Genomic DNA, 57,164 nt, shown 5'->3' with positions numbered 1-57,164 from the left:
TGGTCGGCGCCGGTGTCGACCCACATCGGCGACACCAGCAGGTCGCTCTCCTGCAGGCCGAGCAGGCTTGCCATCCCGGCATCGGGCAGGCCGGCCGGGGCGGTCTTCGGCATGCCGCTGTGCGGTGCGGTGAAAGTCCACACATCGCCCTGCGCCGTCACCGGGACCACGCCGGCGAGGAACTCGAGCGTCAGCGTGTCGCCGGTGCCGGCCAATTCGCGCACCACGTGCGCGGTGCCCAGCGTGGGGTGACCGGCGAAACGCATCTCATGGCCGGGCGTGAAGATGCGCACACGCGCGCTGGCATTGTCCGACGGCAGAATAAAGGTGGTTTCCGACAGGTTGAACTGCAGCGCGAGCGCCTGCATGGTGGCCTCGTCCAGGCCGCGCGCGTCTTCGAACACGCACAGGGGATTGCCGCCGAAGGTAGATTCGGCGAAGACGTTGAGCAGGCGGAAGGCGTAGGTGGGCATGGTGCGGGCTCCGGAAGCATCCGAGCAGTGTACGGAGGCGGAGTCGGTGCGCCATGCACAGTTGGCGGGGTTGTGGGCGGGCCAGTTGCGGGGTTTGCTCCCCTCTCCCGCGTGCGGGAGAGGGAGAACACCTTGCTTAGGCTAGCTCGGGCGGCTTGGGTGCACCCAAAACCGTTGGCTTCGTTGGTGGCTCAGAACCCCACCGCCTGCCCGTCGCGCCGGCTGTCGCTGGCGGCCACGTACCCTTGCTCCGGATCGTCCGACAGGCGCCAGATAAACTGGCCCGAGCCAAAGTCCATGTACGGGTCTTCCACCGACTTCAACTGGTGCCCGCGCGCCTTCAGCCCTGCGACCGTGGCCGGGTCCATGGTGCCTTCCACGTCCAGCGTGAAATCGCGGTTGACCTTCCAGCGGGGCGCGCAGCATGCGGCCTGCGGCTGCTGGTTGTAGTCCAGCATGCGCACCACCGTCTGCAGGTGGCCCTGCGGCTGCATGTCGCCGCCCATCACGCCGAAGCTCATCACCGGATGGCCGTTTTTCGTCAGGAAGGCCGGGATGATGGTGTGGAACGGGCGCTTGCCGCCGGCCACGGCGTTGGCGGACCTGGGATCCATCGAGAAGCCCACGCCGCGGTTCTGCAGGCTGATGCCGGTGCCCGGCACCACCACGCCAGAGCCGAAGCCCATGTAGTTCGACTGGATGAACGAGACCATCATGCCGCTCTCGTCGGCGGCGGTCAGGTAGATGGTGCCGCCCACCTTGGGCATGCCGAAGTTGAAATGCGTGGCGCGCTGCATGTCGATCAGCCTGGCGCGCGATTTCAGGTACGCGTCATCCAGCATCTGTTCCGGCGTGACTTCCATGCTGCGCGGGTCGGCCACGTAGCGGTACAGGTCGGCGAAGGCCAGCTTCATCGCTTCGATCTGCAGGTGCTGCGAATCGACGGAGTCGACCGGGATCGAGGCCATGTCGAACTGGCTGAGGATGCCCAGCGCCACCAGCGCGGCAATGCCCTGGCCGTTGGGCGGGATCTCGTGCAGTTCGTAGCCGCGGTAGGCCTTGCTGATCGGCTTGACCCAGTCGGGGCGATAGTTGCGCAGGTCGTCAAGCGTCATCGCGCCGCCGCACTGCTTGCTGAAGGCGGCGATCTTCTCGGCGATCTCGCCTTCGTAGTAGGCGCGGCCGCGGGTCTCGCCGATCTTGCGCAGCGTCTCGGCGGCAGCCTTCATGGTGAACTTCTCGCCGACCAGCGGCGCGCGGCCATTGGGCATGAAGGTCTCGGCGTAGCCCGGCTGGTCCTTCAGCTCGGGCACAGCGGCGGCCCACTTGTGCGCCACCACGGGCGGCACGGCGTAGCCACGCTCGGCGATCTCGATCGCCGGCTCCATCAGGTCGGCGAACGGCAGCTTGCCGAAGCGCTCGTGCATCGCCGCCCAGCCGGCGATCACGCCGGGCACGGTGACCGAGTCCCAGCCGCGGATCGGGCGGTTGGCCAGGCCGTTGGCGTCGGTGCCGTACTTGTTCCTGAAGTACTCCGGGTTCCAGGCGGCCGGGGCCACGCCGGAGGAGTTCAGGCCATGCAGCTCCTTGCCGTCCCACAGGATGGCGAAGGCATCGCTGCCCAGGCCGCACGATACCGGCTCGACGATGGTGATCGCGGCCGCCGCGGCGATGGCCGCATCGACGGCATTGCCGCCCTTGAGCAGCATGCGCAGGCCGGCCTGCGCAGCCAGCGGGTGCGAGGTGGACACCACGTTGCGCGCAAACAGCGGGATGCGCACGGAGGGGTAGGGGTTGGTCCAGTTGAAGTTCTGCATGGCTTTGTCTGTCGTTTCAGGAAGCGGCCGGGCCGTGGTGGGCGCCGGCAGCGTTGGCACTCGCGGTGCCGTTATTCTGCCGTGATCTTGCGATCCCTGATCAGCTTGCCCCAGCGGGCGCTGTCCTTCTTCACCATGGCGGCAAACTGCGCCGGCGTGCCGCCGACCGGCTCGGCGCCCAGCTTGCCCAGGCGTTCCCTGACCTCGGGCGACTGGATGGCCTTGTTGAACTCGGCATTCAGGCGATTGACGATGTCCGCCGGCATCCCCTTGGGCCCGTAGATGCCGAACCACGTATCCGACTCAAAGCCGGGCAGGCCCGACTCGCTGGCCGTGGGGATCTCCGGTGCCAGCGGCGAGCGCCTGGCGCTGGTCACCGCCAGCGCCTTGAGCTTGCCGTCCTTCACATGCGGCAGCCCCGAGACGATGCTGTCGAACAGCACCTGCACCTTGCCCGAGATCAGGTCGGGCACGGCCAGCGCGGTGCCGCGGTAGGGGATATGGGTGATGAACACGCCGGCCTGCGCCTTGAACGCCTCGGCGGTCAGGTGCACCACGGTGCCATTGCCGCTGGAGGCGTAGTTGAGTTCGCCGGGATGCTTCTTGGCGTAGTCGACCAGTTCGCGCACGTTCTTCACCGGCAGGCTGTTCGGCACCACCAGCACGTTGGTGGCGATCGCCACCTGGCCGATGGGGGTGAAGTCGGTCTCGGTGTTGTACGGCAGGCGGGTGTTGATGTACGGGCCGATCGAGTGCGTGCTGGTGGTCGCGATCAGCAGCGTGTAGCCGTCCGGCGCGGCCTTGGCCGCCATGTCGGAACCGATCGCGCCGCCGGCGCCCGGGCGGTTGTCCACCACGATCTGCTGGCCGATGTCGGTGCCCACCTTCTGGGCGATGGCGCGCGCCAGCAGGTCGGTCGCGCCGCTTGCCGGGAAGGGCACGATCAGGCGGATCGGCTTGCCGGGATAGTTGTCGGCCAGCGCGGGCGTGGTGGCCAGGCACATGCCACAGGCAGCGGCGATGCCGGCGAGGCGCAGCCAGGATTTCATGCTTGTCTCCGGAGTCAGGCTTGGGGCGGGCATACAGCGGGCAAGGCGGGCAAGGATTGATGAGCCCGCTTAATTATTCCGTGCCGCCGGTCACAAAGAAAGCTAATATTTCTTTCCAATGTCACAAGGAAAATTTAAGTATCGACGCAGCTTTGCAGCATTGCGCACGGGCACCGATGAGCACTATCCGATTCCTTCGTACCTTCGTTTCCGTAGCCGACCAGGGCTCCTTTGCCGCAGCCGCCGGCCAGGTGGCCCTGACCCAGGCCGCTGTCAGCCTGCAGATGCGCGCGCTCGAAAGCGAACTGCGGCGTGAACTGTTCGACCGCAACGGCCGCGTCGCGGTGCTCAATGCCGATGGCCGCGCGCTGTTGCCGCAGGCGCGGCGCCTGCTCGCCCTGTACGAAGAGATGCGGCTGCCGCTGGCATCGGACCAGGCCATGGCCGGTGCCGTGGCCGTGGGCGCGGTGGTGTCGGTGATGGGCGGCCTGTCGCACGCGGTGGCCCGCATGAAGCGCACCTACCCGGCGCTCGACGTGCGCCTGGTCGGCGCCAAGTCGATCGAGCTGGCGGCACAGGTCGAGGCCGGCGAGCTCGACGCGGCGATCCTGGTGGAAGGCGCCACGCGGATTCCCGGCACGCTGCGCTGGACGCCGCTGTACCAGGAGCCGCTGGTGGCGATCGCCGCACGCGGCAGCCCCGGCCGCGATGCGCGCGAGGCGCTTGCCGGGAATCCTTACCTGCGCTTCGACCGCAGCCAGCGCACCGGCGTGCTGGTCGAGCGCGCGCTGCGCCGCGCGCACCTGAAGGTCAACGAGTTCCTCGAGCTGAACGCCATCGAGGCGCTGGTCGAGCTGGTGCGCCAGGAGGTGGGCGTGACCGTAGTGCCGCTGCTGCGGCGCGCGCGCTGGCACGACGACGAGGCGCTGCGCATCCTGCCTCTGCTGGTCAACGGCGAGCCGGTCATGCGCCACATCGGCATGCTCGAGCGGCGCGACCACGGGCGCGGGCAGGTAACGGCGGCGGTGCGGGCGGCATGCAGCGAACTGTTTGGCGCCTGAGTGGCACCAGAAGCCGGTCGCCATGGCGCCATAAGCGCGGTCTATCGGCCAGATAGACAGAATCGCATTCTCCTCGGGCCGAGCTGTGCATATATTTTGGTTGCGGACAGCCGCTGCGGAAGTCAGACAGCGCGGCTTCGCCCTGCGCGCGCCCCGATCGTCACGCCGGTGCGCGCCCGCGCGCGTCCGCGCACCGGCGGCAACCAGCCGGCTTGCGTTGCAAGAACGTCCGGCGAGTCGTGCCGGAGCGGGAATCTTCGAAGTCAGACAGCTATTCGGGCAATAACAGCAATCGAGCGACCGCTGACGCCATCGCGGCAGGCGTATGCAGTACGTCCCCCTAAGGAGAGAACGTATGTCTAACGAAGCAAAGTGTCCCTTCACGCATACCGCCGGCGGCGGTACGACCAATCGCGAGTGGTGGCCAAAGCAATTGCGGCTGGACCTGCTCAGCCAGCATTCCGGCAAGTCCAACCCGCTGGGCCCGGACTTCAACTACCGTAAAGCGTTCAAGGACCTGGACCTGGCCGCGGTGAAAAAGGACCTGGCGGCGCTGATGACCGACTCGCAGGACTGGTGGCCGGCGGACTTCGGCCACTATGGCCCGCTGTTCATCCGCATGGCCTGGCACGCCGCCGGCACCTATCGCATCGGCGACGGCCGCGGCGGCGCAGGGCGCGGCCAGCAGCGTTTCGCGCCGCTCAACAGCTGGCCGGACAACGTCAGCCTGGACAAGGCGCGCCGGCTGCTATGGCCGATCAAGCAGAAGTACGGCCAGAACATCTCGTGGGCCGACCTGCTGGTGCTGACCGGCAACGTCGCGCTGGAGACCATGGGCTTCAAGACCTTCGGTTTCGGCGGTGGCCGCGAAGATACCTGGGAGCCTGACGGCGACGTGTACTGGGGCGACGAAAAGACCTGGCTCGGCGGCGACCTCCGCTACGGCAAGGGTGCCGCGGGTAAGTACGACGACGCCGGCGTGCTGGTTGCCGACGAGGACATGCATGGCGCCGAGGCCAGCCGCACCGACCACGGCCGCCACCTGGAAAACCCGCTGGCAGCCGTGCAGATGGGCCTGATCTACGTGAACCCGGAAGGGCCGGAAGGCAACCCGGACCCGCTTGCCGCGGCGCACGATATCCGCGAGACTTTCGCGCGCATGGCCATGAACGACGAGGAAACCGTTGCGCTGATCGCCGGCGGGCATGCCTTCGGCAAGACGCACGGTGCCGGACCGGCGGACAACGTCGGCGCTGAACCGGAAGGCGCGGATCTCGAGCTCCAGGGCCTGGGCTGGTCGAGCAGCTTCCGCACCGGCAGGGGCGCCGATACCATCACCAGCGGGCTGGAGGTGACCTGGAGCAAGACGCCGACGCAATGGGGCAACAGCTACCTGGAAAACCTGTTCGGCCATGACTGGGAACTGACCAAGAGCCCTGCCGGCGCCAACCAGTGGGTGGCCAAGAATGGCGGCGAGACCATCCCGCATGCGTACGATCCGTCCAAGAAGCTGCGGCCGACGATGCTGACCACCGACCTGTCGCTGCGCTTCGACCCCGAGTACGAGAAGATCTCGCGGCGCTTCCTGGAGCATCCCGACCAGCTTGCCGACGCCTTCGCCCGCGCGTGGTTCAAGCTGACCCATCGCGACATGGGTCCGCGCGCGCGTTACCTGGGCCCGGAAGTCCCGCAGGAAGATCTGCTCTGGCAGGACCCGGTGCCGAAGGTTGACCATCCGCTGGTCAACGACCAGGATGTCGCCGCGCTCAAGCAGAAGGTGCTGGCTTCGGGCCTGCCGCTGTCGCAACTGGTGCAGACCGCGTGGGCGTCGGCATCGAGCTTCCGCGGTTCGGACAAGCGGGGCGGCGCCAATGGTGCGCGCATCCGGCTGGCGCCGCAGAAGGACTGGGCCGTGAATGAGCCCGGACAACTGGGCAAGGTGCTCAAGGTCCTCGAAGGGATCCAGGCCGAATTCAATGGCGCGCAATCCGGCGGCAAGAAGATCTCGCTGGCCGACCTGATCGTGCTGGCCGGCGGCGCGGCCATCGAGCAGGCGGCGCAGAAGGCGGGGCACAAGGTCACCGTGCCGTTCTCGCCGGGCCGCACCGATGCGTCGCAGGAACAGACCGACGTGGACGTAATGGCCGCGCTCGAGCCGAAGGCGGACGGGTTCCGCAACTTCGTCAAGGCGAAATACAGCATCCCGCCGGAGCACCTGCTGGTCGACAAGGCGCAGCTGCTGACGCTGACCGTGCCCGAGATGACGGTGCTGATCGGCGGCCTGCGCGTGCTGAACGTGCATACCGGATCCGATGCGCATGGCGTCCTGACTGACCGCCCGGAAACGCTGACCAACGACTTCTTCCGCAACCTGCTCGACATGCGTCTGGAATGGAAGCCGCTGTCGGACGAGCGCGAGTTGTTCGAAGGGCGCGACCGCAAGACCGGCGACAAGAAGTGGACCGGCACGCGTGTCGACCTGGTGTTCGGCTCGAACTCGCAGTTGCGCGCGCTCAGCGAGGTCTATGCCAGCGAGGATGCGCAGGAAAAATTCGTCAGGGATTTCGTCGCGGCCTGGGCCAAGGTGATGAACCTCGACCGCTTCGACCTGCTGGATTGACGCCTGCCGTTTGAGCGGCAGCTCGGCCCCCGTCACGGTGTCATGCCGTGCCGGGGGCCGGGCATGCGCGTCGTCACCAACAGCGGCGCGCAAAAAAACGGCCGGCACGCGCCGGCCGCCAGATTGCTGACGTATGGCTTTGCCCTACATCATCCTGTGCGCGAAGTGCCCGCGCTTTGCATCGGCCATCAGTTCCATGAACTGGTCGGTGCTCATGTGCACCAGTTCCTGGTGGTCGCCCGCTTCGAAATAGACGTCGGCGTGCGTCAGCAGGCTGTCGTCCAGCCAGGTCTGCGTGCCATACGCCATGCCGACCGGCGGGATCGCGCCGTGGTCGCAGTCCCTGAAGACTTCGCGCACGCCATCCTCGTGCGCCAGCGACAGGTTGCGTCCGGTCTGCTCGCGGATCTCGGCAAGTTTCAAATGGTGCGTGGAAGGAATCACCGCGGCGACATAGCCGCTGTCGTCTTCCAGCAGGACTGTCTTGGCCAGGCGGTCTCCGGGAATGTGTGCAGCGTGTGCAGTGGCCATGCTGCTCAGGCTGTAGGGGTGCCGAACGGTGTCGAACTGGCTGTGCTTGGTGCTCAGGCATTTCGCCAGCGTATTAGCCATGGTCATGATCTCAAACCTCCGACGCGCTCATCGCGACAGTTGTCCGGGTGCTAATACTATAGGTCGCTGCGGGCCCGGCGGAGGCGTGTCACCGTGTCAATTCCCGGCAACAAAAAAAGGGCACCTCGCGGTGCCCCCAGTGTTGCATTGCGAGCCGGCCCGCAGGCCGGCGGCAAGTCCTGCTTATTCTTCCTGGAACGCTTCTTCGCGCTTGGCCTTGATCGAAGGCAGCGCCACGATCACCACCAGTACCGCGGCTGCGATCAGCAGGCCCATCGACAGCGGACGCGTCACGAACACGCTAAAGTCACCACGCGACAGCAGCAGCGAGCGGCGGAAGTTTTCTTCCATCATCGGCCCCAGCACGAAGCCGAGCAGCAGCGGAGCGGGTTCGCAGCGCAGCTTGATGAACAGATAGCCGATCACGCCGAAAGCCGCGGTCTGGAACACATCGAACGTGGTGTTCTGGACCGAGTACACGCCGATGCAGCAGAACGTCAGGATGGCCGGGTACAGGTAGCGGTAAGGCACCTTCAGCAGCTTCACCCAGATGCCGATCAGCGGCAGGTTCAGCACGATCAGCATCAGGTTGCCGATCCACATCGAGGCGATCAGGCCCCAGAACAGCGCCGGGTTGCTGGTCATCACCTGCGGGCCGGGCTGGATGTTGTGGATGGTCATCGCACCCACCATCAGTGCCATCACTGCGTTGGGCGGAATGCCCAGCGTCAGCAGCGGGATGAAGGAGGTCTGCGAAGCCGCGTTGTTGGCCGATTCCGGACCGGCCACGCCTTCGATCGCGCCCTTGCCGAATTCCTGCGGGTACTTGGAGGTCTTCTTCTCCAGCGAGTACGCCGCGAACGAAGCCAGCGAGGCACCGCCGCCCGGCAGGATGCCCAGCGCTGAGCCCAGCGCCGTGCCGCGCAGCACGGCCGGAATCATGCGCTTGAAGTCTTCCTTGGTCGGGAACAGGTTGGTGATGTGGTCGGTGAAGGTCTCGCGCTGCTCCTTCTGCTCCAGGTTGGCGATGATTTCAGCAAAGCCGAAGATACCCATTGCCACCGAGACGAAGTTCAGGCCGTCGGTCAGTTCCGGCACGTCGAACGAGAAGCGCGCTGCGCCCGAGTTCACGTCGGTACCCACCAGGCCCAGCAGCAGGCCCAGCACGATCATGGCGATCGCCTTGACCAGCGAGCCCGAGGCCAGCACCACGGCGCCGATCAGGCCCAGCACCATCAGCGAGAAGTACTCGGCGGGGCCGAACTTGAAGGCCAGTTCCGACAGCGGCGCGGCGAACGCGGCCAGGATCATGGTGGCCACGCAGCCGGCGAAGAACGAGCCCAGGCCGGCGGTGGCAAGCGCCACCCCCGCTCGCCCTCGTCTTGCCATCTGGTAGCCGTCGATGGTTGTCACCACCGAGGACGATTCACCCGGCAGGTTCACCAGGATGGCGGTGGTCGAGCCGCCGTACTGGGCGCCGTAGTAGATGCCGGCCAGCATGATCAGCGCGGCCACCGGCGGCAGCGTGTAGGTCACCGGCAGCAGCATGGCGATGGTGGCCAGCGGCCCCAGGCCCGGCAGCACGCCGATCAGGGTGCCCAGCACGCAGCCCAGGAAGGCGTACGCCAGGTTCTGGAAGGTCAGGGCGGTGGAGAAGCCCAGGCCCAGGTTAGTGAGTAGTTCCATGTTGGCGGCCTCCTTAGCTTGCCAGGAAAGCCGGCCACACCGGCATCTGCAGGTTGATGCCGTACACGAACGCGCCCAGGCTGATCAGCACCAGGATGATGGCGTTCAGGATGGCACCCTTCCAGCTGAATTCGTGGCTGGCCATCGACGACACCAGCACCAGCACCAGCACCGACAGCACCATGCCCAGCGGCTTGAGCAGCAGGCCGAACAGCACCACCGAGCCCAGAATCCACAGCAGCGTCTTGATATCCCAGCGGGCCAGCTGGTCTTCCTCAGCCTTGGAAGACAGCGAGCCCCACAGCACCAGCACGCCCAGCAGGGCAAGCACGATGCCGAGCCAGAACGGGAAGTATCCGGGTCCCATTTTTGCGGCGGTTCCCATGGAATAGCCGCGTGCGACCCAGGAAAAGCCGAATCCGACCAGGATGAACATCAGGCCGGAGGCGAAGTCCTTTTGGCTACGTATGCGCAAAGTGAATCTCCTCGAAAAGACGCTTGAAATCTGCGGTTGACCCTTTGTTGCCCTGCATCAATGCGGTCTGCAACGAAGGGCCCTCCTGCGGGCAGGGTGGAAGTTAAGGGGGCGACCTTTCAGCTACCTTTCAGATGTCTGCAAACAGGGTCATGGTTCGGGTATCCCCTAGTGAGATGGCGCTTAAAAGGCGCCTGGCCGGTCCGCAAAGCCAGTCTGGACGCGGGCTGGCGGGTGGGGCGGCGAGAGGCGCTGCGCTATCATCCCGGGCATCTGTACTGCAGTCTCCGGGGGCGCCGGCCTGAAAGCCCTGTAAGGTTTGAAAGGTTCCGGCAAGGACCCATACGTGACGCAAGGAGCAGCTTGGAGAGCATCGACCACGTCATCCTGATCGGTGGCATCGTGATGTCGCTGGGCATCGTGCTGGGGGCGTTCTCGGCACGCTTCGGCGTGCCGTTCCTGCTGGTGTTCCTGGCAGTCGGCATGCTGGCCGGCGTGGACGGACCCGGCGGCATCCGCTTCAACGACACCTGGCTCAGCTTCCTGGTCGGCAACCTGGCGCTGGCGGTGATCCTGCTCGACGGCGGCCTGCGCACGCGCTTCGCCACCTTCCGGGTTGCGCTCAAGCCGTCGCTGTCGCTGGCGACCGTGGGCGTGCTGGTGACAGCCGGGCTGGTGGGCGTGTTCGCGGCGTGGCTGCTCGGTATCGACTGGCGGCTCGGGCTGCTGCTCGGCGCCATCGTCGGCTCGACCGATGCGGCGGCGGTTTTCTCGATGCTTCACAGCAGCGGCATCCGCCTCAAGGACCGGGTCGCGAGCGTGCTGGAGATCGAGTCGGGCATCAACGACCCGATGGCGATTTTCCTGACCCTGACGCTGATCGAATGGGTCACCGCACCCGGCGGGCTGACGCCGCTGGGGTTGGTGATGAGCCTGCTGGTGCAGTTCGGCGTGGGCGGTGTGCTTGGGCTGGCGCTGGGATACTGCCTGGCCCGTGTGCTGGAGCGCATCCACGTGGCCGAAGGCCTGCAGGCGATCCTGCTGTGCGCAGGCGGGGCCATGGTGTTCGCGCTGGTGCAGACCGCCGGCGGCAGCGGCTTCCTGGCGGTGTACCTGACCGGCATGCTGATCGGCAACCGCGAGCGCGCGGTCACCGCCGACGTCATGCGCGCGATGGACGGCATGGCCTGGCTGGCGCAGTCGGCAATGTTCCTGCTGCTGGGCCTGCTGGTGGCGCCGCATCGGATCCTGGAAGTGGCCGGGCCCGCGGTGGCGGTCGCCGCGTTCCTGATGCTGGTGGCGCGCCCGGTGGCGGTGTGGGTGGCGCTGCTGCCGTTCCGCTTCAATGCGCGCGAGAAGGGCTTTATCGCGTGGATGGGCCTGCGCGGCGCGGTGCCGATCGTGCTGGCGCTGTTCCCGCTGCTGCGCCAGGCGCCCGAGGCCGGCTTGCTGTTCCGCATCGCCTTTGCCGTGGTGCTGGCCAGCCTGCTGTTCCAGGGCACCACCGTATCGGTCGCGGCGCGGCTGGCGCGCGTGCGCCGGCCCGGCTATCCGGAGCCGGTGGCGCGTTCGCGGCTGCGCGGCACGCGCGCGCCGATCCTGGAGGTGATGCAGTTCTGCGTGGGGCCCAACGCGCCGGTGGAAAACGTGCGCGCCGACCAGCTCGAACTGCCGCCGCGCAGCCGCCTGCTGACGGTGGCGCGCGACGACGCGCTGGCCGAACCGAATCAGACCGTACTGCGCGCTGGCGATGCGGTTAGCGTGCTGGCACCGGCGACAACGCTGCCGAGGCTCTCGCTGTTGTTCCAGAGCCCTGGGCGCGCGCCCACCTGGGAGGAGGTCTCGCACGATTTCCTGCTGTCCGGCGATGCGCCGTTGGGCGACGTGGCGGCCATTTACGGCACGCGCGCGCTGACGCCGGAGGAAGAAGCGTTATCGCTGGAAGCGGCGATGCTGCGGGTGTTCACCTCGCCGCCGGTGGAGGGCGACAGCGTCGAGATCGCGGGGGTGCCACTGACGGTGACGCGGATGGAGGGGGCGAAGATCCTGCAGGTGGGATTGCTGCTGCCGCGGCTGGAGGGGGATTCCGGCGGGAAGCTGTGGGTGAGGCGGCGCAGGGAGGAAGCGGGCCGCGAGCGCGCTTGATTTGCGTTGGTTTGCTCCCCCCTCCCGCCTGCGGGAGAGGGAGAACACCTTGCTTGGGCTAGCTCGCGCGGCTTGGGAGCACCCAAAGCCGTTGGTCCTGCGATGGTTTGGACTTCAGTCCACCTTCGCCCCCGACACCTTGACGATCTGCGCATACTTCTTCAGTTCCTTCTGCACCAACGCCCCAAACTGCTCGGGCGTGGTCGGCGCCGGCTGTGCGCCGATCCGGGCCAGGCGCGCCTTCATGTCGTCCGTCTTCAGGATCGCTACGATCTCGTGGTTCAGCTTGTCCACGATTTCTCGCGGCGTATTGGCCGGAGCGAACACGCCGAACCACGTCGAGATATCGAAGCCTTCCAGCCCCAGCCCCTTGCCGGCCTCGGCAATGGTCGGCAGTTCGGGGAACGCCGCCGCGCGGCTGGCGGTGGTCACGGCGAAGGCCTTGAGCTTGCCCGCCTTGATATTGGCCGATGCCGAAGCCAGGTTGTCGAAGATCAGGTCGGTCTGGCCCGACAGCACCGACAGCTGCGCGGGCGACGCGCCGTTGTAGGGGATATGGACCATGCTGATCTTCGCCATGCTCTTGAACAGCTCGCCCGACAGGTGCCCGGCGCTGCCGTTGCCACCCGAGGCGTAGTCCAGCTTGCCCGGGTTCTTGCGCGCGTAGGCGACCAGGTCGCGCACGTTGTTGATGTGCAGGTCGGCGGCCTTGCCGGGGTGCATCACCAGCACGTTGGGCACGTCGGCGACCAGCGTGATCGGCGCGAAGTCCTTGACCGGGTCGTACGGCATCTTGCTGAACAGCGTCGGGTTGATGGCATGCGTGGCCACCGCGCCCATGACGATGGTGTAGCCGTCGGCCGGCTGCTTGGCGACGTAGTCCGCGCCCAGGTTGCCGCCGGCGCCCGGCTTGTTCTCCACCACCACGGGCTGGCCCAGGCTGTCGCGCAGCTTGTCGCCGATGGCGCGCGCCACGGTGTCGAGCGGGCCGCCGGCGGGATAGGGCACCACGAAGCGGACGGGCTTGGCGGGGTAGGCGGTGGTGGCCGCGGCGGCGGCGGCGGGCATCAGCGCCGCGGTCAGCGCGGCGGCAAACAGTTTCTTCAGCATGTTGCGGATGACAGAGGGATTGGGATTCTTAGCGGGCCCCGATGCCGCGCGCCATCATCACGGCGCACAGCGGCAGCAGGATCACCAGGTGCGATTCGATCATGACCCAGCGCCGCGCCGCCTTGATCTCGGACGGCGGCGGCACGTAATCGGGCAGCCTGCGCGCCTGCTTGCGCCAGCGCGCGATGGCAAAGGTCGGCGGCAGCGAGCACAGCGCGATCAGCACGAACACGCCCATCTTGGCGTGGAACCACGGATTGTGCAGGTAGAAGTCGACGCCCTTGGCGCCGTAGAACAGGCGCAGCAGGCCGGTCCCCAGCGCCAGCATCGCCGACAGGAAATAGAACAGGTCATACAGCGACAGGCGCCGCACGGTGGCCGGGGTCAGGTCCGGGCGCAGTGCCACGGCCTCGGCGGCCATCAGCGTGATCAGGACAAAGATCGCAAGGAAATGCAGGAAGGCCAGGATGGCGTCGGTCAGCATGGGTTCTCCTTTGCTTTGCGCAGGCCCGCGCGGGGGGCGCGGGCCCGTGGAAAGTACTTCAGTGGGAACTGAACTTCCGGAAAGCACCTGCGGCAGGGCAGGCCTGGCCTGCCGCGGTCAGGAGGAGAATCTTACAGCACACCTTTTGCGCGAAGTGCGGCGATCTGCCCGGCGCTGTAGCCCAGGGTCTCGCCCAGCACCGTGTCGGTGTGCTCGCCCAGCAGCGGCGGGTGGCGCAGCGCCTGCGGTGGCGTCACGCTCATCTTGATCGGGCTGCCGACCAGCTTGACCTCGCCCGCGCTGGGGTGGGGCAGGTCCACGCGCAGGCCGCGCGCCTTGACCTGGTCGTCCTCGAACACGTCGTCGAGCGTGTTGATCGGGCCGCACGGCACGCCCGCGGCTTCCAGGTCGCGGATCCACTGCGCGCGGGTGCGCGGGCGCACCATCTCGGCCAGGATCGGCACCAGCACGTCGCGGTTGGCCACGCGCTGCGGGTTTTTGGCAAAGCGCGGGTCGTCGGCCAGCTCTGGCCGGCCGCCGTCGGTGACGAACTTGCGGAACTGCCCGTCGTTGCCCACCGCGACGATGATCCAGCCGTCGGCGGCCTGGAAGGTCTGGTAGGGGACGATGTTGGGGTGCGCATTGCCCCAGCGGCGCGGCGCCTCGCCGCTGGCCAGGTAGTTGGTGTTCATGTTGGCGAGCATGGCCACCTGCACGTCGAGCAGCGCCATGTCGATGTACTGGCCCTCGCCGGTGCGGTCGCGGTGGGCGAGTGCCGCCAGCACCGCGATGGTGGCGTACTGGCCCGTCATCAGGTCGGAAATCGCCACGCCGGCCTTCTGCGGGCCGCCGCCGGGCAGGTCGTCGCGCTCGCCGGTCAGGCTCATGAAGCCGCCCATGCCCTGGATGATGAAGTCATAGCCGGGGCGCGCGGCGTACGGGCCGGTCTGGCCGAAGCCGGTGACAGAGCAGTAGATCAGGTCGGGCTTGACCTGCTTCAGGGAGTCGTAGTCCAGGCCATATTTCTTCAACTGGCCGACCTTGTAGTTCTCCAGCACCACGTCGCTCTGCGCGGCGAGGTCGCGCACGATCTGCTGGCCCTCGGGCGTGCTGATGTCGCAGGTGACCGAGCGCTTGTTGCGGTTGGCGGCCAGGTAGTAGGCGGCCTCGGCGGTGTCGCGGCCGTCTTCGTCCTTGAGCCAGGGCGGGCCCCAGGTGCGGGTGTCGTCGCCGGCGCCGGGGCGCTCGATCTTGATCACATCGGCGCCGAAGTCGGCAAGGTTCTGGGCGCACCAGGGACCGGCGAGGACGCGGGTCAGGTCGAGGACGCGGAGATGGCTTAAGGCTCCCATGGCGGTAGAAGAAATTCTGAGGTGATGCGGGGAAGGATCGGAAAACCGGCTGCCGGCGCCGCGGCGCGCAATGGCCGGCGCGGGGTGCCTGCACTGTATCACCCGGGCCCGGCGAGGCAAGCCATAAAGTGATGCAATCGGCTCTCCGTGGTATTTGATTTGGGCGATAGCCGGCCGGTCCCGGGGCGCGGTGCCTGGTCTGCCTGCCATGCCCCCGCCATGCCCCCGCCATGCCCTTTTGGGGCTGGCTTGCCCGTATAATCAACGGTTTGCAAATCCAAAACTGACTCGTCGCGCCCGGCCCAGCCGCAGCAGCGTCCGCCATCCCATGAAAGTCTCAGACATTCGCAGCAAGTTCCTGCAGTTCTTCGAATCGAAGGGCCATACCGTGGTCCGCTCGTCCAGCCTGGTGCCGGCGAACGACCCGACGCTGCTGTTCACCAACTCCGGCATGGTGCAGTTCAAGGACGTGTTCCTGGGCACCGACAAGCGGCCGTACACCCGCGCGACCTCGTCGCAGCGTTCGGTGCGCGCCGGCGGCAAGCACAACGACCTGGAGAACGTGGGCTACACCGCCCGCCACCATACGTTCTTCGAGATGCTGGGCAACTTCTCGTTTGGCGACTACTTCAAGCGCGATGCCATCCTGTACGCGTGGGAACTGCTGACCAGGACCTACCAGCTGCCGGCCGAAAAGCTGTGGGTGACAGTCTACGCGGAAGACGACGAGGCATACGACATCTGGGCCAAGGAAGTGGGCGTGCCGACCGAGCGCATCGTGCGCATCGGCGACAACAAGGGCGCGCGCTACGCCTCGGACAACTTCTGGCAGATGGCCGACACCGGCCCGTGCGGCCCGTGCTCGGAAATCTTCTACGACCACGGCCCGGAGGTGTGGGGCGGCCCGCCGGGATCGCCGGAGGAAGACGGCGACCGCTACATCGAGATCTGGAACCTGGTGTTCATGCAGTTCAACCGCGACGAGCAGGGCAACATGACGCCGCTGCCCAAGCCGTGCGTGGATACCGGCATGGGCCTGGAGCGCATCGCCGCGGTGCTGCAGCACGTGCACAGCAACTATGAGATCGACCTGTTCCAGGCACTGATCAAGGCCGCCGCGCGCGAGACCCATATCGACAACCTGAACCAGAACTCGCTGAAGGTCATCGCCGACCATATCCGCGCGTGCTCGTTCCTGATCGTCGACGGCGTGATCCCGGGCAACGAAGGCCGCGGCTACGTGCTGCGCCGCATCGTGCGCCGCGCCATCCGCCACGGCTACAAGCTGGGCCAGAAGACCCCGTTCTTCCACAAGCTGGTGCCGGACCTGGTCGCGCAGATGGGCGAGGCCTATCCGGAACTGGCCGAAGCCCAGTCGCGCGTGACCGAAGTGCTGAAGGCCGAGGAAGAGCGCTTCTTCGAGACCATCGAGAACGGCATGTCGATCCTGGACGCCGCGCTGGCCGAGCTGAAGCTCAAGGGCGGCAAGACGCTGGACGGCGAACTGGCCTTCAAGCTGCACGACACCTTCGGCTTTCCGCTGGACCTGACGCAGGACGTGTGCCGCGAGCAGGAAATCGCCGTGGACGAGGCCGCGTTCGATGCCGCGATGAGCCGCCAGCGCGAGCAGGCGCGCGCCGCCGGCAAGTTCAAGATGGCTGCCGGCCTGGAGTACACGGGCGACAAGACCGTGTTCCATGGCTACGAAAAGCTGGAACTGCCGCGGGCGTTGGTCACCGCGCTGTATGTGGATGGCGCCTCGGTCGACACCATGCAGCCGGGCCAGACCGGCGTGGTGGTGCTCGATAACACCCCGTTCTACGCCGAGTCCGGCGGCCAGGCCGGCGACCAGGGCGTGCTGAAGGCTGGCAACGCTGTATTTGCTGTCGCCGACACCACCAAGGTCCAGGCCGACGTGTTCGGCCACCAGGGCACGCTGGCAGGCGGCGCGCTGAAGGTGGGCGACGCCGTCTCGGCGCAGGTCGACGCGCTGCGCCGCGCGCGCACCGTGCGCAACCACTCGGCCACCCACCTGATGCACAAGGCCCTGCGCGAAGTGCTGGGCACGCACGTGCAGCAGAAGGGCTCGCTGGTGGATGCGGACAAGACCCGCTTCGACTTCTCGCACAACGCCGCGCTGACCGAAGAGCAGATCCGCAAGGTGGAAGAGATCGTCAACGCCGAGATCCTGCGCAACGACGATACGCACGCCGAGATCATGCCGTTCGACGATGCCGTCAAGAGCGGCGCGATGGCGCTGTTCGGCGAGAAGTACGCCGACGACGTGCGCGTGCTGTCGATCGGCACCTCGAAGGAACTGTGCGGCGGCACCCACGTGCATCGCACCGGCGATATCGGCCTGTTCAAGATCGTGGTGGAAGGCGGCGTCGCTGCCGGCATCCGCCGCGTGGAAGCGATCACCGGCGACAACGCGCTGCACTACCTGCAGAACCTGGATGCCAGGCTCAACGAAGCCGCTGCCGTGCTGAAGGCGCAGCCGTCGGAACTCGTGCCGCGCATTGGCCAGGTGCAGGACCAGGTGCGCGCGCTGGAGAAGGAGCTGGAGCGCCTGAAGAGCAAGCTGGCGGCTTCGCAGGGCGACGAGCTGGCGGCGCAGGCCATCGACGTGAAGGGCCTGAAGGTGCTGGCTGCCCAGCTCGACGGCGCCGACGTGAAGACGCTGCGCGAGACCATGGACAAGCTCAAGGACAAGCTGCAGAGCGCGGCGATCGTGCTGGCGGCCGTGGCCGACGGCAAGGTCAGCCTGATCGCCGGCGTCACCGCCGATGCCACCGGCAAGGTCAAGGCCGGCGAGCTGGTCAACTTTGTCGCCCAGCAGGTGGGTGGCAAGGGCGGCGGCCGTCCGGACATGGCGCAGGCTGGTGGCACCGAGCCGGCCAAGCTGCCGCAGGCGCTGGCGGGTGTCAGCGAGTGGGTGGCGGCCAAGGTCTGATGGCCTGACCATTCCGCAAGCCGATTCGCAAGCAGATGAAGAAGGGGCGCCAGTGGCGCCCCTTCTGCTTTCCTACTTCTCGGTGTTGCCCATGGCACTCCGCAGCGTCGTCAATAAATCCATCGGCAACGGAAACACGATCGTCGAACTCTTGTCCCCGGCGATCTGCGTCAGCGTCTGCATATAGCGCAGCTGCATCGCCTGCGGCTGCCGCGCCAGCATCTGCGCCGCTTCCAGCAGCTTCTCGGATGCCTGCAGCTCGCCCTCGGCGTGGATCACCTTGGCGCGCCGCTCGCGCTCGGCCTCGGCCTGCCGCGCAATCGCGCGCACCATCGACTCGTTCAGGTCGACGTGCTTGATCTCGACGTTCGAGACCTTGATCCCCCACGCATCGGTCTGCGCGTCCAGCACCTTCTGGATATCGAGGTTGAGCTTTTCCCGTTCGGCCAGCATCTCGTCCAGTTCATGCTTGCCGAGCACCGCTCGCAGCGTGGTCTGCGCGAGCTGGCTGGTGGCCTCGAGGAAGTTCGCTACCTGGATAATCGCCAGCTCAGGATCGACCACGCGGAAATACACAACCGCGTTCACCTTGACCGACACGTTGTCGTGCGAGATCACGTCCTGCGGCGGCACGTCCATCACCACCGTGCGCAGGTCCACCCGCACCATCTGCTGCACGGCGGGAATGATCAGCACCAGGCCCGGACCCTTCACCTTCCAGAAGCGCCCAAGCATGAAGACCACGCCGCGCTCGTACTCGCGCAGCACGCGGAACGACGTGATGATGAGCAGCGCCACCAGGAAGATCAATCCGCCGAAGCTGAATCCGAATGCCATGTTCACGCTCCCTTTTTTGGAGTCGGTTGAGCAGCAGAGGGCGCGGCGACCACTTCGAGCACCAGCCCGTGCCGCGCGGTCACCACCACCGGCGTGCCGCGCGCCAGCGGACTCGCGCTGCGCACGCGCCAGCGTTCGCCGCGCACCGAGGCCCAGCCTTCCTGGCCGGGTGCGTCAGGCACGTCGTCGAGCAGTTCGCCGCGGCTGCCGACCAGCGTGTCGGCGCCGCTGACCACCGGCCGCCTGCGCGAGCGCAGCAGCAGCGCCGACATGCCGAATACAAAGAACGCCGACATCGCCGACAGCGCCGCCACCATCGGCAGCGGCACGCCGAAACCCGGCACGTCGGTGTCGATCAGCATCACCGCGCCGAAGGCAAAGGCAATGATGCCGCCCACGCCCAGCGCGCCGAAGGTCGGCAGGAACAGCTCGGCGACCATGCAGCCGATGCCGAGCACCACCAGCGCCAGCCCGGCATAGTTGACCGGCAGCATATGCAGCGCGAACAGCGCCAGCAGCAGGCAGATCGCGCCAACGATGCCGGGCACCACCATGCCTGGCGTGGAGAACTCGAAAATCAGCGCGTAGATGCCGATCATCATCAGCATCAGCGCCACGCTGGGCTCGGTGATGACGGCCAGGAAGCGGTTGCGCCAGTCAGGTTCCAGCGTCACCACCGGGGCATCGCGCGTGCGCAGTTCGCTGGTTTTGCCGCCCGCGGTGACCAGCTTGCGGCCTTCGACCTGGCGCAGCAGTGCGGGCAGGTCGGGCGCGACCACGTCGATCACCTTCTGCGCCAGGGCTTCGTCGGCCGACAGGCTGACGGCTTCGCGCACGGCGCGCTCGGCCCATTCGACATTGCGCCCGCGCAGCTGGGCCAGGCCGCGGATATAGGCCGAGGCATCGTGCATCTGCTTGCGCGCCATGGTGTCTGCCGCGGCAGGTTCGCTTGACGGCGCCGAGGCCGGCGTTGAGCCCGGCAGGGCGTCCGGCTTCTGCGGCCCGCCGATGCCGATCTGCACCGGGCTGGCCGCGCCCAGGTTGGTGCCCGGCGCCATGGCCGCGACATGGCTGGCGTAGAGGATGTAGGTGCCCGCGCTGGCCGCGCGTGCGCCGCCCGGATAGACATAGCTGGCCACCGGCACCGGTGACGCCAGGATTGCCTGGATGATCTCGCGCATCGAGGCATCGAGCCCGCCCGGCGTGTCCATTTCCAGCACCACCAGCTGCGCACCGCCTTCGCGGGCGCGCGCAATGCCGCGCAGGATAAAGCTGGCGCTCGCCGGGCTGACCGCGCCTTTGAGCGGGATCACGTAGACCGGCGGGGTGGCCGTGGCGGCAGGCGCGGAGGCGGGTGCGGCGCGCGCATGCAGGTTGGCGAAGCTGACGGCCAGTGCAGCGCTGCATGCCAGCACCAGGCCGGCCAGCAGCCGAATCGCCCGCATAAACGCGGTGGCAGGTTTCATCGCAAGGGCGGGGCACGCAGGGTGCCGGGGTGGCGCCACTTTCAGTGTAGGCCACCGGGCACATCTTGCATGGCGGCAATGTGCCGACAGCCGGTCGCCGCGAGGGCGCTCAGGCTGCGACGAGCTCGGCCTCGCCTTGCGGTCCGGGTGCGTGCTTGCGCAGCATATCGACCAGCGCATGCAGCGCGGCGCCCGCCATGGCCGGATGCCAGGCCAGCATGGTGCGCACGCGGCCCGCAGGCCCCAGGCCGTGCTGGCTGATGGCGGGCAGGTCCCGGTACAGGGCCAGCACCGATCGCGGCACGATCGCGGCGCCGATGCCGGCCGCCGCGCAGGCGACGATGGCATGGTAGGAGCCCAGCTCCAGTACGCGTGGCGGCGGGGCCGAGTCGCCGCCGGCATACCAGGCCTCGACGCGCGCGCGGTAGTTGCACCCGGACTCGAACGCCAGCAGCGTCGGCACTTCCAGGTCGGCGGAGGAGCGGATCGGGCGATGCCCGGCACGCGCGATTACCACCAGCTCCTCCTCGAAGGCGGGAACGGCCGCCAGCCCCGGCTCGGAAAGCGGCTCGGCGACAAAGGCGCAATCGACCTCGAAGCGCGCCAGCGCATCAAGCGCCTGCCGCGTCGCCAGCGTCACCAGTTCCAGCTGGACCTCGGGCCACGCCTGGTGGTACGCCGCCAGCACATTGGGCAAACGGCTGGCCGCGGTGCTTTCCATCGAGGCGATGCGCAGGCGGCCGCTGGGACGTGCCGGCAGCACCGCCTGGCGCGCTTCCTCGGTCAGCTGCAGGATGCGGCAGGCGTAGTCGAACAGGGTCTGTCCCGCCGGCGTCAGCACCATGCGCCGGCCATCGCGCACGAACAACTCGACCCCGAGCGACTGCTCCAGCTGGCGGATGCGAGTGGTCACGTTGGATTGCACCCGGTGCAGCCGCTCGGCCGCACGGGTGATGCCGCCGGCTTCGACGACGGCACGGAAGATTTCAAGCTCGGCAAGGTCCATGGCCATGGTCTCGGAACGGGAATCCGAAATCCATCTCGACTAATGATGCATTACATCTGGATAATTCATTTTTCGGGATGGCATTCACAGCGTAGCATACAGGGACTGCAATGCAACCGCTGCGCCCACAGCCAGAGCCATGTCCAAGCTCCACAGCCTCGATCCCGACCAGGTCGCCGCCGCCAGCCCCACCACTTCGATACCGGCCGCGCCGTTGCGTCACGCCGGTCCGGTGGCGGTGGCGATGGCCGGCCTGGTGTCGCTGGCGGTGGTGATGGGAATCGGCCGTTTCGCCTTTACGCCCTTGCTGCCGATGATGCTGCACGACCGCATCGTCGACCTGCATCAGGGCGGCTGGCTGGCGACGGTCAACTACATCGGTTATTTCCTCGGTGCCGCGCTGTGCATGTTTATCCGCCCCGACGCCCTGCGCATGGTGCGCTGGGGCCTGGTGGCGACGGTGCTGCTGACGCTGGGCATGGCGCTGCCGGGGGGCATGCCGGCGTGGTCGCTGTGGCGCTTCGCCGCCGGCGTGGCCAGCGCGGTGGTGCTGGTCTATACCGCCGGCTGGTGCCTGCAGCGGCTGGCCGAACTGGGCAAGCCGCAACTGGGCGGGCTGATCTTCTGTGGGCCGGGGCTTGGCATCGTCGCCACGGGCCTGGGCGCCTCCGGCATGGTCGGCGCGGGCTGGCATGCCGACCATGGCTGGCTGGCCTTCACCGTCTTGGCCGCGGTGCTTGTGGCTCTGGTGTGGCGCATTTTCGTGGCGCCGCCGATCGCCGCGGACGCCGGCCAGGCGCGCGCCACTGGCGCCGCGCAGCCGGCCGGCGCCGCCGCGCGGCTCGACGCCCAGACCTGGACCCTGACGCTGGCCTACGGCCTGGCCGGCTTCGGCTACATCATCACCGCCACCTTCCTGCCTGTGATCGCGCGCGAGGCGCTGCCGGGCACGGTCTGGGCCGACCTGTTCTGGCCGATCTTCGGCGCCGGCGTAGCGGTCGGCGCCGTGCTGGCGACGCGGGTGAGCATGGCGCACGACAGCCGCAAGCTGCTGACGATTTCCTACGGCATGCAGGCGCTGGGCGTCGCGATTGCGGTGCTGTGGCCGACGGTGGCGGGGTTTGCGCTGAGCAGCCTGCTGGCCGGCCTGCCGTTCACCGCGCTGGTCGCCTTCGCCATGCGCGAGGCCCGGCGCCTGTGGGGCCCGCACGCGCCGCGGCTGATGGGGTTGATGACCGCGTCGTACGGCCTCGGCCAGATCGCCGGACCGCCACTGGCAACCGCGCTGGTGGCGCGCACTGGCGGCTTCGCCAGCTCGCTGGCCTGCGCGGCGGCGTCGCTGCTGGTGGGTGCGCTGGTGTTCGCCTGGATGCGCCGCGCCTGGCCGCTGGCGCCCGCACGGAGCGGATCGTGAAGGTGCGCTACAGTATCGCCTTTGCCGCCTGACGCGCCACGCATCGCGGCTGCCGCGCCTGCGCCGCAGCACAAGGCCGGGGCCGACCCCGGCACGCGAGACCGGGCGGCGCAGGAGCGAGCCCCATGTCTTTTGCCTTGCAGCCCGCGCGTGCCGCGGGCGCCTCCCCGCAGCCTGTCTCCGCCGAAGAGCAGCGCGTGCGCCTCGACCTTGCCGCCGCCTACCGGCTGGCCGCGCGCGAGGGCTGGGATGACCTGATCTACACCCATATCTCGGCCACCGTGCCCGGCGAGCCGGACCATTTCCTGATCAACCCGTTCGGCTTTGCCTTCGACGAGATCCGCGCCAGCGACCTGGTCAAGATCAATGGCCGCGGCGAGGTCGTCGGCGAGACTGTCCACCCGGTCAACGTCACCGGCTTCGCGCTGCACGCCGCCGTGCACGCGGCCCGGCCCGACGCGATGTGCGTGATGCACCTGCATAACACCGCCGGCATCGCGGTGTCGGCGCAGGCAGCCGGCCTGCTGCCGCTGTCGCAGCACGCGATGCGCTTTTACGGCCGCATCGCTTATCACGACTACGAAGGGCTGGCCTTCAGCCCGGCCGAAGGCGGGCGGCTGACCGCTTCGTTGGGCGAGCACCCCGCCATGCTGCTGCGCAACCACGGCACGCTGACCGTGGGCCGCACCGTGGCCGAGGCCTATGTGCTGATGGCGACGCTGATCAAGGCCTGCGAGATCCAGATCGCTGCGCAGGCGGGCGGCGCGCTGGTGCAGCCGGATCACGGCGTCGCCCACAAGACCTCCGGGCAACTGTTCGACAACGGCGCCATCGAGGGCGTGATGGAGTGGCCCGCGCTGCTGCGCAAACTCGATAGAATCGATCCTTCCTACCGGGACTGATTGCCACGTCCCGTGGCGACTACCTAGAACACCAATCATCACAAGGAGCATTGCATGCCGACTTTCCACGTCGAAATGTTTGAAGGCCGTACCATCGATCAGAAGCGCAAGTTCGTCGAGGAAGTGACGCGCGTCACCTGCGAGACGCTGGGCTGCTCGGCCTCGGCCGTCGACATCATCATCACCGACGTCAAGCGCGAGAACTGGGCCACCGGCGGCGAGCTGTGGGCCGACAAGAAGTAAGGCACTGAACGGCCTGGACACCATGCAGCACTTCGCCTCCGACAACTACGCCGGCTTCTGCCCGGAATCGCTCAAGTATTTCCTGGAAGCCAATGCCAGCGGCCACGAGCAGGCCTATGGCGACGACACCTGGACGCAGAAGGTCTGCGACCGCATCCGCGACCTGTTCCAGACCGATTGCGAAGTGTTCTTCGTGTTCAACGGCACGGCGGCCAACTCGCTGGCGCTGTCGGCGCTGTGCCAGTCGTACCACTCGGTGATCTGCCACGAACTGGCGCATATCGAGACCGATGAGTGCGGCGGCCCGGAGTTTTTCTCCAACGGCTCCAAGCTGCTGACCGCGCCGGGCGAGGACGGCAAGCTCACGCCCGATGCGATCGAGGCGCTGGTCACGCGCCGCTCGGACATCCACTACCCCAAGCCCAAGGTGGTGTCGCTGACGCAGTCGACCGAGGTCGGCACGGTGTACAGCGTGGAAGAGGTGCGCGCGATCGCGGCCATCGCCAAGCGCCGGCAGCTGCGCGTGCATATGGACGGCGCGCGCTTTGCCAATGCGGTGGCGTCGCTGGGCGTGCATCCGTCCGAGATCACCTGGCGCGCCGGCGTCGACGTGCTGTGCTTCGGCGGCACCAAGAACGGCTTGCCGGTGGGCGAGGCGGTGGTATTCTTCGACCGCCGCCTGGCCGAGGATTTTGCCTATCGCGTCAAGCAGGCCGGGCAGCTGGCGTCGAAGATGCGGTTTATCTCGGCGCCATGGCTGGGGCTGCTCGAGAACGATGTGTGGCTGGCCAACGCGCGCCATGCCAACGCCATGGCGCAACTGCTGCAGCAGCGCATTGCCGACATCCCCGGCGTGCGCATCATGTTCCCGACGCAGTCCAACGCCGTCTTCGCCGAGCTGCCGCTGCCGGCGATCGAGGCGCTGCGCGCCAGGGGCTGGCGCTTCTATACCTTCATCGGCGCCGGCGGCTGCCGCTTCATGTGTTCGTGGGACCTGCAGCCGCAGACGGTGGAGGCGCTCGCCGCCGACATGCGCGCGGCATGTGGCGCCTCAAGGGGTGCCTGAGCAGGTGCTTGAACGAGGCGGCGCGATCATTCTGATAACGAGACACCTACAGGAGCCCCCCAATGCAATACCGATTCTGCCCGCAGTGCGGCGCGCCGCTCGAGGTGCTGCCGCTGTCCGGGCGCGAACGCCATGCCTGCGTGCAGCATGAATGCGGCTTCGTGCACTGGAACAACCCGCTGCCGGTGCTGGCGGCGGTGGTGGAGTACCAGGACAAGCTGCTGCTGGCGCGCAACGCCGCCTGGCCGGAGAAGATGTTTGCGCTGGTGACGGGGTTCCTGGAGCGCGACGAGCCGCCCGAGCTGGGCGTGGCGCGCGAGCTGAAGGAAGAGACCAACCTCGATACCGAGTCGGTCTCGCTGATCGGCGTCTACGAGTTCATGCGCAAGAACGAGCTGATCATCGCCTACCACGTCAAGGCGACCGGCACCGTCCAGCTGTCCGAGGAACTGGCCGAATACAAGCTGGTGGCGCCCGAGGACGTGCGCGTGTGGTCGGCAGGTACCGGCTTCGCCGTGGCCGACTGGCTGGCCGCGCGCGGTTACCCGGTGCGCTTCTTCGACCGGCAGACCGGCGCGGATATTCCGGACCCGCGCCGCCCGCATGACTTCAGCCAGGTCGGGGCTTCGCTACAATATCGCTGGTGAGAGTCCCCCGAATAGCCTCAGAACCCGAAGGAAGAGACGAATGGAGTTCCAGAAAGAAGTGGATGCGCGCGGCCTGAACTGCCCGCTGCCGATCCTGCGCACCAAGAAGGCGCTGGCCGACATGGCCAGCGGCGAAGTGCTGAAAGTGCTGGCGACCGATCCCGGCGCGACGCGCGATTTCCAGGCCTTCGCCAAGCAGACCGGCAACGAGCTGCTGTCGCATTCGGAAGTCGACAAGGTGTTCGTGTTCTACATGCGCCGCCGCTGATCGATCTCGAAGAGAGACAAAGAAAAAGCCGCTTCAAGCGGCTTTTTCATTTGGTGAACGAGGCGAACGTTCAGCTGTTCGGCCGCGTCAGGTGCTCGCGCGATTCCAGATAGGCGCTGAATTCGGCGCCGACTTCCGGGTGCTTCAGCGCAAACTCGACCGTCGCCTTCAGGTAGCCCAGCTTGCTGCCGCAGTCATAGCGGCGCCCCTGGTATCGGTAGGCCAGCACCTGCTCCTGGCCCAGCAGCGACTGGATCGCGTCGGTCAGCTGGAACTCGCCGCCGGCGCCAGGCTTCAGCTCGCGCAGGTGGTCGAAGATGCGCGGCGTCAGGATGTAGCGGCCGACCACGCCCAGGTTCGACGGGGCGTCTTCCGGGGCAGGCTTTTCCACGATGCCCGATACCTTGATCACGCCTTCATCCCACTCGCGGCCATCGATCACGCCGTAGGAGCGGCTCTGCTCCGGCGAGATTTCCTCGACGCCCAGCACCGAGCAGTTGTAGTGGTTGAAGGTATCCACCATCTGCTTCATCACCGGCGGGTTGCCGTCGATCAGGTCGTCGGCCAGCATGATCGCGAACGGGGTGTCGCCGACCAGCTTGGCGGCGCACAGCACCGCGTGGCCCAGGCCCAGCGCCTCGGGCTGGCGCACGTAGTAGCACTCCACGTTGGCGGGCTTGATCGAGCGCACCACGTCCAGCAGCGCCTGCTTGTTCTTGGCTTCCAGCTCGACTTCCAGCTCGAAGGCCTTGTCGAAATGGTCCTCGATGGCGCGCTTGGAGCGGCCGGTGACGAAAATCATCTCGGTAATGCCGGCGGCCATGGCTTCTTCCACGGCGTACTGGATCAGCGGCTTGTCCACTACCGGAAGCATTTCCTTCGGGCTGGCCTTGGTGGCTGGCAGGAAGCGGGTGCCCAGGCCTGCGACCGGGAAGACGGCCTTGGTGACGCGATTTTCCATATCAGGTGTACCTCTCAGATGCTGGTTCATAACCCTGCCAGCCATTACCGGCGCCGTCTGTCCGGTTCCGTCCGACGCCGCTGGACGGAAACCAGACTGGCAGGGGCGTCATCGGCTGCCGGTCAGGCCGGCAGCCGTTGCAGCTGACCCTGCAGCTTGGCCAGCGTTTGCTCGAAATCAGCGAGTCGTTGCGTCTCTTGCGCCACCACGGCGGGCGGCGCCTTGGCGACAAAGCTTTCATTGGAGAGCTTGCCGCGGCACTTGCCGATCTCTGCAGCGATGCGTTCGACCTCTTTCGACAGGCGCGCGCGCTCGGCGGCGACGTCGATTTCGATCTTCAGCAGCAGGTGGTTGCCGCCGGCAATGGCTACCGGCGCACCTGCGCCTTCGGCCTGCAGGGTGCTCTCGTCTTCGAAGACGCGCACCTCGGAAAGTTTCGCCAGCGCCTGAATATGTGCGCTGGCCGCCTTCAGGAATTCGCTGTCGCCTTCGGCATAGAGCGGGATGCGCTGCGCCGGCGAGATGCTCATTTCGCCACGCAGGTTGCGGCAGGCATCGACCACTTCCTTCAGGCGCGCCACCCATTGCTCGGCGTCCTCGTCGATCTTGGCGACAGCCGGCAGCGGGTAGGACTGCAGCGAGATGGTCTCGCTGCCGTCGCCCTTGGCGCGGCCGGCAAGCGGGGCCACCTTCTGCCACAGCTCTTCGGTGATGAAGGGAATGATGGGGTGCGCCAGGCGCAGCACGGTCTCGAGCACGCGCAGCAGCGTGCGGCGGGTGGCGCGCTGCTGGGCTTCGGTGCCGGTCTGGATCTGCACCTTGGCCAATTCCAGGTACCAGTCGCAGTACTCGTCCCAGACGAACTTGTAGATCGCGTTGGCGATATTGTCGAAGCGGTACTCGGCAAAGCCCTTCTCGACCTCGGCTTCCACGCGCTGCAGCAGCGACACGATCCAGCGGTCGGCCTGCGAGAAGTGCAGGTAGCCGTCCGGGCCGCAGTCATTGTTGCACGGGCCCATGCCGCAGTCATGGCCTTCGGTGTTCATCAGCACGAAGCGGGTCGCGTTCCACAGCTTGTTGCAGAAGTTGCGGTAGCCCTCGCAGCGGCCGGTGTCGAAATTGATGTTGCGGCCCAGCGTCGCCAGCGAGGCGAAGGTAAAGCGCAGCGCATCGGCGCCGAAGGCGGGAATGCCCTCGGGGAATTCCTTCTTCGTCTTCTTCTCGATCTTGGGCGCGTCCTTGGGGCGGCGCAGGCCGGTGGTGCGCTTCTTCAGCAGCGTGTCGAGGTCGATGCCGTCGATCAGGTCCACCGGGTCGAGCGTGTTGCCCTCGGACTTGCTCATCTTCTTGCCTTCCGAATCGCGCACCAGGCCGTGCACGTAGACGGTATGGAAGGGCACCTTGCCGACGAAGTGCTTGGTCATCATGACCATGCGCGCCACCCAGAAGAAGATGATGTCGTAGCCGGTGACCAGCACCGACGACGGCAGGAAGTGCTTCATCTCCGGGGTTTCCGCCGGCCAGCCCAGCGAGGAGAAGGGCACCAGCGCCGACGAGAACCAGGTGTCGAGCACGTCTTCCTCGCGGCGCAGCGCGCCGGTGCTGCCGGCGGCGCGGGCCTTGGCGAGCGCTTCCTCTTCGGTGCGGCCGACGAAGCAGTTGCCGGCATCGTCGTACCACGCCGGGATCTGGTGGCCCCACCACAGCTGGCGCGAAATGCACCAGTCCTGGATGTTGCCCAGCCACTGGTTGTAGGTGCTGATCCAGTTTTCCGGCACCAGCTTGATCTCGCCGCTCTGTACGGCTTCGAGCGCCACCTCGGCGATCGAGCGGCCCGGGTTGAAGGTGCCTTCCGGCGCCGGCTTGCTCATGGCGACGAACCACTGGTCGGTCAGCATCGGCTCGATCGCGCTGCCGGTGCGCTCGCTGCGCGGGGTCATCAGCTTGTGCTTCTTGACCTCTTCCAGCAGGCCTCGCTTGTCGAGGTCCTCGACGATAGCCTTGCGCGCGTCGAAGCGGTCCAGGCCGGCGTAGGCGGCCGGCGCGTCGGCAACGACCTTTGCTTCCAGCGTCAGGATCGACAGCTGCGGCAGGTTGTGGCGCTGGCCGACGGCATAGTCATTGAAGTCGTGGCCCGGGGTCACCTTGACCACGCCGGTGCCGAACTCGCGGTCGACGTATTCGTCGGCGATCACCGGAATCTGGCGGCCGGTCAGCGGCAGGTGCACCGATTTGCCGATCAGGTGCGCGTAGCGCTCGTCTTCCGGGTGGACCATCACGGCCACGTCGCCCAGCATGGTTTCCGGACGCGTGGTGGCCACGGTCAGGTGGGTCAGGCCGCGCTTGGCGTCAGCCTCGACCAGCGGATAGCGGATATGCCACAGCGAGCCTTCTTCCTCGACGCTGTCGACTTCCAGGTCCGACACGGCGGTGCCCAGCACCGGATCCCAGTTGACCAGGCGCTTGCCGCGGTAGATCAGGCCCTGCTCGTACAGGCGCACGAACGCTTCGGTCACCGCCTTCGACATCTCCGGCGACATGGTGAAGTACTCGCGGCTCCAGTCGATCGACGCACCCATGCGGCGCACCTGGCGGGTGATGGTCGAGCCCGACTCTTCCTTCCAGGCCCACACCTTCTCGGTGAACTTCTCGCGGCCGAGGTCATGGCGCGACACGCCCTCGCCCTCGAGCTGGCGTTCCACCACGATCTGGGTGGCAATGCCGGCGTGGTCGGTGCCCGGCACCCACAGCGTGTTGGCGCCCAGCATGCGCGCGTGGCGCGCCAGGCCGTCCATGATGGTCTGGTTGAAGGCATGGCCCATGTGCAGCGTGCCGGTCACATTCGGCGGCGGCAGTTGGATCGCGAAGTCCGGGCGGGCAGGGTCGAAGGTCGGCTTGGCGATGCCGCGGCTCTCCCACTCGGGGGCCCATTTCGCCTCGATGGCGGCGGGTTCGAAGCTCTTGGCAAGCGATTGGTCTTGGGCGGTCATGCTGGGATGTCGAGGTTGGCGTCTGGATGCGTCGCAGGGCTGTAGCGGGGTGCGGCGGCCTGCGCCTGGCGGCCTTGCGCCAGTGAAACCCCAAATTATACGGGGGCGGGCCGGTCGCTGCCTATTTTGCGGACAGCGGCCCCGGGCGGGAAAGGCTGGCTAAGGCAGGTGCGCGCCTGCATGCAGGGCAGTTTTCGCCGCTCGGATGTGACGGATCGGACAGGGCCGACCGGTATAATTGGCGCCATTCCACAAGGCCCCTCCGATGTCCGACCTGCTCGCCAACCTCAATGCCGAACAACTTGCCGCCGTCACACTGCCTGACGAGCCGGCGCTGATCCTGGCGGGCGCGGGCAGCGGCAAGACCCGCGTGCTGACCACGCGCATCGCCTGGCTGCTGCAGAACGGCCGGGTCTCGCCGGCGGGCATCCTGGCGGTGACCTTCACCAACAAGGCCTCGAAGGAAATGCAGACGCGGCTGCAGTCGATGCTGCCGATCAACACCCGCGGCATGTGGATCGGCACCTTCCACGGCCTGTGCAACCGCATGCTGCGCGCGCATTTCCGCGATGCCGGGCTGCCGCAGACCTTTGCCATCCTGGACAGCCAGGACCAGCTTTCGGCGCTCAAGCGGCTGCTCAAGTCGCTCAACGTCGACGACGAGAAGTACCCGGCCAAGAACCTGCAGTACTTCATCAACAACGCCAAGGAGCAGGGCCTGCGCCCGGCCGACGTCGAGGCCAACGACGACTTCAACAAGCGCTTCGTCGACCTCTACGCCGCCTACGACATGCAGTGCCAGCGCGAGGGCGTGGTCGACTTTGCCGAGCTGCTGCTGCGCTGCTACGAACTGCTGCGCTATAACGACGCGATCCGCCAGCACTACCAGCACCGCTTCCGCCATGTGCTGGTCGACGAGTTCCAGGACACCAACGTGCTGCAGTACCAGTGGCTCAAGCTGCTGGCCGGCCACGGCACGCAGAACCCGGCCGCGGTCTTTGCCGTGGGCGACGACGACCAGAGCATCTACGCCTTCCGCGGTGCCAATGTCGGCAATATGCGCGACTTCGAGCATGAGTTCCGCGTGCGCCGGCTGATCAAGCTGGAGCAGAACTACCGCTCGCACGGGCATATCCTGGATTCTGCCAACCACCTGATCTCGCACAACGCGCGCCGCCTGGGCAAGAACCTGCGCACCGACGCCGGCCATGGCGAGCCGGTGCGCGTGTACCAGGCCGGCACCGACGGCCAGGAAGCGGGCTGGATCATCGAGGAAATCCGCGACCAGATCGCGCAGGGCGCCAGCCGCGCCGAGATTGCCATCCTGTACCGCAGCAACGCCCAGTCGCGCGTGATCGAACACGCGCTGTTCTCCGCCGGCATCCCGTACCGCGTCTATGGCGGCCTGCGCTTCTTCGAGCGCGCCGAAATCAAGCACGCGCTGGCGTATATGCAGCTGCTGGAAAATCCGCGCAACGATGCCGCCTTCGGCCGCGTGGTCAACTTCCCGGCGCGCGGCATCGGCGCGCGTTCGCTCGAGGTGCTGCAGGACATGGCGCGGCAGTACGATTGCGCGCTGTCCGAGGCCGTGGCCTACGTGCCCGGCGCGGCCGGCAGCAAGCTTGCCGCGTTCACGCGCCTGATCGACAAAATGCGCGACGACACCCGCCGCATGACGCTGGCCGAGACCGTCGAGTACATGATCAACACCAGCGGCCTGATTACCCACTACCAGGGCGAGAAGGAAGGCCAGGACCGCATCGAGAACTTGCAGGAACTGGTGACTGCCGCGCAGGCCTTCGTGGTGGAAGAGGGCTACGGGCTGGATGCGCTCGCTGCGGTGATTCCCGCGGATCGTGCGCCCGCCATGCCGGTGCTGGCCGACGGCGACCAGTCCCAGCAGGTGCTCGACCCCGAGGCGCTGCCGGTGGTGATGACACCGCTGGTCGCGTTCCTGACGCATGCCTCGCTGGAGGCCGGCGACAACCAGGCCCAGGCCGGCCAGGACGCGGTGCAGATGATGACGGTGCACGCGGCCAAGGGGCTGGAGTTCGATGTGGTCTTCATCACCGGGCTGGAAGAAGGCCTGTTCCCGCACGAGAACAGCATGATGGACCCCGACGGGCTGGAAGAAGAACGCCGCCTGATGTACGTGGCGATCACGCGCGCGCGCGAGCGCCTGTTCCTGTCGTTCGCGCAGAGCCGCGTGCTGCATGGCCAGACCAAGTACCACGTGCGCTCGCGCTTCTTCGAGGAACTGCCCGAGGAAGCGCTCAAGTGGCTGACGCCCGCGGTGCAGGGCTACGGCGGCGTACGCCGCCAGGAACGCGACAATGCCTGGGGCCGCGACTGGTTCCGCAAGCCGGAGGATGTTCCCTACACCGGCACGCGCCCGACCGGCGGCATGGACAAGGGCAACGGCTATGCCGACGCCAAGCGCGAGGCGGGCACCGGCTTGCGCGTGGGCCAGTCGGTGTTCCACAACAAGTTTGGCGAAGGCGTGATCACCGCGCTGGAGGGCGAAGGCAACGACGCCCGCGCCAATATCAAGTTCAAGCGCCACGGCGCCAAGTGGCTGGCGCTGTCGGTGGCGAAGCTGGACGCGATCGACTGAGCGGCGCCGGCCTTCCCGCCGCCGCTCACCGGGCTCAGGACAGGGCGTGCCGCACTTCGCCGGCCTTCGGGTCGGGAGTGTCCACGGTCAGCAACGGATTGATGAACAGCGACGCCACCGCGCCAACGCCCAGCAACGCCCCCGAGATCATGAACGGCAGGTCATAGCTGCCGGTCCGCTCGATCAGGTAGCCGAACACCACCGGCGACACCATGCCGGCCAGCCCGAAGCCGGTGTTCATCATGCCGCCGGCGGTGCCGGCGTACTTGCCGGCAATGTCCAGCGGCAGGCTCCACAGCACGGCATTGGTCAGCTCCAGGAAGAAGAACGACAGCGACAGCAGGATCACCGCGTTGACGGCATCGGCCGTGAAGGTCATCGGCGCGATGAACATCAGCGAGCCGGCCAGCCCGACGAACAGGATCGCGCCGCGCGCCAGGCGCAGGTTGCCGGTGCGCCGGTAGATGCGGTCCGACAGCACGCCGCCGAGGGTGTCGCCGACCACCCCCGCCATCAGCGGCAGCGCGGTGAACAGCGCCAGCTGCTTCAGGTCGAAGCCGCGCGCTTCCTTCAGGTACGACGGCAGCCAGGTCAGGTAGACCCACAGCGACCAGCCGTAGCAGAAGTCGACGAAGGTCACCAGCCACATGCGGCGGAACAGCCGGCGCCACGGCGTGGGTGCCTTGGCCGCCTGCTGCGAATCGCCGCGCCGGTAGCCGATCTCCTGCAGTTCTTCCGGCGTGACCCGCTTGTGCTTGTCGGGCGAGTCCTTGAACGTCAGCGCGTACAGCACGGTCCAGCCCAGGCTCACCGCACCCAGCACGACGAAGGCCTCGCGCCATCCCGCCGCGGCGACGATGGCCAGCACGATCGGCGGCGTGATCGCACCGCCCAGCCGCGCGAAGCTGTGCGTAATGCCTTGCGCGAAGCCGCGTTCGGCCACCGGCATCCAGTAGGTGAAAGCGCGCGTGGCGGTCGGAAACGCGCCGCCTTCGCCGATGCCCAGCACGAAGCGCAGCGCCACCAGCATCATCACGCTGCCGGCAAAGCCGGTCAGCACCGTGGCCACGCCCCAGATCAGCGACAGCACGATCAGCACCTTTTTGGGCCCGAACTTGTCGGACATCCAGCCGCCCAGGATCTGCATGGCGGCATAGGGATAGGCAAAGGCCGAGAACACCAGCCCCAGCTGCGAGGACGTCAGCCCCATCTCCTCGCGGATCAGCGGGGCGGCAACCGAGATGTTGACGCGGTCGATATAGGCGATGAAGTACATCAAACACATGACGCCGAGGATCATGTGCCGGGTCTTGATGCGTTGCTGCATAACCACCTCCTATGCGCGGCGGGCGCGCGTGGCGTTGACGGGGCGGCGGCCGGCGCGTGGTCCATTGCCATGCGCTTGCGGCTCGCCGGAGCGCGCCAGCGATAAGTCCTGGCTGCGCTGCCCCGTCCTTGAGCAAACAGCTGTGTGTCTCTGTGCGTGTCTCCGGATGTCGTGGTAGCGGGGTGAGCGGGCTCCTTGGCGAAAGTTGGGGGAAGGGATGGGGTGTCAGCTCATGCAGGGTCCAGCAGCTTCAGCCGCTGCACCTTGCCGGAGGGCCCGCGCGGCAATTCCGCGATGAAGCGGAATTCCCGGGGCGTCTTGTAGCGGCCCAGCTCGCGCAGGCAGTGCGCGCGCAGCGCCGCGTCGTCGCAGGCCACGGCTTCGCGCCTGACGATGAAGGCGACGATCTCCTGCCCGTAGGCCGGGTCGGGCACGCCCACCGCCGCCGCTTCCAGCACGCCCGGATGGCGCAGCAGCGCTTCGTCGATCTCGCGCGGGGCGATGTTCTCGCCGCCCTTGATGATCAGTTCCTTGGCGCGGCCGGTGATGTAGAAGTAGCCCTCCGCATCGCGGTAGCCGAGGTCGCCGGTGCGCAGCCAACCGTCGGGCGTGAAGGCTTCGCGCGTGACCTCGGGCGCCTTGTAGTAGCCCGCCATCACGCTCTCGCCTTGCAGCACGATCTCGCCGATCTCGCCGTCGGGCAGCGGTCGCCCGTCGTGCCCCAGCACGCGAGCCTGCGTGCCGGAGGGCCGGCCGATGCTGCCGATGCGCCGCTGCTGCGGATCGAGCGGATTGCTGAACGCCGGCGCCGCGGTCTCGGTCATGCCCATGGTCTCGATCACGCCGATGCCGAAGCGCTGCTCGAACGCGCGGTGGTGCTCCGGCGGCAACGCGGCGGAAGCGGAGCGGCAGAAGCGCACGCCGGCCGGCGCACGGCCATCGGGATCGTTGAGCAGGTAGGCGATGATGGTCGGAACCACGTTGAGCCAGGTGCAGCCGTGGCGGGCAATGTCGTGCCAGAACGCACTGGCCGAGAAGCGCATCGGCATCACCACTGAGCCGCCATGTGCCAGCGGCGCGATCGCGGTCACCACCAGCCCATTGATGTGATACAGCGGCAGCGTGGCCAGCACGCGATCGCCCGCGCCGAGCGCATGCTCGCGGCTGACGCTGGCGCCGTTGGCGGCGAGGTTGCGGTGGGTCAGCAACACGCCCTTGGGTGTGCCCGTGGTGCCGGAGGTGTACATCAGCAGCGCCGGATGATGCGGCTGCGGTGGCGGAAGCGGAGCGGCACCGGGCTGCACTACCGGCAGCGCGGGCAGGGCGGTGTCGTCGGGCGCGGTGACCACCACTGGCACTTCCACGCCGGCTTCGGCCAGCGCCGTGCGGATCGCGGCTTCGCCTTCGGAGGAAGTGAAGACCAGCCGCGTGTCCGCGTGCCCGAGGATGTAGCGCAGCTGCGCGGGCTGGCACAGCAGGTTGATCGGATTGGCCACCAGCCCGCAGGCCATGGTGCCGAGCAGCAGCCGCGCGGTCTGCTCGCCGTTGGGCAGGTACACCGACACCGTCTGGCCGCTGCCGAGGCCGGCCTCGGCGTAGCGGCGGCCGAGCGCATCCGCGTCGGCGGCCAGGTCGCCGAAGCTGAGCGCGCGGCCGCTGTCGGGAGACAGCAGGTAGGCCTTGTCGGAAGCTTGCGCGGCACGGGCGGCCAGCAGCGTGGCCACGGTGTCGAGCACTTCGGGGCGGATGCGCGCGTTCATTGGCCGACCCTCGCGAAGTAGTCGCCCAGCAGCTCGCGCTCGTCGGGCACGCATTCGGCGATCGGTTCGGCGATGCGGGTGATGTTGAGGTATTGCCGCCAGCCGAGGTTGTCCGAAAAGTTGTTGCCGCCCCAGGTGCCGCAGCCCATCGACAGCGAGAACGGCAGGCCGTTGTCGAAATTGCCGCCGGTGGCGAAACAGTGCGCCTGGTTCACGATCACGCGCGCCACCGGCAGTTCCTGCCCGAGTTGCAGCGCCTGCCGCGGATCGGCCGTATGCAGCCCGACCGAGTGGCCCGCGCCCATGTAGTCGTAGAGGCTCGCCACGCGCGCCACGGCGGCGTTGTAATCGGCGGCGCGATAGAGCGTGAGCACCGGCGAGAGCTTTTCGCCGGAGAAGGGATAGTCGCTGCCGACGCCGGTCTCAGGCACCAGCAGCATGGTCGGCTGCAGCGCACGCACGCGCGCCAGGCCCGCCAGCTCGGCAATGCGCGGCGCGCTCTGGCCGGTCATGTCGCCGGCGAGCTTGCCGTGCCGCCACATCAGCGCCTGCAGCCGCGCCTTTTCCTCGGCGGTGAGCAGCACGCCGCCGACGGCGGCAAGCGCTTCGAGCATGGGCTGGTAGACCGCGTCGAGGATCACCAGGCTGTTCTCCGACGAGCAGCTGGTGGCGTTGTCGAAGGTCTTGGAGCGGACGATCTTTGCGGCCGCATCGCCCAACGCCGCGCTGGCATCGACGATGGCGGCCACGTTGCCCGCGCCGACGCCGAACGCCGGCGTGCCGCAGGTGTAGGCCATGCGCACGTTCGCCTGCGAGCCGGTGGCCACCACCAGGTCGGCCTGGCGCATCAGTTCGGCGGTCGAGGCCTTCGACACCGGCGCGGGCAGCATCTGCACCAGGTCGGCGGGCAGGCCGGCGCGCGCGAACTCGGCGTGGATGAACGACAGCAGCAGCTCGCATGTGCCCTGTCCCTTGGGAGAGGGCGCGACCACCACGCTGTTGCCGCACTTGAGCGCGTTGATGATCTTGTTGGCCGGCGTTGCCCCGGGGTTGGTCGACGGCGTGATCGCGGCGACCACGCCGACCGGCCGCGCGATCTCGGTGATGCCGGTGGCGGCGTCACGCGCGATCACGCCGACGGTCTTGCGTCCGTGCAGGTCGCGCAGCAGGCCCAGCGTCTTGCGATGGTTCTTGCGGATCTTGTCGTCGACGTTGCCAAGGCCGGTGTCGGCCACGGCCCGCTCGGCCAGTTGGCGGTTGCGCGCGGGCTCCATGATGGCCCACGCGGCGGCGGCCGCGGCGGTGTCGACGATGGCCTGGCCGGCACGCGCGAACGCGCGCTGCGCCTGCCGGGCGCGCGCCACGATCGCATCGACCTGGTCTTCCGGCACGGGCACATCGGTGGAATGGGACTGCTGGCGCTGCAGTATCTGCACACTCATGGATCGGCTCCGGGGTTGGGTCAGGTAGGTCCGCCGCGGCGGCCCCGAGTCGAATCTAGTGAACCCAAACCGGCATGCCGTCCCAATTTGTGCGCTTTCGCGAGCACGGCTGCGGGTTGCATCCGGTAGTGCAGATTTCGGGACGCCAACGCGTCCCGGAATCCGCTAAATTGCATCCATGAGTAATCACTCGAACGCCGCCGCGGTGCGCGCCTTCCGCATCCTGGAGATCCTGTCCGCCGCCGACGGGCCCATGCCGCTGTGCGCCATCGTTGAGGAAATCGGACTGCCCAAGCAGACCGTGCACCGCATCCTCAAGCAGCTGGAAAGCACCTGGCTGGTGTCGCGCACGGCGGGCAGCCCCGGCTATGAATGTTCGTCACGCGTGCGCCAGCTCGCGGTCAATGTGCTGATGCAGGCGGGGCCGGCCGCGGCGCGGCACGCGATCCTGCAGCAACTGGTCGACAAGGTCGGCGAGACCTGCAACCTGACCATGCTGTCGGGCGACGACGTGGTTTATCTGGACCGGGTCGAAACGCAATGGCCGCTGCGCATGCACCTGCAGCCGGGCTCGCGTGTGCCGCTGCATTGCACCGCCAGCGGGAAGCTGCTGCTGGCCTTTCTGCCGAACGCGCAGCGCGAACGCCTGGTGGCCAACCTGCCGCTGCGCGCGCATTCGGCGCGTACCATCACCGACGCCGCGGCACTGCACGCGGAGCTGGCCGAGACGCGGCGGCGGCGCCTGGGCATCAACAACCAGGAAAACCTAGAGGGGATGATTGCGGTGGCGGTGCCGGTGATGCGCAACCGCAGCCGCGCCTGCGCGGCGATCGCGGTGCAGGCGCCGCTGGCGCGGATGACGATGGACCGGCTGATGGGATTCGTGCCCGACCTGCGCATGGCGGCGGACGCGATGGTGAAGACGTTTGGGGAGTAGACCGCGCTGCGGTGGTTTGCTCCCCTCTCACGCTTGCGGGAGAGGGAGAACACCTTGCTCAGGCTTGCTCGGGCTGCTTGGGAGCACCCAAAACCGCTCGCTCTTGCTTGGGTTTCAAACCGCCGGCGCCGTCGGCTCGACGCCCGGCGGCGTCACGTTGAAGCAACCGCGGTACGTCGCATAGAACGAGCAATACAAGATCGCCAGCATCAGCAGCGAATACGGCGTCACCAGGAACGACAGCACCGTCTCCGCCCCGAACGCGCTGAATACCGCCTCCAGGATAAACGGGATCGCCACCAGCAGCATCGCGAACAGCACGATATAGGTGAAGAACGCCCCGCGATTGCGCCAGCACGCGGTCCAGCTGAAGAACAGCGCCTTGACCGGTGGTACCCCGTGCCAGGCCGCCAGCAGCGGCGCGAACCAGAACATCATCGCGATCGGCGTGTACAGCAGCGCGCCGATCATCATTGCGTAGTAGAGCTGCCGCACCGCTTCGGCCGAGGGCGCTTCTTCCTTCAGCACGATCGGCACCAGCGCGCTCATGTCGACCACCGCGCCGGCGATCAGCCCCAGCATGAACACCAGCCCGGCGTAGATGCCGCCCAGAACCAGCAGGTTGCGCGTGGCTTCCTTGCCGTTGGCGCGAAAGCCCGCCAGCAGCACGGTGGGCAGCACGCGCTTGTTCTGGATCACGTCGCGGCACGCGGTCATTACGCCGACCGACAGGCCCGGCGTGACCACCAGCAGCGCGATGATGCCGATCAGCGGCACCACGATGGCCAGCTGCGCGGCGATCAGGTAGACGAACAGCAGCATCAGGAAAGTCAGCGGATTCTTGCGGAACAGCCAGATACCTTGGCGGAACCAGACGTAGCCTTCCTTGGCAGGAACTTCCAGTAGTTGCATGACGGATCAGATCCAGGGGAGCGGGCGCGCGGGACTGGTGTCCAGGCGCCGGCGCAGGATGCGTTCGAAATGAGTGGGATCGTGCGGCTGCAGCATGTCGGCCTCGCGCGGCAGGTAGAAGTCCCACAGCCGCGACACCCAGAAGCGCAGCGCGCCCGCGCGCAGCATGTCCTGCCAGTGCGCGGCCTCGGTGTCGCTCAGCGGCCTGACCGCATGATAAGCGCGCAGCATTGCCTGCGCCCGCGCGTGGTCGAGTTCGCCGCTGGCCAGGTCGATGCACCAGTCGTTGACGGTGACCGCCAGGTCGAACAGCCACTTGTCGTTGCCGGCGAAATAGAAGTCGAAGAAGCCGCCCAGACGGTGGCGTCCGCTGCCGTCTTCCTCGAACAGCACGTTGTCGCGGAACAGGTCGCAATGGCACGGGCCTTCGCCCAGGCTGGCGTAGTCGGCGCTGGCGAAGAACGCCGCCTGGTGCGCGATTTCCTGTTGCAGCAGGGTACGCTGGCCGGCGTCGAGGAAAGGCAGGATCTCGGGCTCGGTCTGCTGCCACCAGGCCAGGCTGCGCAGGTTGGGCTGGCGGCGCGGGTAGTCCTGGCCGGCCAGGTGCATGCGCGCCAGCATGTCGCCGACTTCGGCGCAGTGCTGCGCGTCCGGCGCCAGCTGCGAGGCGCCGGGCAGGCGCGTGACGATGGTGGCGGGCTTGCCCTTGAGCGGGCGCAGGATCTCGCCGTCGCGCGCCGGGATCGGCGCCGGCACGCGGATGCCGCGCTCGGCCAGGTGCGCCATCAGGTGCAGGTAATAGGGCAGCTGCGCGAACGACAGGCGCTCGAAGATGGTCAGCACGTACTGGCGTGCCTGGCCATCCTGCTCCATGGTAAGGAAGAAATTGCTGTTCTCGATGCCCGAGGCGATGCCGCGCAGTTCGCGCACTTCGCCAAGGTCGAAATCAAGCAGCCAGCTGGCGATCTCGTCCTGCGAGACCGTGGTGAATACGGCCATACTCGTTGTGTGAAGCGAATCGGAAAGCGGCGGCAAAACCAGGGCCGCCGCCGCGGCATGACTGCCGGAGGGCCGGCGCGGCCCGCTTACGCCGGGCCGTGGGTCAGCGTCCCGCCGCCGCTGCGGCAGGGCGCTTGCGTGGTCAGAATTTCAGGTTGACCGATGGTACGCGGTTGACATCGTGCTCGCGGATGCGCGGCGAGCTGTCTTCCGGCTTGCTCATCTCGTACTTGGTGCCGAAGCCGGACTTGACCTGGATATCGGTGGCGCGGCCCTTGTCGCGGTACTCGCGCACCTGCGTGCCGTCGCGCTCGTTGAGCTGGAAGCTCGGCTGGCGCGGCTGGTTCAGCTGCGTCTTGGCTGCCGGCGCGATCGGCTGGTTGTTGATCTGGTTCAGTTCCTGCTGCGACAGTGCGCTGCTTTCCTGGTTGCCCTGGGCCAGCACGGGCGCCGCCAGCGCAAATGTGGCGGCAGCCGCGGCCAGCAGGCGCAGGCCCGCGGGCAGGGGGTCGTCGGACCGGGCAGAACGGCACGACCGGGTGGAACGGGAGGTCATCAGGGGCTCCTGTGCGGCGTCGCGGCGCCCCAAGGGCAATAAGGGGCGGCGGGCGACGCCGCGGCATGCGGCGGTTGGCTGCAACCCGGCGGCGCCGGGCTTGGCAGAACGGACAGGTTCCATTCTAGCAATTCTGCCGTGCCCGGAGGCCGGGCCGTGCCCCGCGGCGCACCCGCGCAACGGCAGGAGTGCCTGACGCGTGGCTTGCGGCGCAAGCCGGCCGGGCCCAGGCCCGGCGGCGCGCTTACAGGTAGAACATCTCTTCCTTGGGCGGGATCGGCTTGTCGCCGCCACGGCGCTCGTAGTAGTCGTAGACCGCTTCGAGTACTTCATGCGGCTCGTCGACGATCTTCATCAGGTCGAGGTCGTGCTCGGCGATCAGGCCCATCGGCAGCAGCGTGAAGCGGAACCAGTCGAGCAGGCCCTTCCAGAAGCGGCTGCCGAACATGACCACCGGCACCGAGCGCGACTTGCCGGTCTGCACCAGCGTCAGCACCTCGGCCAGCTCGTCCAGCGTGCCGAAGCCGCCCGGCATCACGATAAAGGCGTCGGAGTTCTTGACGAAGGTGACCTTGCGCGTGAAGAAGTGGCGGAAGCGCATGGCAATGTCCTGGTACGGATTGCCCTGCTGCTCGTGCGGCAGTTCGATGTTCAGGCCCACGCTGGCAGACTTGCCGGCGTGCGCGCCCTTGTTGGCCGCTTCCATGATGCCGGGGCCGCCGCCCGAGATGACGGCGAAGCCGGCATCGGAGAACAGCCGCGCGATCTCGATGGTGCGCTGGTAGTAGGGCGAATCCTCGCGCAGGCGCGCGCTGCCGTAGATCGACACGGCCGGGCGGATCTCCGAGAGGTACTCGGTCGCCTCGATGAACTCTGCCATAATCGTGAACATTTGCCACGATGCGCGCGCCTTCTTCGCGGTCGCGCGGTCTTCGTCGGCCAGCGCACGCAGGCTGGGGATCATCTTGCGCGGATTGGCACGCGCCGCGGCGGCGGCGGCTTTTTCTGCGGCCACTTCAGGCGGATGGCCAGCGGCGGCGGCATCGGCCGCGGCGGCTACGGCTGCGGCGTGTTCGGACGCTGCCTCCGGCGGGGGTTGTACGGTATCGCCGGAGATATCGGATACATCCGGATCAGCAAGGGGGGCGGTCGAAGCACCGCCCGCAGCGGCACCAGTCAATTTTGAGTCCATGGGAATGTCGGATAGTCCAAAAACACTCTTGCTCGTCGACGGATCGAGCTATCTGTATCGCGCTTATCACGCTCTGCCGGACCTGAGGAATGGAGAGGGCCTGCCCACAGGGGCAATCTACGGCATGATCAACATGCTGCGCAAGCTGCGCAACGATTACCCGGCAGAGTATAGCGCCTGCGTGTTCGACGCAAAGGGCAAGACCTTCCGCGACGACATGTATCCGGCCTACAAGGAACACCGCCCGTCCATGCCGGAAGACCTGGCCCGCCAGATCGAGCCGATCCACGAGGCCGTGCGCGCGCTGGGCTGGCCGATCGTGGTGGTCGACGGCGTCGAGGCCGACGACGTGATCGGCACGCTGTCGCGCCAGGCCACCGAGCAGGGCGTGCGTACGGTTGTATCCACCGGCGACAAGGACCTGGCGCAGCTGGTCAACGACCAGGTCACGCTGGTCAACACCATGAGCGGCGAAGTGCTCGATCCCCCGGGCGTGGCGGCCAAGTTCGGCGTGCCGCCGGAGCGCATCATCGACTACCTGTCGCTGATCGGCGATGCGGTCGACAACGTCCCCGGCGTGCCCAAGGTCGGCCCCAAGACCGCGGTCAAATGGCTGTCCGAGCATGGCTCGCTCGACGGCGTGATGGCCGCCGCGCCGGGCATGAAGGGCGTGGTCGGCGAAAACCTGCGCAATACGCTCGACTGGCTGCCAATGGCGCGCAAGCTGGTCACGGTCAAGACCGACTGCGACCTGAGCAAGGCGGTGGCGGATTTCCACGCGCTGCGCGAGACCGGCGAGGACAAGGACAAGCTGGTCGAATTCTTCCAGCGCTACGGTTTCAAGACCTGGCTGCGCGAAGCCACGGGAGAACGCTTACCTGACGCGCGCGCGCAGGCCCGCGCCCGCGCGGCCGCGGCGCCGGTGCCGGCGCAGGGCGGCCTGTTCGATGCGCCGGCGGCGGCCACCGGCAATGTGGTCCAGGCAACGGAAGAGAGCGCGCCCACCGAGATCCGCCACGAGACGGTCACCACGCAGGGCATGCTGGAAGACTGGATGCGGCGCATCGAGGCCGCGCCGCTGGTGGCGATCGATACCGAGACCGATTCGCTCGATCCCATGCAGGCGCAGCTGGTGGGCATCTCGTTGTCGGCGACGCCGGGCGAAGCCTGCTACATCCCCGTGGCGCACCGCGGCCCGGACGTGGCCGGCCTGCCCGAGCACGGGCAGCTCTCGCGTGAATTCGTGCTGGAGCGCATGCGCGCCTGGCTCGAGGACGCCAGCCGCCCCAAGCTCGGCCAGAACCTGAAATACGACATCCACGTCTTCGCCAACCACGGCGTGACGCTGCGCGGCGTGGCGCACGACACCATGCTGCAGAGCTACGTGCTGGCCTCGCACCGCAACCACGGCATGGACAGCCTGGCCGAGCGGCTGCTCAACCTGAAGACCATCACCTACGAAGAGGTGTGTGGCAAGGGCGCCGGCCAGATCGGCTTCGACCAGATCGACCTGGCGCGCGCCACCGAGTACGCCGCCGAAGACGCCGACGTGACGCTGCGCCTGCATCGCAAGATGTTTCCGCAGGTGGAAGCGGCCGCAGGGTTGCGCCGCGTGTATGAAGAGATCGAGATGCCGGTCTCGGTGGTGCTGCAGAAGATCGAGCGCAACGGCGTGCTGATCGACGCCGAACGCCTGGCCGCGCAGAGCGCCGAGCTGGGCCAGCGCATGCTGGCGCTGGAGCAGTCCGCGTACGAGGCCGCGGGCCAGCCGTTCAACCTGGGCTCGCCCAAGCAGATCGGCGAGATCCTGTTCAACCAGATGAAGCTGCCGGTGGTGAAGAAGACCGCCAGCGGCGCGCCGTCGACCGACGAAGAGGTGCTGCAGAAGCTGGCCGAGGACTACCCCCTGCCCAAGCTGCTGCTCGACTACCGCGGCCTGGCCAAGCTCAAGTCCACCTACACCGACAAGCTGCCCAGGATGGTCAATGCGCGCACCGGCCGCGTGCACACCAGCTACGGGCAGGCCACCGCGGTGACGGGCCGGCTGGCATCGACCGAGCCCAACCTGCAGAACATCCCGGTGCGCACCGAGGAAGGCCGCCGCATCCGCGAAGCCTTTATCGCCGAGCCGGGCAGCGTGATCGTGTCGGCCGACTATTCGCAGATCGAGCTGCGCATCATGGCCCATATCTCCGGCGACGAGAACCTGCTGCGCGCCTTCGCCAACGGCGAGGACATCCATCGTGCCACCGCCGCCGAGATCTTCGGCGTGGAGCGCGACGCGGTCGGCAGCGAGCAGCGCCGCTATGCCAAGGTCATCAACTTTGGCCTGATCTATGGCATGAGCGCGTTCGGGCTGGCCAGCAACCTGGGCATCGAACGCGACGCGGCCAAGCACTATATCGACCGCTACTTCATGCGCTACCCCGGCGTGGCGCACTACATGGAAGAAACCCGGCAGACCGCGCGCGAGCAGGGCTATGTCGAGACCGTGTTCGGCCGCCGGCTGTGGCTGCCCGATATCAACGGCGGCAGTGGCCCGCGCCGCCAGGCCGCCGAGCGCGCCGCCATCAATGCGCCGATGCAGGGCACGGCCGCCGACCTGATCAAGCTGTCGATGATCGCGGTACAGGGCTGGCTGGAGCGCGACGGGCTGCAGACGCGCCAGATCATGCAGGTGCACGATGAACTGGTGCTGGAAGTGCCCGAGCATGAGCTGGAACTGGTGAAGGCGCGCCTGCCGGAGCTGATGTGCACGGTGGCGCAGTTGCGCGTGCCGCTGGTGGCCGAGGTGGGCAGCGGCGCCAACTGGGAAGAAGCGCACTGAAAGCGCAATGAAGTTGAGCTGACAACCCTCCCCCGCGTTTGCATGGCGGTATCGATTGAAGCGACTGCTGAGTCGTGTTATGCGGCTTGCCATGCATGCTGCAATGCAGCAGACTGTGGCCATGCCTCAGGCACGGATTTCACAATACGCACGGGTAGACCATGACAGAAGCAAAGGCGCACCGCATCGTTGTCGTCGGCGGCGGGGCAGGAGGGCTGGAACTGGTAACCAGGCTCGGCGACAAGCTTGGCAGGAAGGGAACGGCGCAGGTGGTCCTGGTGGACCGCTTGCCTACCCACATCTGGAAACCGCTGCTGCATGAAGTTGCCGCCGGCAGCATGGATCCCAACACGCACCAGCTCGAATACGCGGCGCAGGCGCGCTGGCACCATTTCGAGTTCCAGCAGGGCGAGCTGACCGGCATCGACCGCGCGCGCAAGACCATCGCCGTATCTGCCTGCAATGACCAGGACGGCGCCGAGCTGCTGCCCGCGCGCGAGTTGCCGTATGACACGCTGGTGCTGGCGATCGGCTGCGTCACGCATTTCTTCGGCGTGCCGGGCGCCGCCGAGAACGCCATCGCGCTCGATACCGTGGCGCAGGCCGAACGCTTCCGCAAGCGCCTGATCGCCGCCTGCGTGCGTGCGCAGAACGGGCGCGGGCGCATCGGCGAGGACGGCCGTCCGCGCGTTGACGTGGCCATCATCGGGGCCGGCGCCACCGGCGTCGAACTGTCGGCGGAGCTGCGCAACACCGCGCACGTGCTCAGCGCCTATGGCCTGCACCGCCTCGACCCGCGCCGCGACGTGCGCATCCACGTGGTCGAGGCCGGCCCGCGCATCCTGCCGGCGCTGTCGGAGCGCGTCTCGGCCGAGACCGCCAAGCTGCTGAAGAAGCTCGATGTCGATGTCTTTACCAGCGAGCGCGTGACCGAGGTCACGCCGCAGGCCGTGCTGACCGCCAGCGGCAAGACCATCGATGCCGACCTGACGGTGTGGGCCGCGGGCATTACCGCGCCGCAGGTGCTGGCCACGCTGGGCCTGCCGACCAGCCGCCAGGGGCAGATCGTGGTCGGCCCGACGCTGCAGAGCGAGGGCGATCCCGACATCTTTGCCTTCGGCGACTGCGCCAGCTGCCCGTGGCCGGAGAAGCAGACCTCGGTGCCGCCGCGCGCGCAGGCGGCGCACCAGCAGGCGACCTTCCTCTACCAGGCGCTGTGCGCGCGGCTCGAAGGCAAGCCGCTGCCGTCGTTCGCTTTCAAGGATTTTGGCTCGCTGGTGTCGCTGGGGCACTTCAGCGCGGTGGGCAGCCTGATGGGCGGGCTGATCGGCGGCTCGATGTTTATCGAAGGGCTGATGGCGCGCGTCATGTACACCTCGCTATACCGGATGCACGTGATGGCGCTGCACGGCGCGGTCGGCATGGCGCTGGACACCGTGTCGCACTGGCTGCGCAGCAAGACCAGCCCGCGGGTGAAGCTGCACTGAGGCAGCACTGGGAACATCGTGCAGGCATGAGCACGAAGCGTCATGTCTGCTTAGAATCGGTGGCTGGCGATTTTTGGCGCGCCAGCCACCCATGTTCCTGGAGACACGCATGCTCAAACCCGAAGTGGAAAGCCTCGTCCCCGGCCAGACCTTCGACCGCCGCGGCTTCGTCAAGATCGCGCTCGGTTCCGCCTTTGCCGCGGCTGCCTTGCCGGTGATGGCCCAGCAAGCCATCAAGACCGATTTCGCCGGTCTGACCGCGGGCGAGGTCACGATCCCGTCCGGCGGCTTCAGCATGCCCGCCTACCGGGCCCAGCCGGAAGGCAAGAAAAACCTGCCGGTGGTGCTGGTCGTCAGCGAGATCTTCGGCGTGCACGAATACGTCGCCGATATCTGCCGGCGCTTCGCCAAGCTCGGCTACCTGGCGATCGCGCCCGAACTGTTCGCGCGCCAGGGCGACCCGCAGAGCTTCGGTTCCATCCAGGAACTTCAGCGCGAGGTGATCGCCAAGGTCTCGGACGTCCAGGTCATGGGCGACCTCGACGCCGCGGTGGCCTGGTCGGGCGCCAATGGCGGCGACGTGTCGCGACTCGGCATCACCGGCTTTTGCTGGGGCGGCCGCATCACCTGGCTGTTCGCGGCGCACAGCCGGCAGCTCAAGGCCGCCGTGGCCTGGTACGGCCAGCTGTCGCCAGAGCCCGCGCCGCTGAAGCCCAAGAACCCGATCGACCTTGTCGGCCAGCTGCATGCGCCGGTGCTCGGCCTGTACGGCGGCAAGGACACCGGCATCCCGCTGGAGCATGTGGAGAAGATGAAGGCGGCGCTGGCGGCTTCATCCGACCGGGACGCCAAAGGCTCGCGCTTCGTGGTCTATCCCGAGTCCGGCCATGCTTTCCATGCCGACTACCGGCCCAGTTACCGCGAAGCGGACGCCAGGGACGGCTGGCAGAAGGCGCTGGCCTGGTTCAAGCAGCACGGCGTAGCGTGATCCGTTCGGGGTGACTCGGTCGAGAGCAGGATTGCAAAGTCCCGGCGGATACGTACAATGCGGCCTTTGAGTTATTGCAACATTGTTGCGTTAGCCGCCCGGCGCAATGCGGGCGGAACGGCGGAGCTGCTTGCTGGATGGCTGAAAGGCCGCCAGCGTCGCCACCTGGGAGCCCATCATCCATTCGACGCTTTTGTATATCCTGCTCGCCGCCACGATCTCGGGCGTGGGCAGCATCTTCGGGGCGGCGCTGCTGTCGCTGACGGTGGCGTCCCGCGTGGTCGAGCGCATGGTGAGCTTCTCGGTGGGCGTACTGCTCGCCACGGCGCTGCTGCATTCGCTGCCGGAGGCGTTCGAGTCCGGCGCCGACCCGCGCGCGCTGTTCGGCACGCTGCTGGCGGGGCTGCTGGGCTTCTTCCTGCTGGAGAAGATCTCGCTGCTGCGCCACTCGCACCACCACGAGGGCGACGGGCACCACCACCATCACGGCCATGACCGCGAAGAGGCGGGGCGCAGCGGCCTGACCATCCTGGTGGGCGATACCTTCCACAACTTTGCCGACGGCATCGTGATCGCGGCGGCCTTCCTGGCTGACCCGCATATCGGCGTGGTCACCGCGCTGGCCATTGCCGCGCACGAAATCCCGCAGGAAGTGGGCGACTTCATCGTGCTGCTCAACGCGGGGTTCTCCAAGGCGCGCGCCTTCGCCTTCAACCTGCTGTCGAGCGTGGCGGCCATCGCCGGCGGCCTGGTCGGGTACTTCCTGCTCGACGAGATGAGCGGCTGGATCCCCTACGTGCTGGTGATCGCCGCCAGCAGCTTCCTCTATATCGCCGTCAGCGACCTGATGCCGCAGATGCAGCGCAAGCCGCGCTGGCGCGAGTCGGCGATCCAGGTAGTGCTGGTGGCGGCGGGGATTTCGGCGATCGTCTTTATCACCAACGGCGTGCACGAGCGGCACGGCCACGCGCACGGCAGCGCCGCGCCGGTGGCCACTTCGCACTGAGCTGCCGCTCGCGTCAGGCGGCGCCGGTCGCCACCGGGCGCGCCGGATCAGCGCACCATTCGCTCCACGAGCCCGGGTAGAGCGCCGCGCCGCCCAGGCCGGCTGCTTCCAGCGCCAGCAGGTTGTGGCAGGCCGTCACGCCGGAGCCGCACTGCATCACCGCCTGAGCGGGCGCGCGCTGGCCCAGCACCGCGCCAAACTCGGCGCGCAGCGTTTCCGGGGACTTGAAGCGACCTTGGGCGTCGAGGTTGTCCTTGAAGAAGCGGTTGACCGCCCCGGGGATACGGCCGCCGACCGGATCCAGCGTTTCGTTCTCGCCGCGGAAGCGGTCGGGCGCGCGTGCGTCGACCACCAGCAGCGCGGCGCGGCCGAGGTTGTCGAGCAGGTCGGCGGCGTCCACCGTCGGCACCAGCGACTCGCGGCGCGAAATCTTGCCGGGAAACTCCGGCTCCGGGGTGGCCTCATGCTCCAGCGGCATGCCTGCCTTGATCCAGGCATCCTTGCCGCCATCCAGCACCGCGACCTCGTCATGGCCGATCCAGCGCAGCAGCCACCACAGCCGCGCGGCGAACATGCCGCCCTGCGCGTCGTAAGCCACTACCGGGGTGTCGTCTTCCACGCCCAGCGCCTGCAGCCGCGCGACGAAGTCGTCGGCATCGGGCAGGGGGTGCCGGCCGTTGCTGCCGGTCTTGCGGCCCGACAGTTCGTTGTCCAGGTGCAGGTAGAACGCGCCCGGCAGGTGGCCGACGTGGTACGCCTCGCGCCCGGCGGCGGGGTTGGCCAGGTCGAAGCTGCAGTCGATCACGACGCAGCGGCCGTTGCCGGCCAGCAGCGCCTGCAGTGCGGTGACGGAAATCAGCGGTTTCTGCATGGGAATCCTGTAGCGAGCGAAGGGAACGAAAGCTTAACGGATGCTACACCTCGGGATGCACTTCCGCCTCGGGCGACTTGACCGGCGTGGCCGGTGTCGGCTTGGCGTCGGTGCCCTGGCGCGCGCGCATCAGCGTGGTGGCAATGCCGCTGGCAATGATCAGCCCCATGCCCAGCCACGACAGCCAGTTGAGCTTGTCGGACCAGATCAGCATGCCCCACACACTGGAAAAGACGATGCCGGCATATTGCAGGTTGGCGGTCAGAAGGGTGTTGCCGCGCTTGTAGGCGCGCGTCATCGCGGTCTGGCCCAGCGTCGCCAGGATGCCGATGGCCAGCAGCAGGCCAACGCCATACCAGGTATGCGGGCTGACGCCGGAAATCAGCATCCAGGCCAGGCCGGCGATCATGCCGACCAGCGAGAAATAGAACACGATGCGGCCCTCGGGCTCGCCCAGCTGGCCGAGTTGGCGTACCTCGACGTAGGCCAGCGCGGTGAAGACCCCGGAGATCAGGCCGACCAGGCCGCCGGTGAGCTGGTCCTTGCCGACCGAGGGCTGCAGCAGGCAGATCACGCCGGCGAAGGACAGCAGGATCGCCAGCACCAGGCGCCGGTCGGCATTGCCGGCGGTGCCGGCCAGGGCGGCGCTGGCGCCGAGGATCAGCGCGATCCACACCGGCGACATGTAGTTCAGCGTCATCGCCGTCGCCAGCGGCAGCAGCGTGATCGAGGTGAACCACAGCATCAGCGCGGTCACGCCGAACACGCTGCGCTTGATATGCGACAGCATGTAGGGCGTGCGCACCGGCACGCCGCGCGACGACAGCAGCACCCACATGATGACCACGCTGATCAGCCCGCGGTAGAACACGATCTCGCCGGTGGTGTAAAGGTCGGATGCCAGCTTGACGCCCACCCCCATCAACGAGAACGAGAAGGCGGCGAACAGCATCCAGAGCGATTGCATGGCGGGGGCGGAGCGTGGAGTGGCGTGGTGTTGCGGGGGACTTGCGAAAGGCGCGGGCGGCGACGCCGCCGGCATTGCGGAGCAATGATTCTATCAGCGCACATCGCGCCCTAAAGCAAAACGGACCGCCGTGGCGGTCCGTGATGGCGCAAGCCGTGCGGTTATCGCACTAGCCCTGGTATGACATGGCGCGGCGATACCACTCGTGGAAGTGCTGCATGCCGTCTTCCATCGGCGACTGGTACGGCCCGACCTCGCTGGTGCCGCGCTTCAGCAGCGCCAGCCGGCCGGCATCCATGCGCTCGGCGATCTCGTCGTCCTCGACGCAGGTTTCCATATAGGCGGCGCGCTCGGCCTCGACAAACTCGCGCTCGAACAGCGCGATTTCCTCGGGATAGTAGAACTCCACCACATTGCGGGTCTTGCGCGGGCCCAGCGGGTGCAGCGTCGAGATCACCAGCACGTTCGGGTACCACTCCACCATGATGTTGGGGTAGTAGGTCAGCCAGATCGCGCCGTGCTTGGGCAGCACGCCGTTGTTGAAGCGCAGCACCGCGTCGTGCCATTTCTGGTACGTCGGGCTGCCGGGGCGCTTCAGGCCCGCGTGCAGGCCCACGGTCTGCACGCTGTGCCATTCGCCGAACTCCCACTTCAGGTCGTCGCACGAGACAAAGCTGCCGAGCCCCGGGTGGAACGGCACGACGTGGTAATCCTCCAGGTAGACCTCGATAAAGGTCTTCCAGTTGTAGTCACAGTCATGCACTTCGACGTGGTCGAGCATGTAGCCGTCGAATTTCAGGTCCTGCGCCACGCCCAGCCTGGCCAGGTCGGCGCGCACGTCGCGCTTGCCGTCGAACAGCAGACCGTTCCAGTTCTGCAGCGGCGAGCGCTTCAGGTGCAGGCATGGCTGCTGGTCGAAATGCGGCGCGCCGAGCAGTTCGCCCTTGAGGTCGTAGGTCCAGCGGTGCAGGGGGCAGACGATGTTCTGCTTGTTGCCGCGGCCATTGAGCATGATGGCCTGGCGGTGGCGGCACACGTTGGACATCAGTTCCACGCCGGCGGCATTGCGCACCAGCATGCGGCCCTCGTCCTCGGCCTTGAGCGTGTGGTAGTCGCCGACCTCGGGAACCATCAGTTCGTGGCCGACGTAGCCGGGACCTTGCCTGAACAGCAGTTCCAGTTCTTGTTGGTGCAGCGTTTCGTCGAAGTAGACGCCGACGGGCAGTTGCGTATCAGCCGGCGCCAGCTTAAGCGCGGTGCTGAGATTGGACATTATCCCCACTCCCAGATGAACAGGTGAAAGCAGTGAACAACCCAACCATCGAAAATTGAATCGATTTGGGAAAGACAGCCGCGGGTTGGCGAGGATGCGTCAGACCCTCGCGGCGAACGGGGGATTGTACCCGAGCCAAAAAGTTAAGGGACTGATTTTTTTGCCTTTTTAGCGAAAAAGTCGACCCGGGTCGTCATCGGGGTGCCGTACCGGCCGCATTCGGAAAGACGACCCAAGCGCACAAGTCACATACGCCCCGGCTGCACTCCGTCGGCACGCGGTTGGCGTCCACTCCCGCATGCTCAAGGATGGGGCAAGCGCCGGCTTTGGCGTAAAATCCGGGCTTCATCATCCGGGTTTTGCCCCCGGCGCCATATTCTCAGGGCCCTACATGCCAAAGACGACGACCGCTGCGGTCCAGACCGAAGACACCACCACGGCCTCCGTGCCGCCCGCTTCCTATGAAGCGGCGATGGCCGAACTCGAGACCCTGGTGGCCAGCATGGAGAGCGGCGAACTGCCGCTCGAGGCCTCGCTGGCGGCCTACCGCCGCGGCGCCGAGCTGGTGCGCTACTGCCAGCAGAAGCTGGAGCGCGTCGAGCAGCAGGTCAGGGTGCTGGAGGGCGAGGTACTGAAGCCGCTCGCCGGCGAAGGCAACGGCGGCAACGGGATCAATGGCGCGCAGGGGGCGGACGAGGCATGACCGATTTCGCCCAGTGGATGCAGGGGCAAAGCGCCCGTACCGAAGCCGCACTGCAAGCAGCGTTGCCAGATGCCAACACCGTGCCGCATACGCTGCACGAAGCGATGCGCTATGCTGCACTGAGCGGCGGCAAGCGCGTGCGGCCGCTGTTAGTGCACGCTGCCGGCGAGGTCAGCGGGGCCGACCCCGCCGCCTGCGATGCCGCGGCCTGCGCGCTGGAGATGATCCACGCCTACTCGCTGGTCCACGACGACATGCCGTGCATGGACGACGATGACCTGCGCCGTGGCCGGCCTACCGTGCACAAGGCCTACGACGAGGCCACTGCGCTGCTGGTGGGCGACGCGCTGCAGACCCAGGCCTTCATCGTGCTGGCCGGCGCCGAGGTTCTGACACCCGCGGCACGGCTGAAGCTGGTGGCGGAGCTGGCGCAGGCGTCGGGCTCGACCGGCATGGCCGGCGGCCAGGCGATCGACCTGCAGAACGTGGGCCGCGCGATGACACGCGACGCGCTCGAGGCCATGCACCGGATGAAGACCGGTGCGCTGCTGCGCGCCAGCGTGCGCATGGGCGCGTTGTGTGGCGAAATCGACGCCGGCGGGCTGGCCGAGCTGGACAAGTATGCGGCGGCGGTGGGATTGGCGTTCCAGGTGGTTGACGATATTCTGGACGTCACCGCGGATACCGCCACGCTGGGCAAGACCGCCGGCAAGGACGCCGCGCACGACAAGCCGACCTACGTGTCGCTGATGGGGCTGGCAGCGGCGCGCGACCTGGCCGGGGCGTTGCGCACCGAGGCGCATGCAGCGCTGGCCGGCTTCGGCAGCCGCGCAGCCCGCCTGGCCGACCTGGCGGACCTGATCGTGCTGCGCACACACTGAAATGACGAGCCGGACGAAAGAAACCGGTGGCCGAACGGAAATCATGACCTACGCACTCCTCAAGAAGATTGACGCCCCCGCAGACCTGCGCAAGCTCGACCGCCGCGAACTCCAGACGCTTGCGGATGAACTGCGCGCCTACGTGCTGGAGTCGGTCTCGCAGACCGGCGGCCACCTGTCTTCGAACCTCGGCACGGTCGAGCTGACCATCGCGCTGCACTACGTCTTCAACACCCCCGATGACCGGCTGGTGTGGGACGTGGGCCACCAGAGCTACCCGCACAAGATCCTGACCGGGCGCCGCGAGCGCATGGGCACGCTGCGCCAGTGGGGCGGCATCTCGGGCTTCCCGCGCCGCAGCGAGAGCGAGTACGACACCTTCGGCACCGCGCATTCGTCGACGTCGATCTCGGCAGCGCTGGGCATGGCGCTGGGCGCGCGCACGCTGGGCGAAAAGCGCGTCTCGGTGGCGGTGATAGGCGACGGCGCCATGACCGCGGGCATGGCCTTCGAGGCGCTGAACAACGCCGGCGTGTACAAGGACCTGCCGCTGGTGGTGGTGCTCAACGACAACGACATGTCGATCTCGCCGCCGGTGGGCGCACTCAACCGGCACCTGGCCCGGCTGCTGAGCGGCCAGTTCTATGCCGCCACCAAGAAGGGCATCGAGAAGGTGCTGTCGGTGGCGCCGCCGGTGCTGGAATTCGCCAAGCGCTTCGAGGAACACGCCAAGGGCATGATGGTGCCGGCGACGCTGTTCGAGGAATTCGGCTTCAACTACATCGGCCCGATCGACGGCCACGACCTGAACTCGCTGGTGCCGACGCTGCAGAACATCCGCGAGCGCGCGCTGGAAGGCGCGGGCCCGCAGTTCCTGCACGTCGTGACCAAGAAGGGCCAGGGCTACAAGCTGGCCGAGGCCGACCCGATCCTGTACCACGGCCCGGGCAAGTTCAATCCCGCGGAGGGCATCCGCCCGGCCGCCAAGCCGGCGCGCAAGACGTATACGCAGGTGTTCGGCGACTGGCTGTGCGACATGGCCGCCGCCGACAAGCGGCTGGTCGGCATCACCCCGGCGATGCGCGAAGGCTCGGGCATGGTCGAGTTCGAGAGGCGCTTCCCGGACCGCTACTACGACGTCGGCATCGCCGAGCAGCACGCGGTGACCTTCGCCGGCGGCCTGGCCTGCGAGGGCCTGAAGCCAGTGGTGGCGATCTACTCCACCTTCCTGCAGCGCGGCTATGACCAACTGATCCACGACGTGGCGCTGCAAGGCCTGCCGGTGGTGTTCGCGCTGGACCGCGCCGGTCTGGTCGGCGCAGACGGCGCCACCCATGCGGGTGCCTACGATATCGCCTACCTGCGCTGCATCCCCAACATGATGGTGATGACGCCGTCGGACGAAAACGAGTGCCGCCAGCTGCTGACCACGGCGTTCCACCAGGATTGCCCGACCGCGGTGCGCTATCCGCGCGGCACCGGCCCGGGCGCGGCAATTGCCGCCGAACTCGCCGGCGTACCGGTCGGCAAGGGCGTGGTGCGCCGCGAAGGCGCTGCGCGCGCCGGCCAGCGCGTCGGCTTCCTGGCCTTCGGCTCGATGCTGCATCCGGCCCTGGGCGCCGCCGAGGCGCTGGATGCGACCGTCGCCGACATGCGCTTCGTCAAGCCGCTCGACGTGGAACTGGTCAAGCGCCTGGCCGCCGGGAACGACTTCCTGGTCACGGTGGAAGAGGGCAGCGTGATGGGCGGTGCGGGCAGCGCCGTGCTTGAGGCGCTGGCCGAAGCCGGCATCGATATCCCGGTGCTGGTGCTGGGCCTGCCCGACCGCTTCGTCGACCATGGCGACCCGGCCTACCTGCTGCAGCAGTGCGGGCTCGACGCGGCCGGCATCGAGCGCTCGGTGCGGCAGCGCTTCGGCCTGGACCAGCCCAAGGTCTCGGTCGCTTCGCGCGTGGCCTGACCGCTGCCGGAGTGATCCCCGGCGGCTGGCCGGGATTACCTGTGCCGGCCAGGGGGATTTGGCCCTCGGCAACGAGTGCGTCCAAATTCCCTTAAACTCCCCCTTTTTGTGTTCGCAGCTGCGGGTCGGCGCGCCCTGTGCCGGGTCCCGTGGTTTCACACTCGTTGCGCGGCATGGATGGACTGCGAAAATGCCGCGACCGTAAGGACCTGTGCCAAGCGCTCAAATGCTCAAACGCTCAAACGCTGGTGCAGCCCTGGAGGAAACCGTAGATGAATGACATCAATCCCGCCTTCGTGATGCCCGACGTCCAGTCGAGCCTCGACACCCGCCAGATCCCCATCCAGCGCGTCGGTGTCAAGGGCGTGCGATATCCCGTGACCCTGAAGACCCCGGCCGGCATCATGCCGAGCGTGGGTACCTTCAACCTCGACGTGCACCTGCCGGCGGACCAGAAGGGCACGCATATGTCGCGCTTCGTCGCGCTGCTGGAAGAAGAGCGCGCGCCGCTGGAGCTGGCCAGCTTCCGCCTGCTGCTCGGCAAGATGCTGGAAAAGCTGGAAGCCGAGGCGGGCCGCATCGAGGTCACCTTCCCGTACTTCATCAGCAAGATCGCGCCGGTGTCGGGCGTGGAGTCGCTGCTGGACTATGAGGTCACGCTGACCGGCGAAGTGCGCAACGGCCAGACGCGCGTGTTCCTGAAGGCGATGGTGCCGGTGACCAGCCTGTGCCCGTGCTCGAAGAAGATCTCGCAGTACGGCGCGCATAACCAGCGCTCGCATATCACGATGGACGTGGAACTGGCTGCGGAACTGCCGGTGGAAGCGCTGGTGCGGATGGCCGAGGAAGAGGCGTCGTGCGAACTGTGGGGGCTGCTCAAGCGCCCGGACGAGAAGTTCGTCACCGAGCGCGCGTACGAGAACCCCAAGTTCGTCGAAGACCTGGTGCGCGATATCGCGATGCGGCTGAATGCGGATGAGCGCATCGTGGCCTATGTGCTGGAAGCGGAGAACTTCGAGTCGATCCACAACCACAGCGCGTATGCGGTGATCGAGCGGGACAAGCGGGTGAACTGATCCCCTCAGTTGCTGAAATGAAGAAGCCACCGCATGCGGTGGCTTCTTCATTTGGCGAGGGAACCGTCAGGCCGCGGATGGCAGGCGGATATCCGCCAGGTCCCACCTCGGCGTCACGCCATAGCCGTACTCGCGCCGCGCCAGTTCCGGCGCCGCCTGCAGGCGCATCGCGCCGGCAAATGCAATCATCGCGCCGTTATCGGTGCAGAACGCCAGGTCCGGGTAATACACGTCGATCCTGCGCTGCCTGCCGAGCAGGTCCAGCCGCTCGCGCAGCTGCCGGTTGGCGCCGACGCCGCCGGCCACCACCAGCCGCTTGTGCCCGGTCTGCTTCAGCGCCGCGAACGACTTGGCCGCCAGCACATCGACGATCGCATCGACAAAGGCGCGCGCCAGGTTGGCGCGGTCCTGCTCGCAGGTATTGGACAGCTTGCGGGTTTGCGTCAGCACCGCGGTCTTCAGCCCCGCGAAGGAAAAATCGAGATTGCCCGAATGCAGCATCGGCCGGGGCAGCGCGAACGCGCCGGGCGTGCCGAACTCGGCCATTCGTGATACTTCCGGCCCGCCGGGATAGCCCAGGCCGAGCAGCTTGGCGGTCTTGTCGAAGGCCTCGCCGGCGGCATCGTCCAGCGTCTCGCCCAGCAGCGTGTAATCGCCGACGCCGCGCACGTCCATCAGCTGGGTATGCCCGCCGGACACCAGCAGCGCCACGAACGGGAACGGCGGCGGCTCGCGCGTCAGCAGCGGCGACAGCAGGTGGCCTTCGAGGTGGTGCACGCCGACCATCGGCACGTTCAGCGCAAAGCCCAGCGCATTGGCGACCGAGGCGCCGACCAGCAGCGCGCCGGCAAGACCCGGCCCCTGGGTAAAGGCGATGGCGTCGATGTCCCGGCGGGTGCGGCCGGCATCGGCCAGCACCTGTTCGAGCAGCGGCAGCACACGGCGGATATGGTCGCGCGAGGCAAGTTCGGGGACCACGCCACCATAGTCGCGGTGCATGGCGATCTGCGAATGCAGTGCATGCGCCAGCAGGCCGGCCTCGGTGTCGTAGAGGGCCAGCCCGGTTTCGTCGCAGGAAGATTCGATGCCGAGGACAAGCATGAGGAAGAAGCCAAAGGCCGCAGCGAAAGGCGAAACGGCCGTCGAAACAACAGGTTGCAGGAAGCGCGCAGGGTAGCACAGCGGCGGGCAGCGTGCTTTTCGCTACAATCTGCCCTTTCTTGAGCGGTGGCAACAGATGGATTGGCGAGGCGAGCAATGAGCGGGGCGACGGGAACCCGGACGGGCCGGTATGACGTGGCCGTGCTGGGCGCGGGCGCGGCCGGCATGATGTGCGCCGCCGTCGCCGGCCAGAACGGCGCCAGCGTGGTGCTGGTCGATCACGCGACCAAACTGGCCGAGAAGATCCGCATCTCCGGCGGCGGCCGCTGCAATTTCACCAACCTGCAGGCGGGGCCGGCCAACTACCTGTCGTCCAATCCGCACTTCTGCCGCTCGGCGCTGGCGCGCTATACCCCGCAGGACTTCCTCGACCTGATGCGCCGCCACGGCATCGCCTGGCATGAGAAACATCGCGGCCAGCTGTTCTGCAATGACAGCGCCGAGGACGTGATCGCCATGCTGCGCGCGGAATGCGACACCGGCCGCGTACGCTGGCAGACCGGCTGTGCGGTAGCGGAAGTCCGCCGCGAGGGCGATGACTTCATGTTGCTGACCTCCGCCGGCACGATCCGCGCCGGCGCCCTGGTG

46 protein-coding genes (2 of these 46 cut by a window edge) are annotated in these 57,164 nt (G+C 67.4%); 21 read left to right on the top strand and 25 right to left on the bottom strand.

Annotation, left to right across the window (positions count from 1 at the left end):
• The 3 genes from E0W60_RS23125 to E0W60_RS23115 all read right to left on the bottom strand — a co-directional run.
• Positions 1–473, bottom strand: the 5' portion of a protein-coding gene (locus E0W60_RS23125; protein WP_135705666.1) for a PhzF family phenazine biosynthesis protein. It extends 388 nt beyond the left edge of the window; the window shows 473 of its 861 coding nt (coding positions 1–473); its start codon is at positions 471–473; its stop codon lies beyond the left edge, outside the window.
• Positions 474–664: 191 nt separating this feature from the next.
• Positions 665–2,290: a gamma-glutamyltransferase gene (gene ggt, locus E0W60_RS23120; RefSeq protein WP_133097394.1), complete on the bottom strand. Its 1,626-nt coding sequence runs from the start codon at positions 2,288–2,290 to the stop codon at positions 665–667.
• Between the two features lie 71 nt (positions 2,291–2,361).
• On the bottom strand, positions 2,362–3,339 hold the full coding sequence (locus tag E0W60_RS23115) for a Bug family tripartite tricarboxylate transporter substrate binding protein (protein ID WP_135705665.1): 978 nt from the start codon (positions 3,337–3,339) through the stop codon (positions 2,362–2,364).
• A gap of 176 nt (positions 3,340–3,515) precedes the next feature.
• On the opposite strand from E0W60_RS23115, the gene E0W60_RS23110 reads away from it, so the two are divergent.
• Entirely contained in the window at positions 3,516–4,400 is an 885-nt protein-coding gene (locus E0W60_RS23110) for a LysR substrate-binding domain-containing protein (RefSeq protein WP_135705664.1), read from the top strand.
• Positions 4,401–4,755: 355 nt separating this feature from the next.
• Positions 4,756–7,020 carry a catalase/peroxidase HPI gene (gene katG, locus E0W60_RS23105; RefSeq protein ID WP_135705663.1) on the top strand — a complete coding sequence of 755 codons (2,265 nt, stop codon included), beginning with the start codon at positions 4,756–4,758 and terminating at the stop codon, positions 7,018–7,020.
• Between the two features lie 144 nt (positions 7,021–7,164).
• On the opposite strand, the gene E0W60_RS23100 is transcribed toward katG, so the two are convergent.
• From E0W60_RS23100 to E0W60_RS23090, 3 genes are all read right to left on the bottom strand, one after another.
• Positions 7,165–7,638: an aminoacyl-tRNA deacylase gene (locus tag E0W60_RS23100; protein WP_135705662.1), complete on the bottom strand. Its 474-nt coding sequence runs from the start codon at positions 7,636–7,638 to the stop codon at positions 7,165–7,167.
• A gap of 177 nt (positions 7,639–7,815) precedes the next feature.
• Positions 7,816–9,318, bottom strand: coding sequence for a tripartite tricarboxylate transporter permease (locus E0W60_RS23095; RefSeq protein WP_116320835.1), 1,503 nt, complete (start codon positions 9,316–9,318; stop codon positions 7,816–7,818).
• Positions 9,319–9,331: 13 nt separating this feature from the next.
• The gene (locus tag E0W60_RS23090; RefSeq protein ID WP_029045514.1) at positions 9,332–9,793 is read right to left on the bottom strand and encodes a tripartite tricarboxylate transporter TctB family protein; all 462 of its coding nucleotides are present in this window, start codon (positions 9,791–9,793) and stop codon (positions 9,332–9,334) included.
• 363 nt (positions 9,794–10,156) lie between these two features.
• On the opposite strand from E0W60_RS23090, the gene E0W60_RS23085 reads away from it, so the two are divergent.
• Positions 10,157–11,938 carry a potassium/proton antiporter gene (locus E0W60_RS23085; protein WP_135705661.1) on the top strand — a complete coding sequence of 594 codons (1,782 nt, stop codon included), beginning with the start codon at positions 10,157–10,159 and terminating at the stop codon, positions 11,936–11,938.
• Between the two features lie 114 nt (positions 11,939–12,052).
• On the opposite strand, the gene E0W60_RS23080 is transcribed toward E0W60_RS23085, so the two are convergent.
• From E0W60_RS23080 to E0W60_RS23070, 3 genes are all read right to left on the bottom strand, one after another.
• Complete coding sequence (locus E0W60_RS23080; protein ID WP_135705660.1) at positions 12,053–13,048, bottom strand: tripartite tricarboxylate transporter substrate binding protein; 996 nt, start codon at positions 13,046–13,048, stop codon at positions 12,053–12,055.
• A gap of 28 nt (positions 13,049–13,076) precedes the next feature.
• Positions 13,077–13,532: a DUF2214 family protein gene (locus E0W60_RS23075; RefSeq protein WP_133097402.1), complete on the bottom strand. Its 456-nt coding sequence runs from the start codon at positions 13,530–13,532 to the stop codon at positions 13,077–13,079.
• 131 nt (positions 13,533–13,663) lie between these two features.
• Positions 13,664–14,884, bottom strand: a complete 1,221-nt coding sequence (locus E0W60_RS23070; protein ID WP_135705658.1) for a CaiB/BaiF CoA transferase family protein — start codon at positions 14,882–14,884, stop codon at positions 13,664–13,666.
• 328 nt (positions 14,885–15,212) lie between these two features.
• Between E0W60_RS23070 and alaS the strand changes: the two genes are divergently transcribed.
• Positions 15,213–17,837, top strand: coding sequence for an alanine--tRNA ligase (alaS, locus tag E0W60_RS23065; protein WP_135705657.1), 2,625 nt, complete (start codon positions 15,213–15,215; stop codon positions 17,835–17,837).
• Between the two features lie 72 nt (positions 17,838–17,909).
• Here the strand turns inward: alaS and E0W60_RS23060 are convergent, their stop codons facing one another.
• The 3 genes from E0W60_RS23060 to E0W60_RS23050 form a co-directional block, all read right to left on the bottom strand.
• Positions 17,910–18,674, bottom strand: coding sequence for a slipin family protein (locus E0W60_RS23060; protein WP_133097405.1), 765 nt, complete (start codon positions 18,672–18,674; stop codon positions 17,910–17,912).
• A gap of 2 nt (positions 18,675–18,676) precedes the next feature.
• A complete protein-coding gene (locus tag E0W60_RS23055; RefSeq protein WP_135705655.1) occupies positions 18,677–20,140 on the bottom strand; it encodes an NfeD family protein in 1,464 nt (487 codons plus the stop codon).
• A gap of 109 nt (positions 20,141–20,249) precedes the next feature.
• The gene (locus tag E0W60_RS23050; RefSeq protein WP_135705654.1) at positions 20,250–21,146 is read right to left on the bottom strand and encodes a LysR family transcriptional regulator; all 897 of its coding nucleotides are present in this window, start codon (positions 21,144–21,146) and stop codon (positions 20,250–20,252) included.
• A 139-nt stretch (positions 21,147–21,285) separates the two neighbouring features.
• Between E0W60_RS23050 and E0W60_RS23045 the strand changes: the two genes are divergently transcribed.
• The 6 genes from E0W60_RS23045 to E0W60_RS23020 all read left to right on the top strand — a co-directional run bounded on the left by E0W60_RS23045 (position 21,286) and on the right by E0W60_RS23020 (position 25,686).
• A complete protein-coding gene (locus tag E0W60_RS23045) occupies positions 21,286–22,560 on the top strand; it encodes a YbfB/YjiJ family MFS transporter (RefSeq protein WP_135705653.1) in 1,275 nt (424 codons plus the stop codon).
• 125 nt (positions 22,561–22,685) lie between these two features.
• Positions 22,686–23,462, top strand: coding sequence for a class II aldolase/adducin family protein (locus E0W60_RS23040; protein WP_135705652.1), 777 nt, complete (start codon positions 22,686–22,688; stop codon positions 23,460–23,462).
• Between the two features lie 54 nt (positions 23,463–23,516).
• On the top strand, positions 23,517–23,705 hold the full coding sequence (locus E0W60_RS23035) for a 4-oxalocrotonate tautomerase (RefSeq protein ID WP_029045525.1): 189 nt from the start codon (positions 23,517–23,519) through the stop codon (positions 23,703–23,705).
• Between the two features lie 22 nt (positions 23,706–23,727).
• Positions 23,728–24,771, top strand: coding sequence for a threonine aldolase family protein (locus E0W60_RS23030; protein WP_135705651.1), 1,044 nt, complete (start codon positions 23,728–23,730; stop codon positions 24,769–24,771).
• A 62-nt stretch (positions 24,772–24,833) separates the two neighbouring features.
• Positions 24,834–25,418: an NUDIX domain-containing protein gene (locus E0W60_RS23025; RefSeq protein ID WP_133097410.1), complete on the top strand. Its 585-nt coding sequence runs from the start codon at positions 24,834–24,836 to the stop codon at positions 25,416–25,418.
• A gap of 40 nt (positions 25,419–25,458) precedes the next feature.
• Complete coding sequence (locus tag E0W60_RS23020) at positions 25,459–25,686, top strand: sulfurtransferase TusA family protein (RefSeq protein ID WP_029045528.1); 228 nt, start codon at positions 25,459–25,461, stop codon at positions 25,684–25,686.
• 70 nt (positions 25,687–25,756) lie between these two features.
• On the opposite strand, the gene galU is transcribed toward E0W60_RS23020, so the two are convergent.
• Together galU and E0W60_RS23010 are read right to left on the bottom strand one after the other, a co-directional pair.
• Complete coding sequence (gene galU, locus E0W60_RS23015) at positions 25,757–26,647, bottom strand: UTP--glucose-1-phosphate uridylyltransferase GalU (RefSeq protein WP_133097411.1); 891 nt, start codon at positions 26,645–26,647, stop codon at positions 25,757–25,759.
• Between the two features lie 122 nt (positions 26,648–26,769).
• On the bottom strand, positions 26,770–29,637 hold the full coding sequence (locus E0W60_RS23010; protein ID WP_133097412.1) for a valine--tRNA ligase: 2,868 nt from the start codon (positions 29,635–29,637) through the stop codon (positions 26,770–26,772).
• Positions 29,638–29,902: 265 nt separating this feature from the next.
• Here E0W60_RS23010 and E0W60_RS23005 point away from each other — a divergent pair, with 265 nt between their 5' ends.
• A complete protein-coding gene (locus E0W60_RS23005; RefSeq protein WP_135705650.1) occupies positions 29,903–32,251 on the top strand; it encodes a UvrD-helicase domain-containing protein in 2,349 nt (782 codons plus the stop codon).
• A gap of 34 nt (positions 32,252–32,285) precedes the next feature.
• On the opposite strand, the gene E0W60_RS23000 is transcribed toward E0W60_RS23005, so the two are convergent.
• The 3 genes from E0W60_RS23000 to sauS all read right to left on the bottom strand — a co-directional run bounded on the left by E0W60_RS23000 (position 32,286) and on the right by sauS (position 36,780).
• A complete protein-coding gene (locus E0W60_RS23000) occupies positions 32,286–33,578 on the bottom strand; it encodes an MFS transporter (protein ID WP_135705649.1) in 1,293 nt (430 codons plus the stop codon).
• Between the two features lie 230 nt (positions 33,579–33,808).
• On the bottom strand, positions 33,809–35,338 hold the full coding sequence (locus E0W60_RS22995; RefSeq protein WP_135705647.1) for an acyl--CoA ligase: 1,530 nt from the start codon (positions 35,336–35,338) through the stop codon (positions 33,809–33,811).
• The gene (gene sauS, locus E0W60_RS22990) at positions 35,335–36,780 is read right to left on the bottom strand and encodes an acylating sulfoacetaldehyde dehydrogenase (RefSeq protein WP_135705646.1); all 1,446 of its coding nucleotides are present in this window, start codon (positions 36,778–36,780) and stop codon (positions 35,335–35,337) included. Before sauS ends, E0W60_RS22995 begins: the two co-directional genes overlap by 4 nt.
• Positions 36,781–36,958: 178 nt before the next feature.
• Between sauS and E0W60_RS22985 the strand changes: the two genes are divergently transcribed.
• A complete protein-coding gene (locus E0W60_RS22985; protein ID WP_135705645.1) occupies positions 36,959–37,717 on the top strand; it encodes an IclR family transcriptional regulator in 759 nt (252 codons plus the stop codon).
• A 114-nt stretch (positions 37,718–37,831) separates the two neighbouring features.
• Here E0W60_RS22985 and E0W60_RS22980 read toward each other — a convergent pair whose 3' ends face one another.
• The 4 genes from E0W60_RS22980 to E0W60_RS22965 all read right to left on the bottom strand — a co-directional run bounded on the left by E0W60_RS22980 (position 37,832) and on the right by E0W60_RS22965 (position 41,376).
• On the bottom strand, positions 37,832–38,629 hold the full coding sequence (locus tag E0W60_RS22980; RefSeq protein ID WP_133097418.1) for a BPSS1780 family membrane protein: 798 nt from the start codon (positions 38,627–38,629) through the stop codon (positions 37,832–37,834).
• A gap of 6 nt (positions 38,630–38,635) precedes the next feature.
• Positions 38,636–39,628 carry a homoserine kinase gene (locus tag E0W60_RS22975; protein WP_133097419.1) on the bottom strand — a complete coding sequence of 331 codons (993 nt, stop codon included), beginning with the start codon at positions 39,626–39,628 and terminating at the stop codon, positions 38,636–38,638.
• A 142-nt stretch (positions 39,629–39,770) separates the two neighbouring features.
• Complete coding sequence (locus E0W60_RS22970; protein WP_133097420.1) at positions 39,771–40,184, bottom strand: hypothetical protein; 414 nt, start codon at positions 40,182–40,184, stop codon at positions 39,771–39,773.
• Between the two features lie 244 nt (positions 40,185–40,428).
• The gene (locus E0W60_RS22965; protein WP_232353319.1) at positions 40,429–41,376 is read right to left on the bottom strand and encodes a TIGR00730 family Rossman fold protein; all 948 of its coding nucleotides are present in this window, start codon (positions 41,374–41,376) and stop codon (positions 40,429–40,431) included.
• A 4-nt stretch (positions 41,377–41,380) separates the two neighbouring features.
• Here E0W60_RS22965 and polA point away from each other — a divergent pair, with 4 nt between their 5' ends.
• From polA to E0W60_RS22945, 4 genes are all read left to right on the top strand, one after another.
• A complete protein-coding gene (gene polA / locus E0W60_RS22960) occupies positions 41,381–44,203 on the top strand; it encodes a DNA polymerase I (RefSeq protein ID WP_135705644.1) in 2,823 nt (940 codons plus the stop codon).
• 161 nt (positions 44,204–44,364) lie between these two features.
• Positions 44,365–45,690: an NAD(P)/FAD-dependent oxidoreductase gene (locus tag E0W60_RS22955; RefSeq protein ID WP_135705643.1), complete on the top strand. Its 1,326-nt coding sequence runs from the start codon at positions 44,365–44,367 to the stop codon at positions 45,688–45,690.
• Between the two features lie 109 nt (positions 45,691–45,799).
• Positions 45,800–46,678 carry a dienelactone hydrolase family protein gene (locus tag E0W60_RS22950; RefSeq protein WP_135705642.1) on the top strand — a complete coding sequence of 293 codons (879 nt, stop codon included), beginning with the start codon at positions 45,800–45,802 and terminating at the stop codon, positions 46,676–46,678.
• A gap of 193 nt (positions 46,679–46,871) precedes the next feature.
• Positions 46,872–47,684, top strand: coding sequence for a ZIP family metal transporter (locus E0W60_RS22945; RefSeq protein WP_218959477.1), 813 nt, complete (start codon positions 46,872–46,874; stop codon positions 47,682–47,684).
• Between the two features lie 13 nt (positions 47,685–47,697).
• Here E0W60_RS22945 and E0W60_RS22940 read toward each other — a convergent pair whose 3' ends face one another.
• From E0W60_RS22940 to E0W60_RS22930, 3 genes are all read right to left on the bottom strand, one after another.
• Positions 47,698–48,555: a sulfurtransferase gene (locus tag E0W60_RS22940; RefSeq protein ID WP_135705641.1), complete on the bottom strand. Its 858-nt coding sequence runs from the start codon at positions 48,553–48,555 to the stop codon at positions 47,698–47,700.
• 43 nt (positions 48,556–48,598) lie between these two features.
• A complete protein-coding gene (locus E0W60_RS22935) occupies positions 48,599–49,522 on the bottom strand; it encodes a DMT family transporter (protein ID WP_133093092.1) in 924 nt (307 codons plus the stop codon).
• Between the two features lie 169 nt (positions 49,523–49,691).
• On the bottom strand, positions 49,692–50,795 hold the full coding sequence (locus E0W60_RS22930; RefSeq protein WP_135705639.1) for an aromatic ring-hydroxylating oxygenase subunit alpha: 1,104 nt from the start codon (positions 50,793–50,795) through the stop codon (positions 49,692–49,694).
• A 391-nt stretch (positions 50,796–51,186) separates the two neighbouring features.
• Here E0W60_RS22930 and E0W60_RS22925 point away from each other — a divergent pair, with 391 nt between their 5' ends.
• The 4 genes from E0W60_RS22925 (at position 51,187) to folE2 (ending at position 55,415) form a co-directional block, all read left to right on the top strand.
• Entirely contained in the window at positions 51,187–51,498 is a 312-nt protein-coding gene (locus E0W60_RS22925) for an exodeoxyribonuclease VII small subunit (protein WP_133093090.1), read from the top strand.
• Positions 51,495–52,379, top strand: a complete 885-nt coding sequence (locus tag E0W60_RS22920) for a polyprenyl synthetase family protein (protein WP_135705637.1) — start codon at positions 51,495–51,497, stop codon at positions 52,377–52,379. Before E0W60_RS22925 ends, E0W60_RS22920 begins: the two co-directional genes overlap by 4 nt.
• Before the next feature lie 43 nt (positions 52,380–52,422).
• Positions 52,423–54,339: a 1-deoxy-D-xylulose-5-phosphate synthase gene (dxs, locus tag E0W60_RS22915; protein WP_133093088.1), complete on the top strand. Its 1,917-nt coding sequence runs from the start codon at positions 52,423–52,425 to the stop codon at positions 54,337–54,339.
• 272 nt (positions 54,340–54,611) lie between these two features.
• On the top strand, positions 54,612–55,415 hold the full coding sequence (folE2, locus tag E0W60_RS22910; protein ID WP_135705635.1) for a GTP cyclohydrolase FolE2: 804 nt from the start codon (positions 54,612–54,614) through the stop codon (positions 55,413–55,415).
• 66 nt (positions 55,416–55,481) lie between these two features.
• On the opposite strand, the gene tsaD is transcribed toward folE2, so the two are convergent.
• Positions 55,482–56,516 carry a tRNA (adenosine(37)-N6)-threonylcarbamoyltransferase complex transferase subunit TsaD gene (gene tsaD, locus E0W60_RS22905; RefSeq protein WP_135705633.1) on the bottom strand — a complete coding sequence of 345 codons (1,035 nt, stop codon included), beginning with the start codon at positions 56,514–56,516 and terminating at the stop codon, positions 55,482–55,484.
• Between the two features lie 156 nt (positions 56,517–56,672).
• On the opposite strand from tsaD, the gene E0W60_RS22900 reads away from it, so the two are divergent.
• On the top strand, positions 56,673–57,164 hold the 5' end (the start) of the coding sequence (locus E0W60_RS22900) for an NAD(P)/FAD-dependent oxidoreductase (RefSeq protein ID WP_135705631.1). The gene runs 768 nt beyond the window's last position; the window shows 492 of its 1,260 coding nt (coding positions 1–492); it begins with the start codon at positions 56,673–56,675; its stop codon lies off the right edge, out of view.

It is taken from the genome of Cupriavidus oxalaticus (assembly GCF_004768545.1).
GTDB classification, from domain to species: domain Bacteria; phylum Pseudomonadota; class Gammaproteobacteria; order Burkholderiales; family Burkholderiaceae; genus Cupriavidus; species Cupriavidus oxalaticus_A.
The sequence above is the reverse complement of the archived record's forward strand: the minus strand, read 5'-3'. Positions and strand labels throughout refer to the sequence as shown.

Bases quoted from the DNA above. Each gene is read 5' to 3' on its own strand.
- ggt (WP_133097394.1), bottom strand. From the start codon at position 2,290: ATGCAGAACTTCAACTGGACCAACCCCTACCCCTCCGTGCGCATCCCG.
- E0W60_RS23115 (WP_135705665.1), bottom strand. From the start codon at position 3,339: ATGAAATCCTGGCTGCGCCTCGCCGGCATCGCCGCTGCCTGTGGCATG.
- E0W60_RS23110 (WP_135705664.1), top strand. From the start codon at position 3,516: ATGAGCACTATCCGATTCCTTCGTACCTTCGTTTCCGTAGCCGACCAG.
- katG (WP_135705663.1), top strand. From the start codon at position 4,756: ATGTCTAACGAAGCAAAGTGTCCCTTCACGCATACCGCCGGCGGCGGT.
- E0W60_RS23100 (WP_135705662.1), bottom strand. From the start codon at position 7,638: ATGACCATGGCTAATACGCTGGCGAAATGCCTGAGCACCAAGCACAGC.
- E0W60_RS23095 (WP_116320835.1), bottom strand. From the start codon at position 9,318: ATGGAACTACTCACTAACCTGGGCCTGGGCTTCTCCACCGCCCTGACC.
- E0W60_RS23080 (WP_135705660.1), bottom strand. From the start codon at position 13,048: ATGCTGAAGAAACTGTTTGCCGCCGCGCTGACCGCGGCGCTGATGCCC.
- E0W60_RS23075 (WP_133097402.1), bottom strand. From the start codon at position 13,532: ATGCTGACCGACGCCATCCTGGCCTTCCTGCATTTCCTTGCGATCTTT.
- E0W60_RS23070 (WP_135705658.1), bottom strand. From the start codon at position 14,884: ATGGGAGCCTTAAGCCATCTCCGCGTCCTCGACCTGACCCGCGTCCTC.
- alaS (WP_135705657.1), top strand. From the start codon at position 15,213: ATGAAAGTCTCAGACATTCGCAGCAAGTTCCTGCAGTTCTTCGAATCG.
- E0W60_RS23060 (WP_133097405.1), bottom strand. From the start codon at position 18,674: ATGGCATTCGGATTCAGCTTCGGCGGATTGATCTTCCTGGTGGCGCTG.
- E0W60_RS23055 (WP_135705655.1), bottom strand. From the start codon at position 20,140: ATGAAACCTGCCACCGCGTTTATGCGGGCGATTCGGCTGCTGGCCGGC.
- E0W60_RS23050 (WP_135705654.1), bottom strand. From the start codon at position 21,146: ATGGACCTTGCCGAGCTTGAAATCTTCCGTGCCGTCGTCGAAGCCGGC.
- E0W60_RS23045 (WP_135705653.1), top strand. From the start codon at position 21,286: ATGTCCAAGCTCCACAGCCTCGATCCCGACCAGGTCGCCGCCGCCAGC.
- E0W60_RS23040 (WP_135705652.1), top strand. From the start codon at position 22,686: ATGTCTTTTGCCTTGCAGCCCGCGCGTGCCGCGGGCGCCTCCCCGCAG.
- E0W60_RS23035 (WP_029045525.1), top strand. From the start codon at position 23,517: ATGCCGACTTTCCACGTCGAAATGTTTGAAGGCCGTACCATCGATCAG.
- E0W60_RS23030 (WP_135705651.1), top strand. From the start codon at position 23,728: ATGCAGCACTTCGCCTCCGACAACTACGCCGGCTTCTGCCCGGAATCG.
- E0W60_RS23025 (WP_133097410.1), top strand. From the start codon at position 24,834: ATGCAATACCGATTCTGCCCGCAGTGCGGCGCGCCGCTCGAGGTGCTG.
- E0W60_RS23020 (WP_029045528.1), top strand. From the start codon at position 25,459: ATGGAGTTCCAGAAAGAAGTGGATGCGCGCGGCCTGAACTGCCCGCTG.
- galU (WP_133097411.1), bottom strand. From the start codon at position 26,647: ATGGAAAATCGCGTCACCAAGGCCGTCTTCCCGGTCGCAGGCCTGGGC.
- E0W60_RS23010 (WP_133097412.1), bottom strand. From the start codon at position 29,637: ATGACCGCCCAAGACCAATCGCTTGCCAAGAGCTTCGAACCCGCCGCC.
- E0W60_RS23005 (WP_135705650.1), top strand. From the start codon at position 29,903: ATGTCCGACCTGCTCGCCAACCTCAATGCCGAACAACTTGCCGCCGTC.
- E0W60_RS23000 (WP_135705649.1), bottom strand. From the start codon at position 33,578: ATGCAGCAACGCATCAAGACCCGGCACATGATCCTCGGCGTCATGTGT.
- E0W60_RS22995 (WP_135705647.1), bottom strand. From the start codon at position 35,338: ATGAACGCGCGCATCCGCCCCGAAGTGCTCGACACCGTGGCCACGCTG.
- sauS (WP_135705646.1), bottom strand. From the start codon at position 36,780: ATGAGTGTGCAGATACTGCAGCGCCAGCAGTCCCATTCCACCGATGTG.
- E0W60_RS22985 (WP_135705645.1), top strand. From the start codon at position 36,959: ATGAGTAATCACTCGAACGCCGCCGCGGTGCGCGCCTTCCGCATCCTG.
- E0W60_RS22980 (WP_133097418.1), bottom strand. From the start codon at position 38,629: ATGCAACTACTGGAAGTTCCTGCCAAGGAAGGCTACGTCTGGTTCCGC.
- E0W60_RS22975 (WP_133097419.1), bottom strand. From the start codon at position 39,628: ATGGCCGTATTCACCACGGTCTCGCAGGACGAGATCGCCAGCTGGCTG.
- E0W60_RS22970 (WP_133097420.1), bottom strand. From the start codon at position 40,184: ATGACCTCCCGTTCCACCCGGTCGTGCCGTTCTGCCCGGTCCGACGAC.
- E0W60_RS22965 (WP_232353319.1), bottom strand. From the start codon at position 41,376: ATGGACTCAAAATTGACTGGTGCCGCTGCGGGCGGTGCTTCGACCGCC.
- polA (WP_135705644.1), top strand. From the start codon at position 41,381: ATGTCGGATAGTCCAAAAACACTCTTGCTCGTCGACGGATCGAGCTAT.
- E0W60_RS22955 (WP_135705643.1), top strand. From the start codon at position 44,365: ATGACAGAAGCAAAGGCGCACCGCATCGTTGTCGTCGGCGGCGGGGCA.
- E0W60_RS22950 (WP_135705642.1), top strand. From the start codon at position 45,800: ATGCTCAAACCCGAAGTGGAAAGCCTCGTCCCCGGCCAGACCTTCGAC.
- E0W60_RS22940 (WP_135705641.1), bottom strand. From the start codon at position 48,555: ATGCAGAAACCGCTGATTTCCGTCACCGCACTGCAGGCGCTGCTGGCC.
- E0W60_RS22935 (WP_133093092.1), bottom strand. From the start codon at position 49,522: ATGCAATCGCTCTGGATGCTGTTCGCCGCCTTCTCGTTCTCGTTGATG.
- E0W60_RS22930 (WP_135705639.1), bottom strand. From the start codon at position 50,795: ATGTCCAATCTCAGCACCGCGCTTAAGCTGGCGCCGGCTGATACGCAA.
- E0W60_RS22925 (WP_133093090.1), top strand. From the start codon at position 51,187: ATGCCAAAGACGACGACCGCTGCGGTCCAGACCGAAGACACCACCACG.
- E0W60_RS22920 (WP_135705637.1), top strand. From the start codon at position 51,495: ATGACCGATTTCGCCCAGTGGATGCAGGGGCAAAGCGCCCGTACCGAA.
- dxs (WP_133093088.1), top strand. From the start codon at position 52,423: ATGACCTACGCACTCCTCAAGAAGATTGACGCCCCCGCAGACCTGCGC.
- folE2 (WP_135705635.1), top strand. From the start codon at position 54,612: ATGAATGACATCAATCCCGCCTTCGTGATGCCCGACGTCCAGTCGAGC.
- tsaD (WP_135705633.1), bottom strand. From the start codon at position 56,516: ATGCTTGTCCTCGGCATCGAATCTTCCTGCGACGAAACCGGGCTGGCC.